Here is a 56,474-nt window from a genome sequence, read left to right as displayed (position 1 = left end):
TCTCATATGCAGTCTGCATATCGCCGAGAATGTTAGTTTCAAAAGGAAAACCGACAGACTGATTAAAATTGAATCTATTCATATTGGATATATTTTGTATCTTTTCGAAGCCAGTTTGTAAAAAACAATCAGGGCATCTAATTGATGTTTTGATTTTTCTATAATTTCAGATGGTACGTAAACATTAAAATCCGAACCTGTACCTAAATATTCGGCATTTTGATAGATGAACATCTTACCGAGGAATACCGGTTTTTTTTCAGCGCGGGTGTAAATATATTTTCGGGGAAATGAGTTTCCTTCGCCAATGTAAATACGTCTTAAGGATGGGTCAAGATTATCATTGAGAACTTTTCTTAGATAACAGACCTGTCCAGTATGATTTAGTTTATACCAATCATCTAATCTTTTTAATTTCCATTGATAATGAAGTTTAGATATTGGTAAGACCAAACAATTAAAAAAAGCGATTGTTGCTTTCTTTCTTTTAAAGGTCGGAGTTAAAATCAATACTAATTTTTGATAATCTATATTATACCACATAACTCACATTATCAAAATTTACTATTTCAAAGTACCCCGCAACAGGTATAGTTTTTACATTTATTGGAGCAAATGGCAAATAAGCCACAGTCAATGTGTCGTAATAGCTTGATTCGGCTGTTTTGATATGTGCATTAATTACACCATCCACAGCTCTTAATTTTTCAATGAGATCATTAATCACTAATTCACCATCAAAAGGCAAGGATTTCATGTAGCTTTTAATAGCATTTTCGACAGGCTTTCCTCCATTAACGATACTATTCCCGTTTTCATCAATCACCAAAACATCTATATAGATGTCCATATCCAATCGTAACAAATCAGCCGGATTATTTACAACATTGATTTTAACACCAGCGTATTTTATTTCATTCAGATATTGTGTGAAACTTGTGATTTCTATATCAGTTAATGGTGTCAATAAATCGTCATGCTCGCTGGCCACTTTGATTATTAATCGATTACTTTCTGCTGATTCTTTAACCGAACAATATTGTATAATTTTTGACGCTTCAATCTGATCGTCTGTGTATCCTGTATTATCAAATTTGTCGGTATCTACTACTAAATCAAAACCATGTTGAAAAGCTAATGCCATGTTTTTATACCAAGACGGTCTACCTGATTTTTGTTCGTAAATTGCTGTGTCAATCTCCTTTTTGTGAATGTCAAAAAGCTTTTCTAAAGTCCATGCTGAAAAAGCTACGATATAAGTAATCAGACGATAAAAAGCGACCTTACTTGTGGAATTCATAGCTGCTAAATTTTCATCTGAAGCAATACTATCTAAAATTTCTTTCTGAATTATTTCTATTTGTCTTGCCATTTTAACCTACTATAAAATCATTACCAATTATCATATAACCTATTCCGGTTGGACGCACTTCCAGCCCATCAACTCCTCCTGTTGCAATTACATGTTGCTTATTAATAAAATAGTCAACTACTTCCTGAACTATCAGTTCACTTTTTACAACTTCCAATTTTTGAGCAGGATTAATGTTATCTGTTGGTGATATTCCATTTAATAAAGCCAATTCAAAAACAGTTAGCACATTTCCGTTGACCTGAAGGGATATGTCAAATAAATTTTGATTATGTAGAACTGTTGATTGCATGACTTCTTAATTGTTGGTTTTCCTTTTTTAACTGAGTTATTTCGAGCTGTTGAAGTCTGATCTTTCGATCCTTTAACTTTAATTCCTCTTCGAGCATTGAGATCTTACGATTCAGTATGTCTTCAAATTCTTTGTATCTATACTCATATCGTTGTTTAAGGTCATCTAAGATCTCTTTGTAATGACCGGATAATTTGATATCGTTATCAATTTCAGTTGATATGGCAGCCTTTTGCGCTTGAACTATTTCAATTTTTAACTTTTCAACATCCTGTCTATTTTTAGCTCTTGTAAAGAGAAATGTAAAATACCCGGTACTGCCTATTGTTGCGATAAATGCGGATACATTTAATATTACTTCTTTCATTTAAACATCATTTAAAAACTGATTAAACCTATCTTTAACACTGGAAAATTGTGCTGCATTTACTAATGTGGTAGTGTTTCCAGTTCCACCCGTTGTCGTGACCAAAAATTTCATTTGTTCAACAGCGGTTAATAAGTCAGAAACCAGACTTTTCAATGTCTCATTTTCTTTTTTTAATAAAAAACCTGATTCAGTAATTCGAAATTGAACTGTTTTAACATTGAGATCTAAACTTTCAATTTCAGAATAGGCTTCGACATATAATTTTTTAAGATCTTCCTGAATAGGACTAACTAAAACCGAACTGCCGACAGCTGGAAACAGAAAAAATTTGTTTTCCTTTCCATCAATTACAGAAGACAATCGCACGTCTGTATATTCAATCTGATCGTCTGAAACAATACACGTTCCTTTGGTTTTATCGACCGCGATTACAGTTCCCGGAAAAGTATCAACGTCTCTTTTTCGAAGGTTTCTAAAAGCATCTTGTAATTGTTTTTCCATTATAAACGACCTCCTATAGTTACTTTTCTTCTTGCGCCTCCAGTTCCGAAAGTGGTGACGACTTTCTTTATAAAATAGTTACCTTCCCGGTTAGGATGTTCGCTATCTATAAATTTTGCCTTCATTCCACGGGTTGCAAACGGTATTAAAAAACTTGTTACATCACCATCAAACCCGTCATACTTCAACTTTTCAATTTCGGCTTTCGCCATTTCTTCAAGCTTTTTCATATCTGATATTACAGATGTATGGTATTCTCTTTGTTCGCCATCAGGATCACCAACCTCAATGCTTTGTCTTTTATTGGCAGCATCGATGTAAGTGTATTTAATTTTAATTTTCCGGTCTTCCTTGCTCTTAAATTCAAGGCTGTTTTCGACCAGGTTAAAATTCAAATCATAAACCACTGTTTGCCCGATGTTGGTTAGCTGCTGTAAGCCGCAATAGAGCTTTCCATCATCTGTAATAAAAACAGACATTAATAAGTCCTTTTTAAGACTTTCTAAAACTTGCGTTCCATTAGCATTTTTGATAATCCATTTATTCAGCTGGACATCTGGAATTCTCTCATCTAATTGAACTGGAGTATCTTTTACAACTTCCTGAAGTATTTCCTTCATGTTTGTTTTTTCCCAAGTCTTGGTAATGTTTTTACGTCTTAGTAACCAAATGGCATCTTCGCAATGTATTTCTAAAGGAATTTTTGGGCTTATCTTTTTGACGTAACCTACAAATTCAACACCTGAATATTTACCTTCATAGCCTAAAGTGATCTTAACCGGATCACCGACTTTAATGGCATTTTCAGTATATTTCTGTTCACCGTTTTGTTTAACTTTAAAACGAGTAGGGAGTTTAATAATAGCAGTGTCTCCCATGTCTTCAACTGATTTTGTAATTTCAATATCATTGACTGCATTAAAAACAAAATCGCCTATTTCAGCCTTTCCCTCGAGTATAAACATTATGCCAGTAGATTAATTTTTGTTTTGTCTTTTTCGTTTAAATCCGCAAAGAAATCGGTGTCACTAATTGCTTTCATTGTGTATTTCTGCATTCCGGATTCACCTATCATTTCATCAAATTGAATATCTTCAATTACTATGCTTCTGATTCCGAAAAGCTCAAAAAAGGCGTTTTCCTCGACTTGCAGCGCATCGTTGATATCTACTAATTCATTTAACGATTTCACTTGATCCGAAGGATAGATTTCCGGATCATACTTATCGACACAAACACCTTTAATTGAGATTATATAATCATCTGTATTGATATACTCTTTTACAGTTCCTTTTTTGTATTTTCCAACAGTGACAGTTTTAACAATTGTCTTTGTCAAACCAATAGAAACCAAAGGCTCATTTGGCAACATAAAAACCTGACCTTTATAGGATAATTTCAATTGCATGAAATATTTTGCTCCTAAAAGTTGTTTCGAGTTTATAGCACTCAAATCCGGCAAACCATACTTTTGTTTGTTCTTTTTCCACCAGTCCGGGAAATGTGGGCCAACATAGTCTAATGCAGCCCTTATAAGTATTTCCTTTATATTAAACTGAGCCATTAGTCTGTTTGCATTTGATTTACACTGTTAACCGCCCTGAGTAACATTTCCTGAACTTTTTCTCCTAAACTCTCAAGACCTTTTTCAGTATTTTCCACAAATATTTTAGTATCGTCCTGAAGCTTTCCGATGTTTATCGTTATGTGTGTCATTTTAGAACCACCGGAAACAATAGTGTCTTTTTTGTCCTTTGAATCCTGACCTTTTCCGGCAGCACCCGCAAGACCTTTGTTTTTAGACAAATAATCATCATAGGCAGCAGTGCCTCCGTTTTTCTTTGCTCCGGCATTACTAAACCTATCCTTTAGAGCTTGGAAATCTCTTTTAATTCCGTTGGTGTCAACTTTTATTCCTACCTGACTAAATTCATTCTTAGCTTTCGAGGCACTGTCAACCATTTTTTTGTAACCGTCAGTGATCGCTTTTTTTCTTGCTTCAACATCTCCAGCAATCTGAGCGATCATTTTCTGATTTTCGGTTGAATCGCCCATGCCAACGGCATCTTTGAATTTATACCAACCAAGTTTTATTTTATCAATACCAATCATTACACTGTTAATTAATGAAATGAAACCTAATTTTGCATAATCAGTGAATGTCTGCCATACAAAACCCGCACCTTTGACCGTATGTTGCCAGCTTTCACCCCAACCACTGGTGTACTTCATAACCATTCCAATGACTACAATAAGAGCCATAATACCCAACACAATCCAAGTAACCGGGTTTACAAGCATTAAGGCATTAAACACACCAATAGCATTGTTCCAGAGCCACCAAGCGGATGTTAATATTATAATTTCACGAGCGAAAGGAGTTAGAATATCAATTACAGTTCGCAATCCGGTTGTCAACCAGTCAATTCCCAGCAAAATACCGATCATGACATTTCCAAATATTCCAAGAGCGTCACTAGCGTCGTTTATTCCAAAGGCCACTCTTACAAATTCACTTAACGATATTATTACAGGTCGTATCATTTCAAAAAGTATTGAGAACCATTCTGAGATATAAGCTAAATTGTCACTTAAAAAAGCTAAGCCAACACTTAGAATTGTTAGTGCCCCTGTGAAAATTTCCCCTGATTCGCCACCGATAGCAACTAAAAAGGTATTCCACTGATCACCAAGATTTGAAATTTTCCCGCCTAATGTTTTTGATACGGCTTCCATCGATCCGGCCACGCCTTTCATTTGTCCGTATTGTAGTAAAGCTTCTGTAATGGCATCTGAATTGTTTTTAACTTCCTTCGTGACGCCTTTAAAAGATAGCTTTACCATATCACCGCTTTTACTGGCCTTAATACCAAATTCTTTTAACCTCTCAAATTCACCTGTTTGGGCATCGAGCATCGCTTCAGTTAGCTGATCAAAACCTTTTCCTTGTGAAGAGGCTAAATCGCCCAGATTTTTAAGTTCGGCCTGTGTGGGTAAAACACCCCGGTTGACAAGCTTTACAAATGAACCCGTAAGTTCATTCAATGCAAACGGTGTTTTAGCTGCGAAATCATTTAACATATATAAAGCTGCAGCTCCAACTTTATCAGATTGAAAGGTATTCGTTAAGACGGCATTGAATTTTTCATATTCCGCCCGGGCTTCAATAACCTTATTAGTAAACGACCAAATGGCCGTTAACGCAAAGACGCTGGTTATTATACCTTTCAGTTTATTAAGCGTACCGGAAAGACTTGATGATGTTGCCTGAACCTGATTAAGGTTATTGTTTAAACCTCTAACATTGTTGATGGTATGACCAACTGACGTTGCTATCTGATTAAGCGCATTGCTTGCATAGTTTCTTAAGTTTACAATAAATGTGTAGGCGTTCATACTTGTGAATTTTCTTTTTCTTTTGTTCTTATATAATGAAGGTTCTGAACCTCTTCACACCAAGATCGATCACTCAATTTATGCGGATTTCTAATGTGCATGTAATACTTTAAGTAGGCATCCAGAAGCCTAATTTTTAAAGACATTGTTCCTTCTTTATTTGTGTGAACAAAATCGAAGGATGAGGCGTCATTTCTATCAATGACCGCCTCGTCTAAAGCTTTTTTAGCGAAGCAACTTTTTTGTTTTGCAATTTTTCAATCGCCTGAAATAATGGCATTCTTATGGAAGCATTATCTCTATCATTAAAAACTTCATCTTTCTCGATACAGATTGCTTCGAACAACTTTTCCTGAGTTACAAAGGCTTTACCGCTTGGGTTTTTCTTTTCGGCAATTTTTATATCATTACGTGTAATGATTCTGACTTTGCACTTAAATTCACCGATAGTAATAATGGAATTATTTCCTTCTGATTGAATTTCCGCTTCATCATAATTGAAGAAATCACGAATTTCTTTTCTTGCAGGAAAAAAATATTCATCATTGGTTTTTATTTCTTCATCTCCTCCGATAAATAAACAGGTTATTAATTCTTCTCCAAATGCAAGATCTCCGTTTGACATCGCATTAAATGCACGTCTGTAATCTTTCATTGTTGGCTCTCTCAGATAGGCCGTTTTGTCTTCTACAGGTAATTCGTAAACTCCGCCAAACTTAGCTTTCCATTCGCTAATTTGTTTTTCGTCGATTACGACCTTTAATTTTATAGTTTCGTCAATTGCTGGTTTTGATTCTGTTGTTTTCATTGCTTTTTAGTTTTAAAAAAAACCATTCTTTATAGATAAAGAATGGTTTTTGAATATTTGAGAATGTGTATCTTATTGTTGATGCTTAATGTCTAAGAAAATAATCGGTAATTCTACTAGCATGTTTTGATCGCCTTGTTTCATTCCTTTCTTATATTCCTTTACCTCACAACTTACAAGTACATCTGTCACAGTTGCGCCACCATCATTTGGGGTAAAACTCCAAATGATATCGAAGTTTAAAGCTAGAATATCATTGTTGGGTGCATCTTTAATCATGGCCTCAACTTCACTTTGCCATAAGACGATTTTGCCCTCAAAATCTTTATTTCCTCGGACGATTTTATGACCTATTGTTCCACGTCCACGTAAAACCGTTTTTTCCTGTTTAGCGGTGTACTCAACTTCGTCCACGCCTTCAATAATTCTACCGCCAAGCGCAATAGAAATATCGTTCCAAGAATAATTTTTACTACTATAATCTGCCATTATTCAAGTGTTGTTGTGAATCCTATGTTCACAGTTATGAAATCTGAATATCCAACAGGTAATAATTGAAGTTGAACATCCACGTTATTTGAAACTAATACATCTTGATTTGCATCAATAAATGCTTTAACTCCTGAAAGTTTGCCGGGTTCAACCATAAGACCGTCTATTTGACGTTCGATTGAGTTCTGCCATCCTTTGATAATTGCCGGGTGGATCGTTCCGGTTTCAGTCACGGGAATTTCATCTGAAAGCTCTTCTACAAGAGTAGTGTAAGCAATTAAAATAGCTTCATCCATTACCAAACCCCGCGCAAGGCTATTAAAGTCATCTGTAGATTTGGTCAACGTCTTGTCTCCAGTAAAATAGAATCCGGATTTATTAGCAAAACTTCTTAAGAAAGTGTAATTTTTGGTGTCGATTGCATCCCAAGCAGTATCCAATGTAGAAATTGGTTCACCATTTGTAAAGTATGCAGCGAAAGGTTCTACAGCCCCGTCTTTTACACGGCTTATCTTTCTTTGCGTTGGAATGCTGGCCAATCTTCCCAATGCCAAACCGATTGAAGCTTCTTTAGAACCGTCATTGTTTGCGATTAGAATTGAAACTTTATTGTAATCAGTTGTCGAGTAATCTTTAAGATTTGCTACAAGACCGTCAAATTTGTTTCCTGAAATCAAAACACGCACTGGAAAATAACGATCGCTAAAATTTTGTGCTAATGCCTGAGCTTTAACAACCGCCAAATGCGTATCATTATCAAGGCCATTTGTAATTGTTTCAGTAGTGCCGGATTTCTTTAAGAGACCTAAAATTCTAATTTTACCGGATGCATCAGATAACAATTTCTTTGCATAACTCTTAGTTAAATCCGCTTGATCTTCTAATGTAATGGTGGAAGGAACTAGCATGAACCATAACTCAGCACCTTTTTTAGCTTCATCATAAAAGCTTTTAAGATGGCTGTAAGCAAAAGCATTTGTTCCCGTCTCTTCAATACCTAAATTAACCGCCTCTTCTAGTGAAAAAATTTGATAAGACGTTCCAACTGTAACTTTGTTTGATCCTGTCACAGTAGCACCCGTTAAAACGAATCCAGGTATTTTTTGAATGTCGGCCTGTAATAGTCCTAAACCACTGCTAGAAATATTAAACTTTATATTTGGTAAACTCATACGACTTTAAAAAATTTAAGGATAAAACAGGCTAGAAAACCGACCACGAAAGCGATAATCAAATCCCAAAATGTCCAGCCTGAACTGGTGTCCTTTTTAATCTGATCATTAACTTCTTTTAACCTGTACTCTGTCTCTAACTTGTTTTTAATTTTGGCAGCAAGCGCCAGACTGTCACATGTTGCGGTCACCTCGATAGAATCCAGTACAACCACAATTTTAGCGGTAGCATTGCCGTTTTTCTGTGTAAAGATTTTTGGCTTTTGAACGTTGTTTAAATCCTGTTTAAATGTTAAGTCGGATACAGGAATCTTCAAACTGGTTTCTGACTTTGGAGCGTATAGAATCGTGTCTCTATAGCTCACAGTTTTTTCCTTCGTTGTTTCGATAATCGTATCGACTTTTTGAGTTTCCTGTCGTTTAGAACGACAGGAAGTCAAAAAACAAAAAACAATTACAGTACAAATCAGCAAAAATTTGAATGTTATGTTTATTCTTTTCATTTTTTATAAATGTTTAAATTCTGTGATAGCATCAAAACTTGGACATGCTTTATGAACATTTGGAAAATCCCGGTGTCCTTGAATTTTTGCGAGTGGAAACTTTAATTTCAATTCTTTGAGCTTTTTTAAAAGCGATGCCTTTTGCGCTGGTGTTCGGTTATCAATTGGTTTGTTGTTCTCATCCACACCTCCGATATAAGAGATGTTAATCGAAACACTATTGAAGCCTTGAACCCCGTTTGAAACTTTGTCAATTGACAATAGTTCAACAATTTCACCATCGGGTTTAACAATAAAGTGATAGCCGGGCATTTTCCAGCCTAATTGCTTTTGCCAATAGCTTTGAATTGCGCTAATGCTCGTTTTTTGAGAAGTCGCTGTACAGTGCACGACTATATACTTTATATTTCTGGGCATAATTATTTTTGAATTTTAGCTTTGTATTCTTCCAAAGCGTGAATGATTGTATCAGCTTTTTGATCTTCAGTGTGTAACTCTAAAAAACTAGCTAACTGTTTTAGTTTCGTGTAGTTCTCCTTTATTAAACCTGTGTTTAAAAGCTCTTTTTGCTCGGCATTCAGTATAATAGCTGACTCGTCGAAATCTAAGTCCTCAATTACCTCAAGACGATTTGTGTCTATATGCGGTGTTACATTTTTATCTTCCAATGTCGAGGCATGATTTGTGGCAAAACCTAAGTTTTCAAACACATTACCATCTGATGTTGAATAGACAGTATCTTTTGCGTTAGCTTGTGCAAAATAATTGGACACAATCTGAGCAACGGCATCATTTAATGATGCCGTTGCTTTTACCTTTTCCTTACTCATCTTAGCTTAGAATTGCTCCTAAAAATTTAGGATTTGATGCACGAATGTTACCAACAAGAGCTCTTTGAGCAAAGGAAATTTCGTCAGCTTGAGAAGCAGCAGAACGAATAGTTTCATAAACTTCAGTATCTCCAAAACATCTAAATGTTTCGTCAGAGCACCAAGTGAAAGAGCAATTTTTATCATCAACAGCTTTTACCGTTCCAAAAGGTTTTTTTACTCCGGCAACAGTATATAAAGCTGTCTTGTTGTAACGGAAAATTTTAAAGCCATACATTTCGTTAGTATTCAAAATTTCCTTGTAGAGCTTGTAATCTTCTTTTTTGATTATCGCCATGTGCTCCGCTGTCAAGCAAAGGTTTAGATTATCGTAAATATCCAAACCATTGTAAAACGCTTGCATATCAATGATGGCATCAATAAATTTACCAGCTCCAACAGTAATGATTTTGTTATAAGTGTTGTTTGTGGCAGGAGCCCAAGAAAACGCAGCTCTTACACCCATGTTTTTAGCCAAAGCCGTTTTATGACGGTTTGTAACAGAAAGGCGTTTGTTGTATTGCAATTCAATTTCCTGTAAATCTCTATGACGAGTTCTGTCAGTTGAGTAGGTATTTAATACCACTTCATTCGGTATGTCCGTAATTGACGCAAGCGGTAAATCTGTTTCAGAACCTGCAAAATAGTTCTCATGAACTTCCGGTTCAATTCCCGCTTCCGCAAGGTGTAATTTATTACTTTCTACATACTCGGATTTATCCGTAGATGCAAAAACGAAACTATTATCTGGGATTGGATTCTCCTGAATGCCTGCAGCCCAAATTTCTTTTTGTAAAGCCATTTATATGTGTGTTTTATGATTAGTTATTATTTACTTTGTGGATGTCTCACACCGCCAGCATAATCTTTTGCCAATTGTGCGTATTTTGCAGGATCTGCGTCTCTAATTTTACCGAGTTTAACCGGATCATGTTTTTGCAGATAATCGAATGTTTCCTGACCTTCAGCAGTAGATGCCGGAATGCTGGCTTTACCTGTCAGAACAACCTCTTTGATTGTTGAATGATTTCCGGCAAGAACATTAGCAGCTTCTTTGTCAGCAATAAGTTTGCTTAAAATTACTTTTTGGCCTGCTGGATCAGCTTCATAAGCAGTTAATTGCACAGCCTTTAATCCATCAGGAAGTAATCCCAGTTCAATGACTTTATCTATCAATTGAGTACCCTCTTCTTTGGCAAGTTCTGAGAATTGCTTTTCAAGTTTTGCAACTTTAATATCTGACGTTTCTTTCGCTAATTTTAGCGTTTTAATTTCGTTTAGTAATGCAGTTTCATCTGCGTCCGCACTCAATGATAATGCGATGGCAATTGTTTTAAATTGTGACATATTTTCAGTTTGTTTTATATTTACTTTGTTTAATTTGATTGGGTCAAATTCTCCTCTCGAAAGTTTAAGCGCCCGATCATTTCCACCAATAGGTACAATCGAGATTTCAACAAGTTTACACTTGGTTACAGTTTCGTAGGCTTGACCTTCTAAAACTAATTCGGGCTCCATTGAGGTTTCGATAACATCAGCATATATAGACGTCATTCTAACATAACCACGTTGAACTTTACCAGCGATTTTTTTAGCAAACGGATCTTCTTCGTCAAATTCGATAGTGGCTATTAACTTAGTTCCATCTACTGTTAATGCTAAACATCTTCCGACTACTTCGCTTCCTCTATTTTCTTCTTTTTGATTCTCCCGAGTATGTATGTATAAAACAACCGGATTTCTTAAATACTGCTCATAGTCAATACCGCCTGTTAGAACCCTGTATTTATATTCATTTACATCTTCTGTGTTTACAACAAAGTCATGTGTCATTGGCAATTGTTTTATGTATTTCTTAATGTTTGGTGAGGCAAAATTGAAGCGTTTTTGAAGTAAAAAAAAATAGCTAATCAACTGTTGTATGAAATCAAAACAACCCTTGTACCAATACTTTACAAGGTTTGAAGAGTTAATTTTTATAGCCTTATTATATATCGAATTTTGCCCTATGACTGATATACTTTTAAACAAAACAGGGGATTTACTCATTCAAAATGGTGATATCGTGATTGGCTATTCTGATAACCAGCATCAGGAAGATATTTTACTAGCAAGCAAGGGAGATTATAAAGAGTTTCCTGAATTAGGAGTGGGAATAAGCAACATGCTAAATGAGGATGATTTTATGCCGTTTTTAATAGAGGCTAAAAAGAACCTTGAATATGATGGAATGATAATTAACAATTTAAAGTTTGAGGAAAACGGAAATCTAAATATCGATGGCTATTACAAATAAAATTAAAGGTCGTATGACCGCTGCTGAAAGCGACTATAAAAAAAGTCAGGCAAAAGACTTATTCGTCAAAGGATTTTCTCTGACGAACATTTCTGAAATCATTGGAGTAGGTGTAAAAACTCTATCTAATTGGCGAGAATTGTATGGCTGGGACAATGAAAAAGAATTAAACAGTATTCGTCCCAGTGAAATCAAAAAACTGATCTTACAATACGTATTGGATATTCGTGACGGTAAAAAGCCTACTCATAAAGCTGACGATTTAGCAAAGATTTCAGCAGCATGGGATCGAATGGATGACGATAGAAAAAAGGCCGTACACACAATGGAAAGCTTTGACGGTTTCAGTCAATTTATGATTGTTATGGCAGGAACAAGCACAGGTAAAAAGCGTGATGAAATCTTAGAGTTATTACAGGCCATCCGCGTGTTTTTTGATAAATATGTAAATGAACTTGTAAGCAATGACTAAGACGGAACTCAAAGAAGCATTAGAAAAATACAGCAGGGAGTCGAAAAGAATTCAGTTGCTTTCGAGTCATTCTTTATTTAAGGAAACTACTGCAGAACAAGAAGCGCGAATTAAACACCTTTTAAAACCTGAAAACTATTTAGAGTTCTTTGAATACTACTATGGTGTTAACTCTGGTTTAGCTCTGGCAGATGCACCGTCAGCGAGATTCCATTTAACAAGCTATTTAGAACTGTTTAAAAACCCTTTAATCAAACAACAACGACGTTGGTTTCGTGGAGCAGCTAAATCAATTCATACCAATGTTGGGAACCTTACGCATCTTAAGGAAAACAACGAAGTTAACTTTGGACTAATTATAGGACGTACGCTTGATGCTGGAAAATTATTGCTTTCCGATGTTCAAATGCATCTTGAAAGTAATGAGCGATACATTAAAGATTTTGGCACTCAAATGCAATATGGTTCCTGGGCGGATGGACAGTTTGAGACGAACGATAAAAAAATGTTTAAAGCTTTAGGTTTAAACCAACCTTTCAGGGGTTTACGTAATAATGCCAGTCGACCGGATTTTGCCTCGATGGATGATTTGGAAGACAGAAAGCAAGCCAAGAACGCTGAGCTAACGAGAGAAAATATTCAGAAATTAACAGGTGATTTAGGTAAGGCAGGTCAAAAAGGTCGATTCCGTCAGGTTATGGCTAATAACTACATTGTAAAAAACGGTATTGTTGACGGGTATGCAGAGGAAAATAAAAGATCCCCAAACCTTAAAATTTCTACTGTAAATCTCTGCGATGATAATTTTAACCCAAGTTGGCCAGAGAGATACACAAAACAGGAATGTATTGACATTGTGAACGACACTGATTTTCACACAAGCCAAAGAGAGGATTTCAATAATCCAATTGAAAAAGGTAAACGAATTAAGGCAGAATGGATTCGGTATAAGAAAACACACGGAAACCAAATTTTTAGCGGGCTTATTTCTTTTTGGGATTTATCATATACTAAAAATGGGAATTTCAAAGGGGGTGCTGTGGTGTCAATAGAGAAAGGTAGAGCTCACGTCCTAAAGTTATTTAATAGGCAATGTGAACGACCTGAAGCTATGAATATGCACTACGAATGGCAAAGGGAATTTAATGAAAAAGGAATGTCAATTATTTCATTTTACGATGCTACAGCCGCACAAAAAATAGTATACGAACCTGATTGGTTGGTTGCTTGCGAGGAAAACAATGCCGTTGATATTCCAATACCTGATCATGCTTCTGGTGACAAACATGATAATATTGATGCTACATTAACAAGTGCATTTATGCGTGGATTAATCACTTTCGATGAACGCCTGAAAGATACAGATGATATGGAAAAAACATTCGAGCATTTAACGGCATTTGAAAAAGGGTGTACAAGTCCCGATGATGTTTTGGACGCATTAGAGCAGTGTGTGCGTAAAGGAAGATTACTATTCGGCTATTCGCAAAAAGAAGACAATAATTCAAAACCATTAATAGGAAAGAAAAAAACAAAGCGAAGAGTATGACACCACGTAAAGAACTATTTATAAAGGTACAAGAGAAACTTAAAGAAATTCCCGAATTAGAATTGATCGATTTACAAAGAAAACAGTTCAGTAATGGTAAAGACAATTATCCAAGCTATTATACTGCCGCATTGATAGAGATAAAGTCCATTACATGGGCAATGATGGTTGAACAAAAGCAGGAAGGAAAATGTACGCTTGACGTTACATTCTATTGTAAAGACGGGTGGATGGATCAACATGATACAACCTCAGATCCGGAGCACGGCTTAATTGAAATTGACATCATTGATAATATTGTAGAAAAACTTCAAGGTTTTCAAGGCGATCAGTTTAAGCCTTTAAATCACACTTACGAAGAACCTGTCGAAGAGGGTGACGAAATTATGAGCTATAAACTCTCATTTGAAACCTCTATTTACAGATTAATAAACCAAAAATATATCTATAAAAAACTCAAAATAACTATATAATGTTTTTAGAACAAAACGAATTAAAAACGGTGGGTGTTGATGATATAATCAATAAAATCATTAATAATGATACCACGATTGTCACAGATATAATTAAGGAAAACATTGATTTAATGTCGTCCTACTTGTTTCAATATTATGACACGGAATCCATTTTTAATGCCACTGGTAATCAAAGAAGCTTGACGCTCCTAAAACATCTTAAAGGACTGGTTATTCACGATATCTATATCAGAAGAACGAAGGATGTAAATGAAGCTGCGAAAGTACGAGCTGACGAAGCGCTCTTATGGCTTGAAAAAGTCTCCAGCGGAAAGATTAAGCCTCAATTGCCTATTAGAACTGAAGATACCGACGGTGATGGAAACCCAGACAAACCCACAACCTTTTTAAAACTGGGAAGTCGTAAAAATTATCCAAATGGCTGGTAGTTTAGAGGATTTACAAGATTTACTAAATAAGGCAGCAAAGGAAATGCCTGATAAAGCACTTCGGATTATAGGGGTTGAGGGGCTAAAATTCATAAAGAAAAACTTCAGGGATCAGGGTTTTAATGATACCGGGCTTCAAAAATGGCAGAAGCGTAAAACTACCGATAAAAATGGTAGAGATATAACAAGGTATATCCGCGGGAGAAACACCGGAGGTGTAACAAAGTTTGGACTTAGAAATGCTGATAGAGCTATACTTGTCGGCCATGATACCGGAGGAGATAAATTAATAAATTCATTCAGCTCGAACATTATTAAGGCAAGTAGCCAGGTGCACTTTAGATCATCTAAAAAATATGCCGGCCGACATAATGAAGGTCTTGACGGAATGCCGCAACGTCAATTTATGGGAAAATCAAAATATTTGGACAACCAAATAAGTCAGAAAATTAAAAAAGAATTAGACAAACTACTAAGATAATATGAAGTCAATATTTAATAAAGTACAACAGACAGCCAAACAGGTTATCAGAAATAGCAGAGTGAATTTTTCAGGAAATGCACTTAATAAAAATGTAAGTTTATCAAGTAATGATCCTGACCATATCAATAAAATAACGAATTTAATGGTTGATGTAATCAGACGTCAACGTCGATTATATCGAAAAGAAATTAATGATTGGCAATCAGCACGTTTTTCCTTTTATCAGGCAGAAATTCCAAGATTTTATCCAATGCAGGAAGTATATGACGATATTATGTTAGACGCTCATTTAACAGCAGTAACCGAGGATCGAACATTACGAACAACAAACAAAGATTACATATTCGTTATCGATGGTAAAAAGGATGAGAAGTTAACCGAATTTATAAAAGATCAAGAATGGTTTGATGTTGTACTGGATGAAGCACATAAATCTATATATAGAGGAGAAACCTTTATCTGGATTAAGGATTATGAAAAAGGTAATATAAAAAAGGTAGAAACTATAGATAGAGGTCTGATTGTTCCGGGACAAAAGATTCTTTTAAGAGATATCAACGGCAATACTGGTTTAGATATATCAGAAGTTAACGATGTTCTTCTATATGCAAATTTCTATAGCGATATTGGAATACTAGAAAAGGCAGCGGTTTACACTATTTTAAAACGTCATAGTTGGGGTAGTTGGGATGAGTTTGAAGAGTTATTCGGAATACCAATCAGAATCGCTAAAATAGCCTCTCAAAGTGAATCAGTAAAAAATGAAGTAGCTGGCTGGCTTGAAGAAATGGGAAGCGCACCTTACGGTGTTTTTCCAATGGGTACTGAAGTTGAAATTAAAGAAAATACAAAAACTGATTCTTTCAATGTTTTCTTTATGAAAATTCAAGCGTTGGATAAAGAGCTTTCCAAATTGATCTTGCACCAAACCATGACCACCGAAAACGGTTCCAGTAGATCTCAGGGTGAAGTACACGAAAATACACTTGGTGAAGTTACCACTTCAGACAGAAAAAAGATGCTCTCCTTTCTTAATAAAAGGGTAGTTCCGGCAATGCGAATGTTAGGTTATAAAATCCCTGATAATGCCAAAATTGGTATTGAAAAAACTATCGTTGCAAAAGATCAAATTGAAATTGACAGCGAAATTCTAGGGGCTGGTTATGTATTAAAGCAAGATTACATGGAAAGAACCTACGGAGTTGAAATCGAAAGCATGCCAGGGGATAATCAAACCAAAGATAAGCAGAATCCGGGAAAGGGTTAAGCCTACTAAAATTGCACTATCGTTCGAACTGTTGTGATTCTGATCATAATATAATCGAATTAAAAAAGGATGGTCTTTTTAGTAGGCTGATTGAAAGTTATATTCGTGAAATATTCAATAATATTCCGGGAAGTAAAGATTTAATAAAATATTACTTTGATCTTTTAAATGAAGGATTAAATGTTGGATATAGCCCTACATCACTTTTTTATGATGCAGATCTTGCATCAGCTTTAAAAAATGACATTGCCTTATTTTCAGCTTTTAAAGAAAGTAGCTTTAGGAAACAATTAGAATCTTTTCTTACTGAAAATGGAGAGGTAGTTCCGTGGTCTAAATTCAAAAAGAAGGCCTTAGAATTAAATGTGGAATACAACGAACGATATTTGAAAACGGAATATCACCATACAGTTGCGACAGCCAATAATGTTGAAAAATGGAAGAGTTTTGTTGCAGATGCTGATCTATATCCAAACTTAAAGTACAATGCGATAAATGACTCCAGAACTCGTGAAAAGCATCGTATACTGGATGGCTTAATTTTGCCAATAAACCATCCTTTTTGGAAAGATCACATGACTCCCATTGATTGGGGATGTAGATGTGATGTAGAACAAACTGATGAAGATCCTAGCGATGTCATACCGGAATTTGAAGCCAAAGCCGGATTTAAAAACAATGCTGCCATTAGCCAAAAAATATTTGGGGAAATTGCTTATAAAGACACTTTAAGTAAAAAAGAAATCAAAGATGCAGAAAAAGCAGCAATTGATTTGCTTGAAGAATAATTCTTAGAGAAATTGAAATAATGTAGGTTGTGAAGACTCTACAGGTTTAGCATTATCATTGTAAATGCCTTCGTATTTAACTATCGCTTCAACAGTTCGGTTTGCTAAAAAGGATTTATCACCAACCTCTTCAATGATTGCATCGATACGCCATTTAGGGTTCTTTGCCTGTAAATCATAGAAAAGTTTTCTTACTTGGTTATTTCTGGCGGTAAGTCTTTCTTGGCGTGTCATACGGCAAAGATATGTAAGATAATGCTAATTTTCAAATGAACTTTTTGAGCATAAAAAAAGCCTCCATAGTGGAGGCTTTTTTTATGAAAAATGTATTTAAAGGCATAAATATATAATGTAAAAAGGTGCTGATACGATTAAAAGTAGCAGGCTTATTAAAATCACCTTAATTAAATAAATGACAAAAATGCAAAAATAGGGTGTTTTATAGTCATCCTCTTGAAAATAGGTTTGTCTTACTTTGGCTCTTAACTCTCTAATCTCTTCGTCAGATATGTTAATCTCTTCGTCAGATAGGGGTACATTGTCCATAATGTTATTTGTTGTTACGAATTTCATTCAAAATTAGAAAAAAAGTCGAAATATATGAGAACGAACACTAAAATTATTATAATGATTACTAATATACCCAAACGTATGTTTAATTTTCGATCTAACTTCGCATGTGTTTTTGCTAGTTCTTTTTCGTGATAATCTCTGATTTGTTGATTTCTATCTGACATGATTATAAAAGTATTTACTTGTTTTTTAATTGTTTTACGGAAAACCTTACTATTCGTTATCGTCGACAATATCAATAACTCTTTGAATAGGTTCTCTAATTTCTAATTCATCGAGCAATGTCTCATACTCCTCATTAATTTTATCTCTTTTCTCTTGAAAACGTTGTAAAGAATCATCCCCTAGATATTTTTCAATGATTTCAGTAACTAAATTTTTAGCAACTCTTGGCATTGTTACAATTACATTTGCCTCACATTTTCTCGCACCAACTGTTTTAAGATAATCTCTTACATAAGGCATTTTGTTGTTTCTGTGTCGAGTATCCGCTAAATCTTTACCGCTACCCGTTACTAAATTATCAATCCATGTAAATCCATTTTTTTGAATAAAATCATAATTCAATCCAAATCTATCAATTATCAAATTTTTAGGATTATATCCGTTTTCTCCATCGTTCCAATAAACATCTTTTACGTCATTAAGATTACTACGTAGTGTTTCAGAAATCCGCAAGCCATCTGGATCATGATCCCCACAATAAAGTAATACACATTTTAATCCTAAATTTTCAGCCTCCTTAAATCTTCGAGCATATTCTGCTCTTTGGGAAATTGAACTCCAACCTTTAGCATTTGCAATTGGAATATGATATTCTCTACAGACGGGTGCGAACAATGTTACAAGGTCAATCTTTTCAACAACCATCTGTATATAATATTCTTCTCCATCCCACCAATCAGGACTAAAATATTTCGCACCGTCTAAAACGTCCGATAACATCCATTTTAATACTGACTGTAATGTTCTATCGTCTGGTTTCTCAACACCTGAAAATGCTCTACTTGATTCTTCAGCGACGAAATCAACAGGGAGATAACCTTCTTTTCGACAGTCATTAATAGCATTCGCAATCTTATCAAATTGATCCTTATTTATATATCCTGATTGCTCCATTATGTAGCACCAACCTCTTGATGAAACTTTAAATCCTATTCTATCACTTAGTTCTTTGACTAATTCTGCAAATTCAATTTTTCTTTGCTTAGTTAGTTTTTTTGTAAAATCAAATTCCATATTTACAATTTTATTTAGTTAGTTTTATTGATCCCACCAACGCTGATTTATATAAACCTCTGCATAGGGAAATGATGAATTTTGCTTAATTTTTTCTTTTATAAATTCCGGAGTCTTCAGGAAGATCTTTATACGATCAACTTCTTTTAACTTATTGAATCGCTCCATTGCAAGCTTTTTCTTTGAAAGGGGATTTGGGGGGTATAACTTCCAAAATGCAATAAATGACAGGGCAGGCTCACCGACTTCAACCTTGGTTGTTTTGTAAAGGTTTGACCAAGCTTTTATGTGATCTTCTTTCCATGGAAACTTACCGTCGAGATAAAGAAACTTTTCCTGCTTTGGTTTCAGATCACCTTCCAATACATTAAAGAAGATTAAAACACCGTTTAAATTGTATTTAAACTGCCATATATCACCGGATTGCATTTTAACGGTATATGTTCGAACAAGGCTCATTTTCTTAAATTATTTCATGTAAATTGTAGTAAACTTGAATTCCCAGATCTTTAGCAGTTTTAAGCTCAATTTTTGCTCCTTTACTGTCTTTATAGCAGGGCATCATAAAAATTGCGTCACATGATTCTAATGCTTGTAAACACATCCCCATTGCAGTGTACCAATTTTCTTTTGAGTTGTTTACAACTTCTATCGGGTTGACCACATCAAAGCCTTTTGCTTCAAGCTCAATTTGCATATTTTTAAATTTTGCTGCTGTCGGTTCTGGCAGTTCTCCGGTTACTTTGCCCGCGATGTATATTGTTTGATTCATTTTAAAATAATGTTAATTGTGAATATTCTACTCTCTTCTTTTTAACTTCCGATAACAGCCATTTAAGCGCTTTCTCTTTAGGATTTTCTTTGATTTTTCTCTTTATAGTTTTAATTTCATTGACCAGAACTGCGTGAATTGTTGTAGGTTCTTTGTATTGATCAACGTAACCCAATGTATCAGAATAAAGACATGTTGAAAATCGGTCTTTAGAATGGCTATAAAGTTCAAAGCTGATATGTTTTCCTTTTTCCACTTTAAAAATCGTTCCCTTCATGCAAGCTTTTGATTTATTACACCTAATATTTCCCTCGTTACATTGTATCTTTCGGTATTGTCATAATCCATGTAGAGATAAAGAAACTGATGTAAAGCGAACGCTTCGTAATACTTTAAAGAAATTTTAAAAGCTTTTGCTTCTTGTCTCTTTTCAATGGCTTTTTTAAGTAATTTACACGATACATCATTCATTAGGAATATGAAGCTTTTGCGATCCTTCATTTCGCCATGTACACTAGCAGGTAAATTATCAGCTATAAATGCATTCAAAAAAGACAATTGATAATTTGTAAATTTAAGTTCTACTTTCATCTTAACATTCGGTTTCAGGTTTTGACAATTGTTTTTTGCAATCTGAGCAAATAAGGACTGTAGTTTCGCATCCACATATAGCTTCAAGCACTTTTATTTCAGCTACATCATGCAAGCAAACTTCGGTGATACTATATTCTTCCATCTTAATGGCGTAAACCGCAATTTGAGCAATGTAGATTGCCGTATTTTTCTTTTGTCGGCATTTCAATTTCACATTCAAAGCAATATAGTTTTGGCGTTGATTGCTTTTTTTCAGCACGTGCCAATCTTATAAGTAAAGTGATTATAAGTGCCACTATCAAACAGCTACCTAAGAAAAAATTTTGTGTTTGTGACATATTATTTAAAGTTTTTAATTGTTATAGAATCGAGACAACTGATAATTTTAGACACCTCCTCCGGAGTCATGTCTTTTAAAGGTTTCCTAACTGGTGATTTATCGCTCTTTAAAAATTCACCAAACCTGTTTAAGTCTGGAACTTCTCCCCACTTTTCATTTTTGACAACCCATTGAAGCGTTCTTAATTGGGAGAGGATTGTTCGATGCTGTTTGTTTTTTTTGTCAAAAAATCCCCAATTGTTTTTACTTGAATTTCGGCTAGCCTGAACAATATTTTTGAGTTGGCTTTTCGGCCTGTTATAATTATCTATCGCAGAACCTTCTCCTGTGTATAGATATGGTGCATTAACTGTTTTCATTACCGTCTATTTATTTTTAATATTTGTTCCTGAGACGGGATTCGAACCCGCCAAAACCTCCGTGCTCAGGGAACCTAATTAACTATCCTTTGTAAGTTGCTTTGGTATGTTTTTTAAATCTGTCATTATTAATCACAAGCTTTTCATATCGTGCAAAAGCACATAGTTCTTTGTCAGAGAGATCTTGTTTGCAAGTCCAGTTATTAAACTGATCTTTATGAACTAAATGACCATTCACAGTGTATTGTTCATGATCTGTTATAGGTTTTATTTCTACGTTCATTCTGTCTTTGTTTACGGGTTATTGTAATTTTAAAATGTAGCCAAGCTATATAGGTAGCTATTGGATTTTTATATGCTCTTAGCAGCATTCCCGCTAAGAGAATAATTGTGGTTATATATGGATTCATAGACTGGAAAAGTTTAAAATTATATTTTGCCAGTGTCCATTAGCATCTTTAAGTTTGAACTCATATCCGAAACCTTTTAAATGGTTTGAAAACGATTCTTTTATCAATCGTAGGCCTTCTTTCCATCGTGGATCATCAAACTTATCTTCATGCTTATATAAGTCCATTACACGGCTGTATTCGAGATCACCATTAGCATTTCGTTCTAAAAAGCTTAAAAGGATTTCATGAAGCTTTACATCACGTTTTTTTATTGTATCACTTAAAAACTCTTTAATAAGTTCTATTGCTTTTGAACTTCTTTCATCCCAAGACGGTTCAGTGTCTCGACGACGTTTAATTCTCATTGTGTCCTCAGCATTAGAAATTGAAAAGCCACCTTTTGAATTACCTCTAATCTTTCCGTAACCAGCAAGTTTTAGTGCTTGGTCTTCCATTTCGATATGCATATACTGTTTAAACTCGCCTAATTCTCTAAACAGAGCCTGTGCAGTTAGCATCATGGTCAGCACTTTTTCATCTCTGTTTTTTTCGTATTCCGCTTTTTCTTTCTCCAGTTTCTTAGCTTCAGATTTTTTTCGGTCTTTTAATGCTGCTTCTAATTCCGAAGTTGAAAGTTGATCTACTGGGTTGCTTGTTGTTGTATTCATAATATTTGAGTCTTTAATTTTTATGTTAATTGTATTGTTCGTATCTTCTTTTAAAATTTTCAAGCCAATTGGTTTGTTTAATAATGATTACACAGGTTTTAATCTTTAATTCAATCTTTTCAGAAACCTGATATTGTCTTACTTGGTTTTTGTCGATTTCACCATGTTTATATGCAAGAAAATCTCTTATGGATGCTCTTTCCTGACTGAGGCATATCTTTTCGCCATCTGTTAAAATGTCACGCTTACGATATTGCGTTTCATCTTTAATTTTCACTGGTATTTCTTCAAACAAAAAGGAGTTTATAATGTCTAAGAAGTCTAAGCGGTTTTTCGCTTCCTGTTCTGTTATGTTTGAGTTTATCATTTCTTTTTTTCTAAGAGTTCATTAATAATTTGGGTTAAATCACTTTGAACCTTTTTTCTATTCTCATGATTAGGGTTATCATTGAGCCATTGTTCTAGTTCTATTTTTTTATTTTTTCTTTGTCTTGGTGTCATATAATTAGTTTAGTTTGGCGATTTGGATTTCTATTTTTAAACCAGGTATTCTTGCTGCTTGTTCTTTGTTCTCATGTTTTTTTGCAAAGTCGAGTAGTGCTTTCGGGAATTTTGACATTAATCTGCTTATGTACTTACAGTAAAGCCAATCTTTGTCTTTTCCACTTGTATCGGGATAAGTTTCTATAATCTTATCAAACTCGGTTTCTTCTTTTTCGAGTTCGATCATAAACCACTTATTAACTGATGAACATGCTAATACTTTTTGAAATTCCACGGCTGTAATGGTTACACTATCTACCCAGTAGAGCCAAAAAGCGAGGATTAAATCTTCTTTTGTTTTGTGTACTTCCAATTGACTCATTAAGAAGTCTTCTGCTGATTCCTTTGTTATTTTTGATCTCATTTTACTATTTTAGAACTTTAAACAATTTCTTTCCAATATTTTGCGGCCTTTTGTGCCCAAATAACGAATGGTTCGCCACCACCGTTTAACCTTCCATCAGGGAATAATTTAAATCCCTCAACCCATAATTTCAAATCAACGTCATACATTATATCGTCAGCTAATGCACCTTTGGGTAAGCTTCCTTTTGCTTGTGAAATCCAAATAATTCCTTTTCCTTTTTTTAGCATCAATTCCTTTAATTGGTAATATTGTGCTTTTGTTATTCTAGTATATTGAACTGAATCGATAAATAGAAAATCAGGTGATTTGGGTTTGCTCATTCTTTCGATTAGATCTTCAAATGGTTCTCGATCTAGTAACATAAAAGAGTTTCCGAGGGTTTCCATGTGGTTACGTACAAGTGCTTTTTGAATCGTTGCAGAAAGACCCTGCTCTAAAGAATCAAAAGCTACTTTTCCGAAATTGGTTAAATACTTGGCAAACTTGATTGCTGCCTCCGTTTTACCGTTTGTAGTGCCGCCCCAAATTATTGCCGAAAACGCTTTATCCGGTTTTCCGAGAGTTGCTTCCCACTCACCAGAAAAATCAAGCTCATTGAATTTTTTTGAAAGAACGTTTGATACTGAATAAGCTCTATTGATTTTCTTTGTCATTTCTCTGTTTAATTCTGTAAATAGTTGACTGATTAACTCCATACATTTCGGCAATTTCTTTACTGGATTTGCCTTTTAATAATTCGATAATCGTTTCAACATCCGACTGCTGTAGTTTTTGTTTAAACATCCCTACACCATTTGTTGCACCTTCTTTCCATTCTAAATTAGAATAGTGATTACCTAAAAGAAGATCTATTTTGCTGGCTCGTTGTTCAGAATGCTCTCTCAAGCCGTTCCAAGTCTCACAAACCAATCTCGCAACTGAGTGAGCCTTATTAATGAAATTTACTTTTAGTGTTGGTGTGTCCCGTGTGTGATCGTTTTTAAAAACCCGGAGCAAAACATCCTTATAGTAAATTTCTGTACCATCTTCGTTTACACGAAGTCCTTCGATTATTGGGTGATTTCGAAATTCCATTAGGACGCGCGTTTGTGTGAAAAAATTAATCTTCTTACACGTCTAAGATCGCCGTCACAATCTTTTGAAATAGTTCTGATGATAGCGGTATCTTCTATACCGTTCGCTCTGCAAATTTTCTCAACATCGCTATATGAGGTATTTTCAAGTTCAATGAAACGAAGTCCAACGCGGCTATAAATTTCTCTGTAGCCTTTCTTTTCCATTGCTACACCTCGTCTGATTCTTTTTTCCAAAAAGTGAGTAGCCATCAATACAATTCCGCAATGATTTTCAAGTGCATTATATAGAGTGATGAAGAACAGAAGTACATTATCCGCCAACTTATCGGCTTCATCTAAAATTATGATTGGTGATTCAAGTGATTTTAGAAGTAAAACCGCCTTGTGCATCATTTCTGGAAGTGTCAGCCCTGCGTGATCTTTACCCATTTTTGCTAACAATTCACGTAGAAACCAGCGTTTGTCCCAGTATTCGTTGCAGGATAACAAGAAAGCGTTTTTGTTTTCACCTTCGTACTTTTCAGCAGTTTTTGACTTTCCTGCTCCAGCTTTACCAGTAATTGCCATGACCAGTGAAAATTGTTGGCTATCGTTGAAAAACTCTTCTAGCTCTAATGAATTACGCGTTTCAGCATGATTCCAGCCACTTGCACTAACGCCAACATACTTTGCTACTTTTCGCCACATTTCGTCAGCGATTAGTTCCCATTTATGATTACGCATTTGCGATAAGGTTGCAGCCGATACTCCTGACATGCCAGCAGCAACTTGATTTTGAGATCCTTTTTGTAAAATAAATTTTTCTAAAGCTTCTACGGTTTGGATTTTGTCTTGGTGTGTCATTTTTTATAGGTTTAATAAGGGTTTAAACAGTTTTTAATATTTTGAAAATCTCGAATGAAAGGCACCGCTATCGGTTGCCATTTGTTCCTCTTTGGGTAAATGTCCTTGAAACTTAACCATCAGCTCTTGTTCCTCAATTAGGCTTTCTCTACTAATACCACTGCGTTGAATTAATCGTTCGTATGCTTCCTGATCTCGTTTTAACTCGGCATCACGAACAGCAATATCTTGAAGTAAAAGAGCCTTTGAATTTTCTTTCATCAAAACCGGAATTGATTCGTGCATTCTTTTTGATTGGGCGTAGGCTATGAATCTTTTTTCTCCTGATGGTGTCAATTCGTAGAGTCCGACAAATTCATCCAGTCTTTCTGGATCATATCGAACAATGAGGCTTTCTCCAACATATTTTTGCCTAAAATTTAAATCCACGTTGTTGGTTTCGTCATAAACCTCATAGAGATAATCTTTACCTTCAACAGTAAGCGGCATTCCGTGAGCGTAATATTTTTTAGTTTTGGTTTCATCAATCCAGAACATTGACAATTGATCCATTATGTTGATTTCTTCACGATGCTGAGTTTCTTGATTGTACATTTCGATTCTACTGTACTCCCAATCTTCTTGTTTTCCTGCGTTCCAGATATTAACAGCAGTAAGCCACCATTTAGTCAATTCGTCAACTGTTGGCAAAGCATTTTTATACTCTACAATAAAATCCGTGTTTGGCTTGTTAGTTGCAGTTCTAACCTTTATGCTCTGTTTATCCGAAAACCACATCTTGCCAATAACTTGTTGCTGTAGTCTATTAAAGATTTGTTCTGCTGGAGATGATTTCCGCCCAACCTTGTGACTGTAGTGCGTTCCTCCTTTTGCGGGTAGCTTATCATATAAGTCCTGCATACGGTCTGATTTATGCCCTGACTGCTTATCATAAGTGAACAAAAATGGACGACAACCTGATTCATTAACAGCCATTTTAACCGCTCTAAAGTGTGAAGCGTGGTTTTCGCTATATGCAATATCCCAACCAATGATTTTTTCGCTGTAAACGTCAAAAACAACGTTGATTTTTAATTCAGCAGCCATCTTTTGTTTGTTGTTAGCAAAGTGTACCCAATCCAACTTTGTACCATCAATCGCCCACCACGCATTCGGGAACCATTCTGTTCGATTACGTGTTACAGTGTGACCGAAATGCTTCATATATTCGTCTTTTCCATCACGAGCCAGCATCCACACTCTTTTTTGTTCTGGTTTGTCAAGCCAAGCACCAACGGCACGCTCGCTTAAACTTTTCCATCCCTTTGATTCACGAACTGATTCATAAATTTTTATAATTTCTGATATCGTGTATTTAATAGGCAAACAGTACTGTGATAAAATGAAGTCGGCAACTTCGTCAACAATTTTAGAAGGATTGGAGTTAAGCCATTTTCCACTAACTATTGAACCGTAACCTTCATCTTCATACTTTTGGATAGCTCTCTTAAACGATACCACATTTTTATAACGGGTGTGCATCCAAGTATCCGGTAATTTGGCAATGGCTTCTAGCATACGATCCCACATTTGTTTTTTTCCTCCGAAACGTTTCTGAACAACCACGTTTGTTGCGATATGCTTTGCAGCATTAAACATTATTGCTTGATGTGTATACTCTTTCTGTTTTTCTTCAGGTAAATGTGATCCGTTGTCAAGTAGGTAATCACTAAAATATTGTTCAGCAGCATGATCCCAATTCATATAGTCACTAAAGACTATGTTTTTCACACTAGCGTAAGGATCACCAACCTTTTCACGAATTAACTTTTTAAATCGGTCTGGGATTGATTCGTACGCAACTAAAGCTTTACGTCCATTGCCACCAATAGTCACTTTTTTAATTTTACCTTTTGAGCACAAAAATTTATAGTTAGCTTCCGACATTATTTCTGATGAATAAAGCCACGTGCTAGCGACACACAATGTATTTTGTTGATACTCGAACATAGGATTTAGATTAAATGTTATTTTGTAAATCCTTTACTAAATTCTCTCTACTGGTAACAATTCTATCTAGTGCATCAAAGGCTTCAGAATTCCCACGAATAAATCTTTTTTTGGCCGCATCTGGAGAGCAACTAAGTGCAGCTGCGAGAGTTGTGAAATCTCCGTACTGCAACCTTAGCTCCAAAGCATCAATTTCTTTTTTAGTTTTTTGTCCGTTTGTTAGGACATTGTCATTTTTCTCCATAGTTTTGTCTTGTTGTCGTGACAAAGATAGATAAAATAATATCCCAAAAACATATCATGGATAAAAATATATCCCTTATAAAAGAAAGAATTTTACAATATGCTGAATTTAAAGGGCTTGGCAAAGAAAAATTTATTACCGAATTAGGCATGACCTACGGTAATTTTAAGGGAACACAAAAAAAAACTTCCGTAAATTCTGATTTTTTAGATAAACTTTTATCTGCGTATCCAGAAATTAATATCGAATGGTTATTATCTGGAGTAGGAAGCATCGAAAAAGAATCTTCATTACATACACCAAATGAGGATCGTGATTTTCTTATGAAAATACTCCCTAAACTAGGTGATGAAATTCATAATGAAGCAAAACTTTTTGATGATAGTCAAGAGCCGGAAATCTTAATAAATTCGAATGGTAATAAATATTTTGTTTACCCTGATGGCACTATAAGAATAGAGGTTATCAAAATTCCATTTCACGCATACGCTTCATACGTAGAGTGTTATAATGACGAGGTAGTTTTAAAAGAAGAATTTTCCACAATCACTTTTAAGGTTGATCATATTGGCCGTGGTAACTATGTTGGATTTGAATCTGTTGGTGAAAGTATGTGGAATGGTGGAGGTTATGATACGCCTTCAGGTGCTGACATGTTAGGAAGGGAAGTCGGTAAGCATTTATGGTGTAATGGTTTTCATAATACAAAATATGGCTTTGTCGTCATTTCAAAAGAAGGTATTTGGCATAAAGATATCCAATGTTTAAACGACGATGGCAGCATAACATTAACTTCGCGTAATCCATTATCAAAACCGTTTAATTATCCTTTAAATGATATATTACAGGTATTTCATGTTATTAAACGCTCTTTCTAGTCTTAATTATCTTAAAATAAAAGACTTATCCATAAATTTACATATTTAAGAATGGTAATATCCCTATGAGTAGGGATATTTTTTTATCCATACGCTTCTATAATTACGTAACAACCCCAATTTTATCACTAATATTTTTTTTATTTTCCTAACTGCAACACTAACCGCAACACTAACGGCAAAAATGTTATGACCCTCTTATATTATTGTTTTATATTTGACACTTTCAGGAATAAAAAAACCGTTTAAAGCATCCTTTAAACGGTGTCAATTATTTCGTTAAACGCTAATATCAGGGCTTTTAAGGTAGTTTTAAAGCCTGTTAGTTAACTAAGTGGTAATAGTAGTGTTTAAAGTGTTTAATAACGGTCTATTAAAAGGTATTTAATAGGCACTTAAATACTTTTCGTTTGAAGTTGGATTTCCGGGTATTTTTAAGGTAATCACCCTATTTTCGGGGGTTTTCGGGGGTTTTTTGGTTTAAGAGTATTGATACTTTTGGTTATACCCCCTATAATGCGGTCGGGCTATCCGTACTACTGTGGTAGTTCACTCCTATCCCTCACGCAAATCGTCGTAAAATTACAACTAATAATTTCAAAAATTAAACTCTCCAAAAATAATTCTGAAATTAAAGCCACAAAGTCTTGAAAGAAAATTTAAAACAGGATATCCTCAATATGCAACAAAAAACAAAAAACGCAAGGTCTCCAAAAGACACTTGCGTTTTCTTATGAGAAACTATCTTTAGAGTATATTATTTTACTTTAAATAATTTTTCCAAATATTCTACCTTTTCTTTTTCGGCCTGAACCAGTTCTTTCTCAGCCAGAACCAAACGTTCGTAAAGTTTTATTTGTTGTTCATGAGCTTCGATTAATTTATCCAATGGATTAAATGTGCAGCCATAATGTACTGCAGAAGAATTATCCATATGATAAGTATTTCCAATAATATTTAAAACAGCTTCTTCCGAGAAATTCTTAATCGCTTCCACAGTTACGCCAAGTGCCTTTGCTACTTCAATTAACTTCTCTTCTTCAATAGTTTCGCTGTTTTCCATAATAGAAACCGCCTGCTGATTGGTTCCCAAAGCCTGCGCCAAGGCTTCCTGTTTCATGTCTTTCAGTTCACGAATACGGCTGATTTTTCGCCCTATGTGATTTGGTTTTGTTGCTGTGCTCATACTTCAAAGATATTTAAAATTCTTTTAAAAAATAGTGCCCCATAAAAATCAAGTTTTCTTATTAGAATACTATTTTTTGGCTCACTTTTCTGTTTACAAAATATAATATTTTTCTTATATAAAAAATATTTTTTTTCGTTTATTCTATCGGAATGCTTGTACTGTTGACAATACTTCAATCTTTGATTCTATCCTTAATTCTGACAGTCTGACATTATATTTTGTTACGTCATTTCTCCGTCACGTTACCGTCACTCCTCCGTCACCGCTCCGTCACTCCTATACATGAATGTTTGGTAGGATTTCTGGGGTATTTTAACCTTTTCCGGTCACATTGTCAGGAAAATGGGTGATTCGAATCGTATTACCCCATTTACTGAAACACTGTTTTTACTATATTAATGATATAATTACTAATTCAGGCTATTGGCCCCCGCTAACCGAATATTTCTAATGAAAAGCTGCGGAAATATATGTAGACTGCATCCAAAAAGTTAGACACTATTTAGGGCTGTTGAAATGAGCAGCTTTTTATTTATGGCAATCGCCAATCATCAGTTCTTTTCTACAACTTATAATGATTCATCAACATCTTCTCATAAACCGTATCCGGAAGAATTCGCTTTAATACGATCGAAAATTTCTGCATAAAAACACCCACTTTGTAGTGTACATTTGGTTTCTTAGCCTGCATAATTTTATAGATTGCCTCAGCCATTTCGTTCGGATCGCTTCCGGCATTTACGTGTTCGTTCATGGTAGAAAGTACGTCTCCGTACACTTTTTCGTAGGCAGAACCTGAAATTACAGGGGCATGATAACGTCCCGCAGCAATATTGGTTGCAAAATCACCCGGTGCCACATTGGTAATATCGATCCCAAAAGATTTAACTTCCATACGCAAGGCTTCGGTAATGAGTTCCAGCGCCCCTTTTGAAGCCGAATAAACGCTTCTGTAGGGCAATCCCATATAACCTGCGATAGAAGTAATATTGATAATCAGACCTGATTTTTGTTCGCGCATCTGAGGCAAAACGGCTTTCATGACCTCAATCGGACCGAAGAAGTTGGTTTCGAAATTATTCTTGATCTCTTCCATCGGAATTTCTTCCAAAGGCCCGGTAATTCCCACTCCGGCATTATTGATCACCACATCTAAGCGTCCTGTTGTGGCAATAATTTTGGCTACAGCCGTTTTTATGGAATCTGCATTTCGAACATCGAGAGCTACAAGAGGAAAAACAGAATTAAATACTTTTTCAGGATTTCGGCTGGTTCCGTACACGGTGAATCCTTTTTTATGTAAAAATTCTCCAATAGATTTTCCGATCCCCGAGGATCCTCCGGTAATTAAAACGACTTTATTCATTTTGAAAAGTTATGAGTTTTGAGTTATGAGTTATGAGTTATGAGTAGGTTCGTTAAGGCAAACTTATAAAGGATAAATTCTACATGTTGTGGAAAAACATAAAAATATACGTCATATTTATTTTTTACCGCAGAGAACGCAACGATTTTTATCTACTAATCTATTATAAAGCGCAAAGTTCGCAAAGCTAAATCAATACAAAGCTTTGCGAACTTTGCATTTTACAAAAGCTAAAAGTAAAAAACTTAGCGTACTTTGCGGTAATTTTTTTCTCTCTAAAGGTTTTGGGATTGATCCCTTATAACCTCTAACACATAACTTTTAACTTTACAAAGTCCCAAAAATAAAAAAATCCTCCATAAGGAAGACCGTTTTTGTATTAATTCTAAAAAAATCCCGAAACTTAGGGACGATAAAATAAAAAATGGCAAGCGACCTACATCGCACCGCTCAACCACGTACCCTTGCTATGTTCCCATCCTGGGGGAGTCTGCAGGAGCTGGTCGTGTAGGACTTGCCGGTGCAAATATACAATCTTTTTATATTTTTGCAAGAGCTTTGTTGCTATAAAAATATCGTCGTATATTGGCATATTCAAATTTTTAACTATGAAAAAATATAACTTCCTAGCTGTCATTTTATTAGGAATCACATTAATTGGATGTAACGGTGCAAAAAAAGGTGAAAATTCTTTATTTACAATCGATGATTCGGCTTTTCCGGCACATTTTACCTCAAAAGAAGCTGTTTCGATTGCTGTTTTAAATCCAAATTCGAAAGAAATTGACAGCATTGTTTATTTTGTAAACGATAAAAAAGTGGGAAGCACAAAAGGTGCCGGTAAATTCAAATTTGAATTAAAAGACCAAAAATTAGGCTACCAGTACTTAAAAGCAACTGCTTATTATGGCACTGACTGGTCTGATGCGACCAAAAGAATCGAACTGGTTTCGGATATTGAACCAAAATTACTAAAATATAAAATCGTAAATACCTACCCTCACGATACAAAAGCTTTTACGGAAGGTTTAGAATTTCACGATGGCTTTTTATTTGAAAGCACGGGACAAAAAGGAGATTCTTATTTCAGGGAAGTGGATTACAAAACCGGAAAAGTGATTACGCAGGTTGATCTTCCGAAAGAATATTTCGGAGAAGGGATTACTTTTATCAATGGCAAAATATTTCAGTTGTCCTGGGAAGAAAAAACAGGTTTTATCTACGACGCCAAGACTTTCAAACTTGAAAAAAAGTTTAAATACGACAAAGATCTTGAAGGCTGGGGAATGACGAATGACGGAAAATACATTTATCATTCTGACGGAACAGAGAAAATCTGGAAAATGGATCCGGCGAATCAGAAATTAATCGATTATATCAATGTTTACTCCGGAACTTCAAAAATCAAAGCGATCAACGAATTGGAATATATTAACGGAAAATTCTATGTAAATGTATGGCAAAAAGATGCTATTGCTGTGGTAAATCCAACTTCCGGAGCCGTAGAAGGCATTTTGAACATGTCTGAATTGCGTAAATTCATCAAACACCCGCAGGCTGAAGTTTTAAACGGAATTGCTTACAATCCGCAAACCAAAACTATTTTTGTTACCGGAAAATACTGGGAGAAGATGTTTGAAATCACCGTTTCAGAATAATAATAAAAAAAAATCAATTTTTAAATTCCAAATTCCAATAGGAAAACACAAATTTCACAGATTTTCACGAATTGATTAGTGATCATTTGTGAAATTTGTGTTTTTATTTTCCTTCTCTATCACAGTAAAATAGCATTATATAATATACTAAATCAACATCATGATTACTTTAATCACTAATATTAAAGAACTGCTGCAGGTTCGGGAAACTTCAGTTTCTAAAGTTTCAGGAGCCGAAATGGCAGTGCTTCCCACCATCAGAAATGCCTTTTTAATTTTAGAAGACGATCTAATCGCTGATTTCGGTGAGATGAAAAACCTTCCTGAAATTAAGGCAGATCAAGTTATGGATGCCACAGGAAAAATCGTTTTGCCTGCGTGGTGCGACAGTCACACTCATATTGTATACGCAGGCAACCGCGAGCAGGAATTTGTAGACCGGATTAACGGGCTTTCTTACGAAGAAATTGCCAATCGCGGGGGCGGCATCCTAAATTCAGCTCTTACATTAAATGCCGCTTCTGAAGAGGAAATTTACGAGCAGTCTAAACTTCGATTAGAAGAAGTGATGCATTTAGGCACCGGAGCGGTTGAAATAAAATCAGGTTACGGTTTAACAACAGAAGGCGAATTGAAAATGCTGCGCGTGATTAAAAAACTGGCAGAAAATTATCCAATTGCTATAAAAGCCACCTTTTTGGGCGCTCATGCTTTTCCGGTACAGTACAAAGAAAACAAAGCCGGTTATATTGATGAAATCATAACCCGAATGCTTCCTGAAATTGCAAAAAACAAACTCGCTGCTTATATTGATGTTTTTTGTGAGACCGGTTATTTTTCTGTGGAAGAAACCGAAAAAATCATGGCCGCGGGAATACAATACGGTCTGATTCCGAAAATTCATGTGAATCAGTTTAATTCTATTGGCGGCATTCAGGCAGGAATCAAATTTAAAGCCCTTTCTGTCGATCATCTTGAAGTTATGAGCCCTGACGATATTAAAGCTTTAAAAGACACGGAAACGATGCCTGTTGCTTTACCATCCTGTTCTTATTTTTTAAGCATTCCGTACACTCCTGCCCGTGAGATGATAAAAGCGGGATTACCTTTGGCTTTGGCAACCGACTTTAACCCCGGCTCTACTCCATCCGGAAATATGAATTTTGTAGTAGCTACGGCTTGTATCAAAATGAAAATGACTCCTGAGGAAGCTATAAATGCAGCCACAATAAACGGGGCTTATGCCATGGGCCTTTCGGAAACCCACGGAAGTATTACAAAGGGCAAAAAAGCCAATTTAATCCTCACAAAACCAATTTCATCCTATTATCAGATTCCCTACGCTTTTGGAAGCAATCTGATTGAACGTGTTTTTCTGGAAGGAAAAATTTTAGCATAAAAAAAGAGGAGTTTAAAAACTCCTCTTTTTTTTTATTTTAATGAATGTCCTGCTTATCTTAAAGAGAAACTTGTTTTAGAAACTAATTCATCATTATCAAAAATATTGATAAAATAAGTTCCTTTAGCGAAATCTTTACCAGGTAAATCTTCTACAACATTTACACTTTTGTTTTCGTACTGTACTGTAGTTTTAAAACTGTACGTTAAAGTGTTGTCACCAAAGCTTTCTGTTTTTTTATCTCCTAAAACATTGTTTTTAGCATCTATAACCTGTACATAGTACGTTTTATCTCCTGATTTTGCAATCTGGTTTTCAGCAATAGTAAAACTTATTTTCAGAACGTCTGCACGGCTTGCCTTATCTGTTTCGATTTGTTTACCTGAGCTTCTTAGTTTGTAAGCTGCTGTTTTTGTATTTAAAATAGATAATTTAGAACCTTTTTCAACTGTTTTAGCTAATTCTTCGTTTTGACCTACTAAAACTTCGTTGAATTTTTTAGATTCTCCTAAAACCACAATAGTACTGTCTCTCTGAACTGTCAAAACACCATTTTGTTTTTTCAATTCATCGTTTTCAGCAACTAAAGTTTTCATTTTGGCCTGCATTCCCTGAACTTGGTTTCTGTATTTAGATACATCTCCTTTAGATTTATTTAAATCATCCATTAAAGCCACTACTTTATCTCTTTCCTGAATCAGTTCATCAGACATAGAAGTATTTTCTGCAATGGCAGCATCATACGTTGCTTTTAATTCCTGTAAATCTTTCATAACAGATTCTTTCTCTGTCAGAGTTGTGGTTAGTTCTGTTTTAACTACATCTGTATCAGATGATAATTTAAAAATATACACTAAACTTCCAATAAGTAGGACTGCTAAAACTGCGATTACCGCTTTTAGACTTGAGTTGTTGTTCTTTGGGTTTTCCATATTTAATAATTTTCTTTAATAACAAATTTAAGAATTAATATATCCTAATAACGTAAGTTACTACAATTATATTATTTTTGGACAATATTTTTTTTTATGGATAAATTAATTCCTTTTACTATTAATGATTTAGCAAAAGTCACAAATCACCGAAGTGGTGAAATAAAGTTCGGAGAAAAAATGATTATCATTCCTAAAGGGGCTGATCAAATTGATTTTTTGAAAGAGAGTGAAGCTAAATATGTTCTGCTGGGAATTCCCGAAGATATTGGCGTACGTGCTAATTACGGAAGACCAGGAGCAGCATCAGCCTGGGAAAGCGCCATAAAAAGTATTGCTAACATTCAGCACAACCGATTTGCAAAAGGAAGCCAGATCATTGTTTTAGGACAAATCAATGTTTCGGATGAAATGCGCGAGGTAGAAAATCTTGATTTTAATGATATCGATGACCGTTCTAAATTAAGTCAGTTGGTCGAAAAAATAGACAAGGAAGTTTCTCACATTGTGTTTAATATTGTTAAAGCGGGTAAAACACCGATTATAATCGGTGGAGGGCATAATAATGCTTACGGAAACATAAAAGGTTCCGCACTTGCAAAAGGAAAACCCGTTAATGCGATTAATTTTGACGCTCATTCTGATTTCAGAATTCTTGAAGGCCGTCACAGCGGTAATGGATTTTCTTATGCTTACGAAGAAGGTTTCTTAAAAAAATATTTCATATTTGGTTTACATGAAAATTACACTTCCAAAAGTGTACTGGACATTATTAAGAAACTGGAAGACCGCGTACGCTATAATACGTACGACAGTGTAAACATCCGAAAAGAAAAAGAATTTTATAAGGAAATGATTTATGCGCTGGATTTTGTAAAATCAGATTCCTTTGGAATTGAAATTGACCTGGATGCCATACCAAACATCGCCAGCAGTGCGATGACGATCAGTGGATTTTCGATCGAAGAACTGCGTCAGTTTGTTTCGTTTTTCGGAGAACATAAAAATGCTACTTATTTGCATATTTGCGAAGGAGCGCCGGATTTGGACCAATCTCCAAACAATCATTTAATTGGAAAATTAATTGGTTATCTGATAACGGATTTCATTAAAGCCAACAACGAAAAAATATAGTCTGCAGAAATTACAGCAGCTTAAAATTAACCCATTTGCCAAATAAACCCGGATTCAAACAGACGATTGACTGAATAAAGCTATCTTTGCACAGAATTTTAGTACTTTAAACTAAAATATTAACACATAAGATATGTTATTCGAAGATTTATCACTTTCAAAAAGTATACAAAAAGCCGTATTTGAAGAAGGCTACCTAAACCCTACTCCTATTCAGGAACAATCTATTCCGATTGTTCTGGCCGGCAGGGATTTAATAGGCTGTGCACAGACAGGTACCGGAAAAACAGCTGCATTTGCCATTCCAATTATACATCAGCTGCACCGAATTGTCGGCTCTTCTAAAAAAGCCAAAGTAATTCGTGCCCTTATAGTTACCCCTACACGTGAATTAGCGGTTCAGATTGGGCAAAGTTTTGAGACGTATGCCAAATACACCAACTTAACACAATTAACAATCTTTGGAGGAGTTTCCCAAAATCCGCAAGTAGATACCTTAAAACAGGGAATCGATATTCTGGTTGCTACTCCGGGAAGATTGCTTGATCTGCAAAAGCAGGGCTTTCTTGATTTAGATCACCTTCATACTTTGGTTCTGGATGAAGCAGATCAGATGCTGGACATGGGCTTTATAAATGATGTAAAGAAGATCGTAAAACTAACACCAAAAAACCGTCAGACTTTATTGTTCTCCGCTACAATGCCTATTGCCATTCGCGAACTGGCAGAAATGTTTTTACAGGATCCTGCAAAAGTGGAGGTTTCGCCTGTTTCATCAACTGCTGAAAATGTAGAACAGCGTGTTTACTTTGTTGAGAAAACAGAAAAAAGAAATTTACTGTATCATTTAATAAAAAATGAAGATTTATCAAACGTACTGGTTTTTTCAAGAACCAAACACGGTGCTGATAATGTGGTAAAAGCATTGCGTAAAAAAGATATTCCTGCCGAAGCAATTCACGGAGATAAATCTCAGAATGCCAGACAGCGTGTTTTGGACGCCTTTAAAAATAAAGAAGTCGGCGTTCTTGTAGCTACCGATATTGCGGCGAGAGGAATCGATATTGACCAGTTACCTTTTGTAATTAACTTTGACCTGCCTAATATCCCTGAAACCTATGTACACCGAATTGGCAGAACAGGACGTGCAGGAAATGGCGGAATCGCGATTTCGTTTTGCAGTAAAGATGAAGAACCGTATTGGAAAGACATTCAGAAACTGATAAAAGTGGATGTGAAAATCATTACCGATCATCCGTATCAGTGGCATTCCGGAAGCCCGGAGGCAACGGCAGAAAAACCTAACAATTCAAACCGAAGCGGTGGTGCTCATAAATCGAGAAAATCAAATGCTTCTAAGCAAAATAAAAAACGTTGGTATTAACAACCAACGTTTTTTGTTTCACATATTAAGTAATTAATTATTTTAAACAGTTTAACGGGTTCAAACGGCTTAATAATAATATCGTTCATTCCCGAAGAAATAGCTTCATCCGTAATTTCATCCTTATCAAAAGCAGTAAGGGCAACAATAGGTGTCTTTAGACCTAACTGACGAATTCTTTTAGAGGTTTCAAATCCGTTCATCTGCGGCATATTTATATCCATCAGAATAAGATCAAAATGCTCGTCCTGAAGCATCTCTATCGCTCCAAAACCATCATCGACGACTTTACACAGATAATTGTTTTTTTCAATAATTTTCTTTGTAACAAGCTGATTTATAACATTATCTTCCACCACTAAAATCTTAAAGACTTCATTTGACGTCAGATCTACCTGAATTTCATCAATAATACGTTTTGTTTTTTCCGGATCATGTTCAAAAGGAATCACGAAAGTAAACAATGTTCCTTCGCCCAGATTACTTTTCAGGTTTATAGAGGTATTAAAAAGTCCTAAGAGTCTTTTTACAATGCTTAAACCCAGTCCGGTACCCTGATAATCTTCATCTTTTCTGCCAACCTGAACAAATTTTTCAAAAATCTTAGTCTGATCTACAGCTGCAATCCCAACCCCGTTATCCTGTATTTGAAATTCCAAAAAGTATAATTTTCCTTCCACCTTAACCAGATTGATAATAATTTCAACCTCTCCGTCTTTGGTAAATTTAAGGGCATTACTGACTAAGTTCATCAGAATTTGTGCAAGTCTTAATTTATCACCGATTAAGTATTCGGGAATTTCAGGATCAATATCTATTGAAATTTTATTGTTGTTCTTCTGGGACAGAAAAGAAAGTGAATTTTTGATCATTGAAATTTCATCTGAAATATTGAATGTCAAGCTTTCCAGCACCACTTTATTTTCCTCAATTTTATTAATCTGAAGAATATCATTGACCAAAGACAATAGATACCGGGCCGAAAATTTTAAGGAACTCAAATGCTGACTGCTGGATAGTTCCTTATGTTCTTCGAGCAACATATTGGTTATACCGACCACACCGTACAAAGGAGTGCGTAATTCATGACTTATAGTTGAAATAAATTGTGTTTTGAGCAAGGAGGCTTCTTCTGCAATTTCTTTCGCTTTTAGCAGCTCCAGATTGTGTTTCTTTTTAAATCTTATATTCTTGATTAAGGTGATTATCAATAACAGAAGAATAAATGAAATCACTACAAATAAAATAACAATGATTCTTGATTTTTTCAGGCTTTGATATTGTGAATCTTTTTCATCCTCTATTTTATCAATTTGCCTTTTATATTCGTCCAACTCCAGATTAAAGCCTGCAATAGAGGCTTTCTTAAGTTTTTCGTCATTATAAATTTGTTCGGTTATTTTATTGTAAGCTCTTAAGTTGGCGTATGCTTCCTTGTCTTTATTAATTTTATTCAGAAATTTTGAATACTCCAGATGTGCATACGACAAATCGGATTTTTCAACATAGGTTTTTCCTAAACTTATTGCTTTTTTAAAATAAGCATCTGCTTTAAGGTTATCTCCTTTGTAACTGTAATACATACCATTTAGCATGTTTGCAATTACAACTGTATTATCATCCTGAAATTTTTCCTGATGTGCGTTAATAAATTCCAGATAAGGGTATCCTTTATTAAACTGACCAATATCAAAATAAGACCAGGCAATATTGACATTGGTAAAATAAATCTGAGTAGAATCTTTGATCTTAGAACTTAGTGCGATTGATTTTTTATAAAAATCAATTCCTACCCGGTACTGTTTCTTATCAAAACAATAGATATTGCCTAAGTTATTGTATAACATGTTTTTAATACTATCATTATTGGCTTTATTGGCATAAAACAGACTCTTCTTATAAAAGAAAATAGCTTTATCAAATTCAACCAATTCACTATAATTGGCAGCAATAATATTGTACGAACGGGCAATTAAATAATTATTTTTATTAGTAGTCGCATGATTTAAGGCGACTCTGGAAATAATTAATGATTTTTCGAAATTTGACTCTCTGAAGCTGGAAAGTGCTTCCAGGACAAGTTTATTGATTTTATCCTCTGACAAATGTTCAGATTGCGCGATTACTGAATTATCTAAACAATTCAGAAACAGGAACAAAAGTAAAAAAATCCGCATTGGGGACATGAAATCTGCTATTTAATCAAATATACACTTAAAAATAAAAGAAAGCTGTATTTTAATGCAAAATACAGCTTTCTTTTATTTTTACCCTTCAAAATTGTAAAGATTTTTCTTTCCAAAAATAAATTTAATTTTCTGAGGCAATATCCGATTCTTTATCATTTTCCCATTGTCCTACAACAGATGTTGCCAGGGCATTTCCTAAAACATTGGTAGCACTTCTGAACATGTCACAAAAATGATCAATTGGCAATATAAGTGCAATCCCTTCAACCGGAATATCAAACATACCGCAAGTTGCCGCAACAACTACCAAACTGGCTCTTGGGACTCCTGCAATTCCTTTGCTGGTTAACATTAAAACCAAAAGCATGACCATCTGTGTTCCTAAATCTAAATGTACACCATAGGCCTGTGCTATAAAAATACTGGCAAAAGTCATGTACATCATACTCCCGTCAAGATTAAACGAGTAACCAAGCGGCAACATAAAGGATACAATTCTGTCTTTTACACCAAAACTTTCTAATTCTTCCGTCAGTTTAGGAAAAACAGCTTCACTGCTTGTTGTCCCGAAAGCAATCACTAACGGTCCTATAATGCGTCTTAAAAGCTCCGTCATTCTTCCCTTTAGGAAAATATAACCCACGACGATCAAAACTACCCACAATGTGCTGATTCCGATTAGAAATGATCCGAAAAATTTAAAATAGGTAATCGCTAATTCCTGAAAATCCCTAACGGCAAATACGCCTGCAATGGCACCAAAAACTCCAATCGGAGCAAATTTCATTACATAATTTACCATTTTCAAAACGATGTGGGACGTCTTATCCAAAGCATTAATGACCGGCTTTACCGTACTGCCTAAGGATGCAGCTGCCAATCCGAAAAAGATGGAGAATATTACAATCTGCAAAATTTCGTTGGTTGCCATGGCCTCAATAATACTTTTCGGAACGATATGTTCTACAAAGTTTTCAAAAGAGATTGACTTTGTTTTAGCTGTTACCTCTGATGCCGTAGCGATATCAACATGTGCTAATTTTAAACCAACTCCCGGTTCTAAAATATTAACATAGAATAATCCGATCAACAATGAAATAAAAGAAGCCGTAAAAAACCAGCCTAAAGCTTTTCCTCCAATCCTTCCAACTGCTTTTATATCTCCCAGCTTCGCAATCCCTACTACAAGCGTTGTAAAAACTAAAGGAGAAATAATCATTTGTACCAGTCTGATAAAAATGGTTGCCAGCATTTTTATTTTATTGCTGAACGATTGTGCCCCCTCAGGTGAAATCGAATTGTGCAATATAATTCCTAAAATTGCCCCAAGAACCATTGCAATTAAAATTTGCCCGGTTAAGCCTGAAAGAAATGATTTTTTTTTGGTTTCTGTAATTTGCATTAATTTGTTTTTTATTTATAATTAAAATATAAGACCCTCACTGCCTTACAGTTTATTAATATGTTTTGTTGATTAAATAAAAATCAGCCAGAACAATCGCTGCCATTGCTTCAACAATTGGCACTGCACGAGGCACTACACACGGATCATGACGCCCTTTTCCGGTCATTGGTGTAATATTTCCTTTATTATCTAATGAGTCCTGCGTCTGCATGATGGTTGCAACCGGTTTAAAAGCCACTCTGAAATAAATATCCATTCCATTGCTGATTCCTCCCTGAATTCCTCCGGAAAGATTGGTTTTGGTTGTTCCGTCCGCATTATATAAATCGTTGTGCTGACTTCCTTTCATTTCAGATCCTGAAAAACCACTACCGTATTCAAAACCTTTTACGGCATTGATCGAAAGCATTGCTTTTCCTAATTCGGCATGCAATTTATCGAAAACAGGCTCTCCCAAACCAACGGGAACATTTTGAATCACACAGGAAACAATTCCTCCGACAGTATCGCCTTGTTTGCGAATATCTCGGATATACTCTTCCATTATAGCGGCCGATTTTTCATCGGGACAACGCACCGGATTGCTTTCTGTTTTAGAAAAATCCAATTCCTGGTACGGTGTATCTAAGTGAATTGGTCCTACAGAGGAAACATAGGCATTAATTTTAATTTCGGGTAACATTTGTTTGGCAATAGCACCTGCCACTACCCTGCTGGCAGTTTCACGGGCCGAACTTCTTCCTCCTCCGCGGTAATCGCGAAAACCATACTTCTGGTCATACACATAATCAGCATGGCTTGGCCTGTAGTTGTCCTTTATATGAGAGTAATCGTCAGATTTCTGATTGGTATTCGGAATAATAAAACCAATTGGGGTCCCGGTCGTTTTACCTTCAAATATTCCTGATAAAAACTGAACGCTGTCGGGTTCTTTTCTTTGGGTTACAATTGCGGATTGTCCGGGTTTTCTGCGGGACATTTCAACTTCAATCGCTTCCAGATCAAGTTCTATTCCCGATGGGCAACCATCGATAATTCCGCCCAAAGCCTCACCGTGAGACTCTCCAAATGTTGTAACTTTATATAAGGTGCCGTAGCTATTTCCTGCCATTGTAAATTGTTTTGAGCAAATGTAAGTTTTATGAATTAAATTAAAAAATTTAAAATTGGTAATATTAAGTAAAGGTTAATTTGGTTAAAAATCACAATTTATTAAAATTGTAGTCATTTTAATAACCTTTTGATAAAATATATTACATCTAAGATTCTTTTATTTGCTAAACTTCAAATCAGGAAAAATTGAAAAAAAGAAATGTTGAGCTGGTCATTATTTCAGATGTCCATTTAGGAACGTATGGCAGTCACGCCAAAGAACTAAACAACTATTTATCAAGTATAAAACCGAAAACACTTGTATTAAATGGCGACATTATCGATGCCTGGCAATTTAGAAAGTCGTATTTCCCGAAAAATCACTTAAGAGTGATTCAGAAAATCATCGGAATGGCTTCGAAAGGAACGAAAGTGTACTATATTACCGGAAACCATGACGAAATCCTAAGAAAGTTCAGCGACATGAATATGGGGAATTTTGCTTTAGTTGATAAATTAATTCTGGAACTTGACGGTAAAAAAGCCTGGATTTTTCACGGAGACGTTTTTGATGCTTCTGTACAACATTCAAAATGGATAGCCAAACTCGGAGGTTTAGGATATGATTATTTAATTCTCCTCAATCGCTTTATCAACTGGCTTTTATCTAAATTAGGAAGAGAACCTTATTCTTTCTCCAAAAAAATAAAAGCAAGCGTTAAAAAGGCCGTAAAGTTTATTTCAGATTTTGAAACTACTGCAACTGATCTTGCGATAGAAAAAAAATACGATTATGTCATCTGTGGTCATATTCACGAACCAAAAATAATTCAAAAAGAAAACAAACACGGCTCTACCTTATATCTCAATTCAGGGGACTGGATCGAAAACTTAACAGCCTTAGAGTACCACAAAAAGCGCTGGAAATTATTTTCTTATTCTCAGTCTAACTTTACGGAAGAAGAAAATCTTTTCGAAATGGAAGATATTTTAAGCAATCACCTAATTAACTCTATCTTAAAAAGCAAATAACAATCCATCTGATTTTTGGAAGAAATGTAGCTAATGTGAATTATGTAACAATTTAAAATAATTTTATACGTTTTGGTTTTTACAGTAATTGTAAGTTTGAACAAAATTAATAACCAATTTTATGAAAAAAATTATTTTATCTGCCCTTATGCTATTAGGTTTAGCTTTTACGGCACAATCACAAGAAATTTCTAAAAATGCTTTAGGAATACGTTTCGGAGACAACAACGGATTTGGAGGTGAAGTATCATATCAATTAGGATTAAATCAAAAAAACAGGTTAGAGTTTGATTTAGGATGGAGAAACAGCCGTGATGTAGATGCCATTAAAGGAGTTGCTCTTTACCAATGGGTATGGAATATTGATGGTGGCTTTAACTGGTACGCTGGTGTCGGTGGAGGTGTAGCTGCCTGGGATTACGATTACCGTTTCAATAATGCCAGATATAATGATAGCGGAACGTATGTTTTTGCTGCAGGAGATGTCGGTATTGAATACAGATTCAAAGAGGTGCCTATCACCCTTTCATTAGATGCAAGACCTGAAATTGGTTCCGGGTATTATGATGATGACAATTTCGGATTTGACGTTGGTTTAGGAGTTAAATTCAGATTCTAAATAAAACTAAAAAATAATTGTAAAAAGAAACCTGTCGTTTTAAGCGACAGGTTTTTTTATGTTCTTTAAGTGATGAAATTTATTTGATAATAATTTCCTTTTTCGAGCGAATCTTAACCACTGTGTAAGGATACGTAATTACCTGCATGGTCATTGAATCGGGAGCCGGATTAGTTTCCTTTACTGTAATAATGATATTTTTATCTGTTTCTTCTACCTTTTCAATTCCTATGGAATAGCCGCCGGTACTTTTTTCACCCATATTCAGAATAACATAATTGGAATTGTGTATATCATCCTGTTTCATTTTATCTTTTAGAAGCGGGTCATTTTCCAACATTTTGATTTCGTTTGGCTCTGTCAGAATTTCAAAGAACCTGATATTTCCGCCACCGTCCGACTGTTCTGTTAAAATCTCATAAAGCGCTTTTGAATCGGATGTTTTCTGTACACCACACGAAGCCAGCACAAAAACGGCTAAAACTGAAATTACTTTTTTCATTTACGCTTATTTTAAGATGAATGTTAATTTTTATAATCGTCTATCGCCCTTTGATACAAAGCTTCGTATTTCGGTAATATGTTTTTGATATCGAATTTTCTCGCCACTTCCAGTGCATTAGCCTTAAACTGATTTAAAACAGCATCCTCTTTTAAAATTTTCAATGCATTTGAGGCCATTTCTTCCACATCACCCACATTACTCAGGTAGCCTGAAAAACCATCAAAATTCACTTCCGGCAAGCCGCCTGAATTACTTGAAATCACGGGAACGCCGCAAGACATTGCTTCCAAAGCCGCCAAACCAAAACTTTCCGTTTCCGACGGAAGCAAAAACAAGTCAGTCATGCATAAGATCTTATCAATCTCATTACTGTTTCCAAAGAAAATCACTTTATCCAAAATGCCTAATTCCTGGCATAAAATCTCTGCTTTTTCTTTTTCGGGACCATCACCAACCATCATTAATTTAGCCGGGATTTCTTTCTGGATATTATAGAAAATCTTGATGATATCCGGAATACGTTTCACCTTTCTGAAATTACTGATATGGGTGATAATGCGCTCATTTTCCTTTGCCATCACATAACGATGACAAGGTGCGAGGGGATCTTTGACCATTTTATCCAATTCAATAAAATTTGGAATCACCCTTATTTTATTCTTGATTTTGAATAGTTTCAGCGTATCATCTTTCAAACTTTGCGAAACCGAAGTCACATAATCTGATTTATTGATACTAAAAGTTACAGCTGGTTTATAAAAAGGATGATTTCCCACCAAAGTAATATCTGTTCCGTGAAGTGTTGTAATCATGGGCAGATTAATACCTTCATTTTTCAGCATTTGTTTTGCCATATAACCCGCATAAGCATGTGGAATTGCATAATGTACGTGAAGGACCTCAATCTTGTATAATTTGACCATATCAACCAGTTTGCTCGACAAAGCCAGCTCATAAGGCTGATAATGAAAAAGAGGGTATTCGGGAACGTTTACTTCGTGATAATGTACGTTTGGATTCAGAAGTGCCAGTCTAACAGGCTGACTGTATGTGATAAAATGTATTTCGTGTCCGCGTCTGGCTAATTCAAGACCTAACTCAGTGGCTACTACCCCACTACCGCCAAAAGTCGGATAACAAACTATTGCTATTTTCATGTATTAAATTTAATACTACGAAAGTACTCAAAAATAGCATTTAATTGGAGTTTTCAATTGTTAGATTTTTGTGAATAATAGATTTGTCAGATTATTAGATGTAGCGTTTAGTAAATCATAATAGTTTTTTTTAAGACAAGCCACCAAATCATAATCTATTACTCACAACTTAAAACTAGTATCAGGAGCAGAAATATTTATTTTCAAAAAAGCCACCTGTCCCGCTGTCCGCTTTATCTTTTATGGCTACCTATAGCTATCGGAAACGCCATAAAAGAATGTTGCTTCCATCGGGGCTACAGAGACGTTTCGCTTTTCACAAAACAAACCTGACAGGTTTTGAAAACCCGTCAGGTTTCAGTTTCGTTAAAAAAAAAGCATGAAATTTAGATTTCATGCTTTTTTTTATTTATTTATAACTATTTCTAGAAAAAACGACTGTGCCAGCTATCGGCAGCGGGAACTTCCCAGGATTCGTTGTATTCTTCGATATTGTTTACCAGATTATTAAAAACAATAGTATTCTCAGATACTGATTTATCTTTTACCATTTTCTTAAAATCAATCAAAGGTTTGTGAGCGATATGTTCCCCCAGTTTAAAAGTAACGTTCATTTTATCTAACAAATCAACGTTATACTTTTTCTCTAATCCCTGAATAAATTCAACAGAACTATCGATAGAACATCCTGTAGCAGCCTGTACGTCCTGATTTACCGCCAGAATTATAAATCGGTTGTATTTCAGTTCATAAGAAGCCTCCAGACTTGTTCCGTGTGCAGCCCAGCTTTCAACAAACGTTTTCAGGTCAGAGTCTATTTCAGAAAATTCCTCATCAGAAAATTTTCTGTTTGATTGATAAATCCAGATTCTGGATTCACCAGGTAAATTTTCAAAAGGGATATACATTTTAATTTTAGATTTTAGATTGTTGGATTTTAGATTTCTGAAAGTTTCAGGTTTCAAGTTTCAGGTTAAAACCCCTTGCCACTATGAACCTCAGATCAAAGATCTTGTGCATTCGCGATTAATTCCGCGATGTCCATTACTTTTACGGAACCTTCTTTTTCCTGATGTTTAATTCCATCGGTCAGCATCGTATTACAAAACGGACAACCCGCAGCAATAATATCAGGCTGCACTTCTAAAGCGTCTTCCGTACGTAACACATTGACTTCTTTGTTTCCGGGTTCAGCATCTTTAAACATTTGCGCTCCACCTGCTCCACAGCATAAACCATTTGCTTTAGAACGCTTCATTTCAACTAATTCAACATCTAATTTCTGAATTAATTCTCTTGGCGCTTCGTATACTTTATTGGCTCTTCCTAAATAACAAGGATCGTGAAAAGTAATTTTCTTTCCTTTAAATTGTCCGCCTTCAACAGTTAGTCGTCCATCATCAATTAATGATTTCAGAAATTCGGTATGGTGAATTACCTCATACTGACCTCCTAATTCAGGATATTCGTTTTTTAACGTATTAAAACAATGCGGACAAGCCGTTACTATTTTCTTCGCTTCATAGGCATTCAGCACCTCGATATTCATCATGGCCTGCATTTGAAACAAGAACTCGTTTCCGGCACGTTTTGCAGGATCTCCGGTACAACTCTCCTCTGTACCCAGCACTGCAAAAGAAACATTCGTACGGTTTAAAATACGCACAAACGCTTTTGTAATTTTTTTTGCTCTATCATCAAAACTTCCTGCACAACCTACCCAAAACAAGACTTCCGGCTGTTTTCCTTCGGCTAGCATTTCTGCCATTGTTGGCACTATTAAACTTTCTGACATCTTCTTATTTTTTTATTTAATCGGTTAATCGTTAATTGGGTTAATCGGTAAAAACTCTTTTTTTATGATTACCCACTAAAAAACCTAAAATATTTTTGCAATCGGTTAAACGGTTAAACAAATAACCAATTAAAAGATTTTAATTCTCATTTTTCCAGTTTAGCCTGTCCTGTTGGTTGTATTGCCAAGGCGCTCCGTTATTCTCAATATTGGTCATCATGGCATTTAATGACATTGGGGCAGCACTCTGTTCCATCACCAAATAACGGCGCATATCCATAATAATAGATAATGGGCTAATATTTACCGGACATTCTTCTACACAGGCGTTACATGAGGTACAAGCCCATAATTCTTCCGGTGTGATATAATCGTTTAGTAATGTTTTGTTATCGGGAACAAAAACACCTTTATTGGCATCTATATTTTTTCCTACTTCCTGCAGACGATCCCTTGTATCCATCATAATTTTACGCGGAGATAATTTCTTACCCGTCTGATTTGCAGGACATGAGGAGGTACAACGACCACATTCCGTACACGTATAAGCATTTAGTAACTGAACCCAGTTTAAATCCTGAACATCACTGGCTCCAAATTTCGCCGGTGCGGCATTTTCATCCACGGGAGCCGCTGCAAACGGATCTGCATTAGGATCCATCATTAATTTGACTTCTTTGGTAACGGACTCTAAATTATCAAATTGTCCTTCGGGATTCAGGTTCGCAAAATAAGTGTTAGGGAAAGCCAAAAGAATATGAAGGTGTTTTGAAAAATACAGATAGTTCATAAAAACCAAAATACCCGTAATATGCAGCCACCAGAATACTTCAGATAATAACATCACCAGTTCATTCGACATTCCGTTAAATAGTGGTGCTATAAATTGACTTACCGGAAAACTTCCGGCTTTATGAAAATGCGAAAATCCTCCCGGAACATTTTGTAAATGCAGGTCAGAAGCATTCATCAATAAAAACAACGTCATCAAAACCATCTCAAAGTACAAGATGTAATTCGCATCACTTTTAGGGAATCCGTTCAAATCTGAATTTATAAAGCGTTTCAGCCTGATAATGTTTCTTCTGATCCAGAAAACAATGACCGCCACTAAAACTAAAAGCGCCAGAATTTCAAATGAAGCAATTAAAACATCATATACTACTCCCAGATAAGGTGCGAAAATTCTATGGGTTCCGAACAAACCATCAATGATGATTTCAAGTAATTCTATATTAATAATTATAAAACCTGCATACACGAAAATATGAAGTATACCGGCAACAGGGCGTCTCACCATTTTTGACTGCCCAAGAGCAATCAAAGCCATGTTTTTCCAGCGTGCTTTAGAATTATCTTTTCGATTTACATCTACTCCCAGGTTAATGTTTCGGATGATTTTTTTTACGCTCGTTGCAAAAAAACCGAAACCAACTATCAAAAGTATGGCGAACAAAATATTATCTAAATAACTCATATGTATTATTTTTTACTATTTGAATTTGCATCTTCGGCTGGTGGTGCCACATACGGTTTGTTTTTCTTTCCAAAAAGAGAAACATTCACATAACGTGTTGGATAAAGACGGACATCCTGTAGTAATAACTCCAATTCTTTTGACGTTTTAGCAAGATTATTATACAAAGCATCATCATTTAATAATTTACCTGCTGTACCTTTTCCTGAATTTAAGTTACTCATTATACCATCTAATTTCGCTAAAGTCTGATTTAAATTTCTAACTGTTTTTCCTAAATCAGCTTTGTTTAAAGAATCTGATATTTTAGAAAAGTTATTTGACATTTTATTAAAGTTGGTCACGACTCCGTTAATCTGCCCCTTGTTCGTATCTAAAATAGAATTAAGAGTTCCTGAAGCCCTGTGGAACTGTTCCATAGTCTGACTCAGTTCTGCCAAAGTCTTTTTGATATCTTCCTGTCCTTTTTTGTCCAGTACATTATTCAGTCCCGAAACCAGCACATCAATACTTACGAGCATTTTTTCCAGTTTTTGCTGAATAGGTTCAATTTTGCCACCTAAAGACTCTGTTAACCCCAGCTCAACTGTAGAAGTCAGCGTTTGTCCATCCTCGGCTAATTCTTTATCTGCAAGATTAGGTACGATTTTAATTTGTTTTCCTCCAATTAAACTTGGGGAATACAAAGCTGCCTGACTGGTTTTAGAAATAGGAAAATCTGTTTTTAACTGAAGTTCAACTAATAATTTACCTGTTGTCTCATTGATAGTCATTTTATTTACCTTACCAATTATAAGTCCGTTTAAGGTAACAGGTGCTGAAGCCGATAAGTCCTCAACATTATCATATTCAACGTATAATGTTTTGTAATTCGTAAAAAGGTCTTTGCCTTTTAAAAAACTATAGCCCCAAATAAATAATAAAATGGAAGCAATGACTAAAATAGCCGTTTTAATTTCTCTTGTTAGTTTCAAAATTCTAAGTGTTTGTACAAAATTAATATAAATATCCGAACTTGCGAGTTTTATTTAATTGCATCCTGAATACTGATTTTTTCTCCGTCTTTATATGCAATTAAGAAAGCAGCTCCATACCCTTTACTTTTAGCTTCTTGCAAATATTTTTGTGCCGTTTCGTAACTTGAAGTTTCCTGATAGAAATACTTATATATATTGTTTTCAAATAATATAGTCACATTTTTAAGTCCTTTGAAGTTTTTCGGCTCCAATGGTGTTTTTTTGATACTTGCGATAAGCTGTACCTTAAAGATAGTCCCTTTTGGCGCATTTTTTATGGCAACGGGAGCTTCAACTACTTTTTGCTTTGCAGGTGTTGAAGTATCTTTTGCTGGTCTTTGGTCTGCAATTTCAGGTATTCCGGAACCAAAATATTCTCTTTTATAACTTATAATAGCTTCAGCAATTGCCTTAGCAATTTCATTTTGCCCTTCTTCCGAATTTAAAACATTCCCCTCTGTCGGATTGGAAACAAATCCCGTTTCTACTAAAACCCTTGGCATGTATGCCTTATGAAGTACCATGAAAGGGGCTTGTTTTACACCACCCTGACGGAGTTTTTTTCCCAATCTGTCAAAATTATCTTCAATTTTACTGGCCAGCGAAATACTGTTGTCCAGATATTCTTCCTGCATTAGTGTCATTCCGATCATTGATTCAGGCGAATTGGGATCGTAACCTTCGTATTTACGTTTATAATCTTTTTCTAAAGTAATAACCGAGTTCTCTTTCTTTGCAGCCTCAAGATTGGATGCTACTTTACTCAAACCCATTACATAGGTCTCTGTTCCATCAGCAGCTGTATTTTTGTTGGCATTGCAGTGTATCGAAACAAAAATATTAGAATTAGCTCTGTTCGCAATGTTAGCTCTTTCAACAAGATCGATGAAAACATCTGTTTTACGAGTATAGATAACATCAACATTTGGGCTGGCTTCTAATATCTTCCCGATTTTTAACACAATCGCCAGCGCAATATTTTTTTCTATCCTGCCACTGTAAACTGCTCCAAAATCGTGATCCCCATGTCCCGCATCCAGTGTCACTTTAAAGACATTTGACTGACTGTAAGAACAAAAAGTTGTTATCATTAGAAAAAAACTAAATATTAGTCTAGTTTTGTTAAGTATATTCATAAATCTAAAAGTTAATTTTAATAAAGGCAACTGCTATAATTTTTATAATTGATTATTTTTGACAAAAAATTATATGTAAGTTTGACGTGTCAAAAAACAAGCCATACTTTTACAAAAATAGCATTTAAACCTTTGCATACAAACTTATTTAATATCGTTTTAATATCATTTTTCCTAACATTAGGATGTGGTAATCTATATTCACAAGAGATAAAAACAAAAAAAACTCCGCGACCTCCTGTAAAACAAACAGATAAGGCGGAAAAACCAAAAATAACTGCAACTGATACTATAAAACTGGATACCGTCAGGCCTAAAAAAACATTTCTGGACGGTAAAGTAAGATATGTGGCTAAAGACTATGCGAAGATAGATCAGAAAAAGAAAACAATCACTCTTTATAACGAAGCGGAGCTTTACTATAAAGATGTTGAGCTGAAATCAGGTATTATCGTACTTGATTACGATAAAGACGAAGTGTATGCCGGAAGAATAAGAGATTCTGCGGGAGTTTTAACCCAATATCCGAACTTTAAACAGGGAGCAAGTGAAGTGCAGCCCGATTCTATCCGTTTTAATTTTAAGACAAAAAAAGCTTTAATCTACAATTCAAGAACAGAACAAGGCGAGTTTAAGATCAAAGCCGCGGTTACCAAAAAGGAAAATGACTCCGTTTACTTTTTAAAAGGAGCTCGTTTCACTACTTCTAAAGATATTGACAATCCTGAATATTATTTTCAGACCAATAAAGTAAAGTTTATTCCGGGAAAAAAAGTAATAACAGGTTTAACCAATATGGTTATTGCTGATGTTCCTACTCCTATAGCCTTACCTTTTGCGTATTTCCCGATGAGTCAGGAAAAGAGCGTTTCCGGAATTATAATACCCAGTTATAATGATTCCAATACCCGTGGATTTTCACTCCAGAATATGGGGTATTATTTTGCTTTAAGCGATAATTATGATTTAACCGTTTTAGGAGATTATTATACCAACGGTAGTTATGCCATGCGTTTTGAATCGGCCTATGCTACCAGATACAAATACAGGGGGAACATCAATGTACGTTTTGAGAATTTAATTAATAGTGAAAGAGGCTATCCTGACTACTCGAAACAAAACATTTACAACATTCAGTGGTCCCACTCCAAAGACACCAAATCAAATCCAAATTCAACGTTTTCTGCTTCTGTGAATATGGGTAGTAGTAAATACTTCAAGCAGTCCATAAACCAGGCTAACGTAGGATCAAATCTTAATAATACTTTAAGTTCTTCCATCTCGTACAATAAGACGTTTAATACGATTCCTCAGGCACGTATCTCGTTAACCGCAACACACTCTCAAAATACACAGACAGAGCAAATAAACATGACTTTACCGACCTTACAGGCGAGTATAGATCGTGTCTATCCGTTTGTTGGAAAAGACGGTGTTAAAAAAGGGTTTATTAAAAACATCAACCTGCAATACAACCTGAGTGGTAAAAATAATATCGTAACAACAGATTCCTTATTTTTCAAACCACAAATGTTCCGGGATGCCCAGATAGGGATGCAGCACAGTATTCCATTAAGTACTAACTTCAAGATCTTCAAGTATTTTAGTGCCGGAGCCTCTACCAACTACCAGGAGACCTGGGTAACTAAAACAATTGACAGAAGTTACGACGTGAACCAAAGCAAAGTGGTCGACAGGACCGTTAATGGTTTTGATGCCTTCAGGACGTACAATTTCAGCACGAATTTAGGAACTACGATTTATGGAACTTTTAACTTTGGTTCCGACAAAAGAATCCAGTCGATCCGTCACGTCATGAGACCTTCCATAACGTATGCGTATACGCCAAGTTTTGAAAAATATTATAACAATTATGCTGTTGATGCTTCGGGCAGGATTACCAATTCCTATACCCGTTTCGAAAATGGTGTTTACGGTGTTCCGAGTAAAGAAAACTCTAATATAGTAGGATTCTCTTTAAGCAATACTTTTGAAGCGAAAGTAAGAGACAGTGACAGTACCAAGACGGAGCCTAAAAAAATAATGCTCCTAAACAACCTGAATTTCAACACCAGTTATAATTTCAATGCGGACGGAAAACAGGTTTTAGCCTGGCAGCCTGTACTTGTAAGCGGGGGAACGCAGTTTTTTGACAATAAAATGAATGTCAATTTCGGAGCCACACTTGACCCTTATGCGATTGACAATTCCGGAACGAGAATAAGCACCTATAATATTGACAATGGCGGAAGTTTATTCCGACTGACAAGTGCCAATGTAACGATGAATTATTCGTTCTCGAATAAAGGCGGAAAAGAAGAGAACAAACAAAGTGAACGAAACGGTGGCCGTAAAGATGATTTATTTGGTACCAATACCGACTTAAATGATCCCCGAAACAGCCAGTTTGCAAACGAAAAAAATGAAGATGACGAGAATGTAATCACCGAGTTTTTTAATTCGAAAATTCCATGGGACATGACGATGGCTTACTCCTTAACCTATTCGAATGTCAACCGGGAGAGCAAAATAACCGGAAATTCGATTATGATTTCTGCCAATATGGATATTACGCCGAAATGGAAAGGCGGGGTTTCTACGGGTTATGACTTTGTACAAAAAGGTGTTACGTTTACCCAATTTCGTTTTGAAAGAGATTTATTAAGCTGGAGAATGGCTTTTAACTGGAGTCCGCTTGGAACAAACTCCAACTGGAATTTCTTCATTGGAATCAAATCCGGCGTTCTTAGTGACATTAAATGGAATAAACGAAGCGCTATTAACCGATAAAATCGTATTTTTAAGTTGATTTCTTCTAAGCCATGACTTTACTTAATAGCTTAGAAAACAGCCATCCTTACCTTTAAAAATAATTACTATGAAAAAAATAATTTTTACTGAAAAAGCACCAGCTCCAATAGGCCCTTACAATCAGGCTGTATTATCAGGAAACACGCTTTATGCTTCCGGTCAGATTGCCATCAATCCTGCTTCGGGAGAACTGATTACAGACAATATCAATGATGAAACCCATCAGGTCATGCAGAATATAGCGGCCATTTTAGAAGCGGCGGATATGACTTTTGAAAACGTAGTTAAAGCCACTATTTTTATTATGGATATGAATAATTTTGGTGCCATAAATACCGTTTACGGTTCTTATTTTGACGAAAAAACCGCTCCGGCCCGCGAAACGGTTCAGGTGGCCTGTTTACCGAAAAACGTAAATGTAGAAATTTCTATAATCGCCGTACAATAACAATAGATTTTAAAAATAATTAAAAAAAACAAAAAAACCGTTTCAATAAAATGAAACGGTTTTTGAATATAAGGTAAACAGGTAAATTTCTATAATTGCAGTGCGACAGCATTTAGTAACAGCTGGGCAGAAGCTTCGTTTGTGGCCAAAGGTACGTTGTGTACATCGCAAACACGAATCAGCATATTAATATCAACTTCATGAGCATGACTTGCCAGAGGGTCCTTAAAAAAGAAAACCATCTGGGTTTTGCCTTCAGCGACACGGGCAGCAATTTGTGCATCACCGCCAAATGGTCCGGAAAGCATTCTTTTTACCTTAAATCCGGCATTTACAGCTTTGCTTCCGGTAGTTCCCGTTGCGATTAGTTTGATGTTTTCCTGAAGCAAAAGGGTTTTGTTTTTATTTAAAAACTGTACCATATCTGCCTTCTTTCCATCGTGAGCTATAATAGCAATTTCCATATTTTAATTTTATTATTGATTAGCCACGTGATAAGCAATTAATCCGTCAATAGGTCTTCTTAAAACATTACCCAATTGAAGTTCATACTTATCAAATGTTTCCTGCAATTCATCTTTTAGATAAAAAGCAATAGAACCCACAAAATGTACCGGAACTTCTTTACAGTTATCAAATTGTTTGATGTAGTTCTTAACGAAAGATTTCATCCCCTTGAAGATGATTTTTCTACAAAATTCCGTGTCTTTATGTTTAATCAGGAACTTGGCAAAAGTCGCTAAATACGCATTAGGATTTGGCTCTTTGTATAATTTGTTTTTGATGAAATCAGGCTCTAAATTATATTCTTTTTCAAATTCAACAGCCAGTTCTTTAGGCATTTTATTGAAATAATATTTTCTGATTAATTCTTTTCCGAAAACATTTCCACTACAATCATCCATAACGATATAGCCTAATGACTGTACTTTCTGATGCAAAACTTTTCCGTCAAAATAACTGCAGTTTGACCCTGTTCCCAGGATACTTACAATTGCTTCTTCTCCTTTTGGGGTAGTCGCGTACACTGCTGCATAAGTATCTTCATGAACTTCTACAATTGCATTCACAAAAAATTCACGAAATATACGTGCCAGTTCTGTCTGCATTCTTTCCGTTCCGCAACCTGCTCCGTAGAAGAACAAATGTGTTGCATTATTTTTATTTTGTAAAATATCAAAACGATCACTTATTCTTGTAATAACTTCCGGACCGTCAAGTATTTCAGGATTTAATCCTAAAGTTTGTGTCGTGAATAATACTTTTCCATTATCATCAATTGCAATCCAATCGGCTTTAGTAGATCCACTATCAACTATTAATTTCATTTTATTTAGTTTTTGGATTAGTTTTTCTTTAACTAAATAAAAAGTGTATTTTTTACATTAATTAAAGGCGTAACAAAATAAGAAAATCCCGTTACTTTGAAATAACGGGATTCTGTAAAAATATATAATATTATTTTAAACCTGCAATGTGCACAGATAAATCAATCAATTTACTAGAGTATCCGTACTCATTATCGTACCATGATACAAATTTGAAGAAAGTTGAATTTAAACCAATTCCGGCAGTAGCATCAACGATTGATGTTCTTTTGTCAGAAATAAAATCCTGAGAAACCACTGCATCTTCAGTATATCCTAAGATACCTTTCATATCAGTCTCAGAAGCTTTCTTTAAAACAGCAAGGATTTCCTCGTAAGTAGTTTCTTTAGCTACTTTTACCGTTAAATCTACTACAGAAACGTCAGCAGTAGGAACACGGAAAGACATTCCTGTTAATTTTCCATTCAAGGCAGGGATTACTTTTCCAACCGCTTTTGCAGCACCCGTTGAAGAAGGAATGATGTTTATGGCAGCAGCACGTCCACCTCTCCAGTCTTTTCTTGAAGGACCGTCAGATGTCATCTGAGTTGAAGTTGTTGCGTGAACAGTTGTCATTAAACCTTCAACAATTTCGAAATTATCGTGAATAACTTTAGCCAAAGGAGCTAAACAGTTTGTAGTACAAGAAGCATTAGAAACGATTGTATCTGTAGCTTTTGCAGTTTCGTGGTTTACACCCATTACAAACATTGGAGCATCTGCAGACGGAGCAGAAATAATTACTTTTTTAGCACCACCTTTAATGTGCTCGTTTGCAGTTTCGATAGTTGTGAAAATACCAGTACATTCAGCTACTACGTCAACATCCACTTCGTTCCATTTTAAGTCAGCAGGATTTCTTTCTGCAGTGATACGGATATTTCTTCCGTTTACATACAATTTTCCTTCTTTTACTTCTACAGTTCCGTTGAAACGGCCGTGAACTGAAT

At 35.3% G+C, this 56,474-nt stretch carries 67 protein-coding genes and 1 other RNA gene (2 of these 68 cut by a window edge); 17 read left to right on the top strand and 51 right to left on the bottom strand.

What is annotated here, in order from left to right:
- The 17 genes from GJU43_RS14085 to GJU43_RS14005 all read right to left on the bottom strand — a co-directional run.
- Positions 1–19, bottom strand: partial view of a hypothetical protein gene (locus tag GJU43_RS14085; RefSeq protein WP_154341391.1) — the start only. Its footprint begins 749 nt before the window's first position; only the first 19 of its 768 coding nucleotides appear in the window; it begins with the start codon at positions 17–19; its stop codon lies beyond the left edge, outside the window.
- A 59-nt stretch (positions 20–78) separates the two neighbouring features.
- The gene (locus tag GJU43_RS14080; protein ID WP_229655064.1) at positions 79–543 is read right to left on the bottom strand and encodes a hypothetical protein; all 465 of its coding nucleotides are present in this window, start codon (positions 541–543) and stop codon (positions 79–81) included.
- A complete protein-coding gene (locus GJU43_RS14075; RefSeq protein ID WP_154341390.1) occupies positions 533–1,372 on the bottom strand; it encodes a nucleotidyltransferase in 840 nt (279 codons plus the stop codon). The genes GJU43_RS14080 and GJU43_RS14075 overlap by 11 nt, the downstream gene beginning before the upstream one ends.
- 1 nt (position 1,373) lies before the next feature.
- Complete coding sequence (locus GJU43_RS14070; RefSeq protein ID WP_154341389.1) at positions 1,374–1,664, bottom strand: hypothetical protein; 291 nt, start codon at positions 1,662–1,664, stop codon at positions 1,374–1,376.
- Positions 1,642–2,031 carry a hypothetical protein gene (locus GJU43_RS14065; protein WP_154341388.1) on the bottom strand — a complete coding sequence of 130 codons (390 nt, stop codon included), beginning with the start codon at positions 2,029–2,031 and terminating at the stop codon, positions 1,642–1,644. The genes GJU43_RS14070 and GJU43_RS14065 overlap by 23 nt, the downstream gene beginning before the upstream one ends.
- Positions 2,032–2,535: a hypothetical protein gene (locus GJU43_RS14060; protein WP_154341387.1), complete on the bottom strand. Its 504-nt coding sequence runs from the start codon at positions 2,533–2,535 to the stop codon at positions 2,032–2,034.
- Positions 2,535–3,500, bottom strand: coding sequence for a late control protein (locus GJU43_RS14055; RefSeq protein ID WP_154341386.1), 966 nt, complete (start codon positions 3,498–3,500; stop codon positions 2,535–2,537). Before GJU43_RS14055 ends, GJU43_RS14060 begins: the two co-directional genes overlap by 1 nt.
- Positions 3,500–4,099, bottom strand: coding sequence for a DUF6046 domain-containing protein (locus GJU43_RS14050; RefSeq protein ID WP_154341385.1), 600 nt, complete (start codon positions 4,097–4,099; stop codon positions 3,500–3,502). Before GJU43_RS14050 ends, GJU43_RS14055 begins: the two co-directional genes overlap by 1 nt.
- Positions 4,099–5,931, bottom strand: coding sequence for a hypothetical protein (locus tag GJU43_RS14045; protein ID WP_154341384.1), 1,833 nt, complete (start codon positions 5,929–5,931; stop codon positions 4,099–4,101). Before GJU43_RS14045 ends, GJU43_RS14050 begins: the two co-directional genes overlap by 1 nt.
- A 214-nt stretch (positions 5,932–6,145) precedes the next feature.
- On the bottom strand, positions 6,146–6,739 hold the full coding sequence (locus tag GJU43_RS14040; RefSeq protein WP_154341383.1) for a hypothetical protein: 594 nt from the start codon (positions 6,737–6,739) through the stop codon (positions 6,146–6,148).
- 72 nt (positions 6,740–6,811) lie between these two features.
- Complete coding sequence (locus GJU43_RS14035) at positions 6,812–7,228, bottom strand: hypothetical protein (protein WP_154341382.1); 417 nt, start codon at positions 7,226–7,228, stop codon at positions 6,812–6,814.
- On the bottom strand, positions 7,228–8,403 hold the full coding sequence (locus GJU43_RS14030) for a DUF2586 family protein (protein ID WP_154341381.1): 1,176 nt from the start codon (positions 8,401–8,403) through the stop codon (positions 7,228–7,230). The genes GJU43_RS14035 and GJU43_RS14030 overlap by 1 nt, the downstream gene beginning before the upstream one ends.
- Complete coding sequence (locus GJU43_RS14025) at positions 8,400–8,906, bottom strand: hypothetical protein (RefSeq protein ID WP_154341380.1); 507 nt, start codon at positions 8,904–8,906, stop codon at positions 8,400–8,402. The genes GJU43_RS14030 and GJU43_RS14025 overlap by 4 nt, the downstream gene beginning before the upstream one ends.
- A gap of 3 nt (positions 8,907–8,909) precedes the next feature.
- The gene (locus GJU43_RS14020; protein WP_154341379.1) at positions 8,910–9,323 is read right to left on the bottom strand and encodes an N-acetylmuramoyl-L-alanine amidase; all 414 of its coding nucleotides are present in this window, start codon (positions 9,321–9,323) and stop codon (positions 8,910–8,912) included.
- Between the two features lie 2 nt (positions 9,324–9,325).
- Positions 9,326–9,736 (bottom strand): hypothetical protein, encoded by a 411-nt coding sequence (locus GJU43_RS14015; protein ID WP_154341378.1) that lies wholly within the window; start codon positions 9,734–9,736, stop codon positions 9,326–9,328.
- A gap of 1 nt (position 9,737) precedes the next feature.
- On the bottom strand, positions 9,738–10,577 hold the full coding sequence (locus GJU43_RS14010) for a hypothetical protein (protein ID WP_154341377.1): 840 nt from the start codon (positions 10,575–10,577) through the stop codon (positions 9,738–9,740).
- 26 nt (positions 10,578–10,603) lie between these two features.
- Positions 10,604–11,608, bottom strand: a complete 1,005-nt coding sequence (locus tag GJU43_RS14005; RefSeq protein ID WP_154341376.1) for an HK97 family phage prohead protease — start codon at positions 11,606–11,608, stop codon at positions 10,604–10,606.
- 175 nt (positions 11,609–11,783) lie between these two features.
- On the opposite strand from GJU43_RS14005, the gene GJU43_RS14000 reads away from it, so the two are divergent.
- Genes GJU43_RS14000 through GJU43_RS13965 form a run of 8 tightly spaced genes read left to right on the top strand, consistent with a single transcriptional unit; the run spans position 11,784 to position 17,535 of the window.
- Positions 11,784–12,071: an oxidase gene (locus GJU43_RS14000; protein ID WP_154341375.1), complete on the top strand. Its 288-nt coding sequence runs from the start codon at positions 11,784–11,786 to the stop codon at positions 12,069–12,071.
- The gene (locus GJU43_RS13995) at positions 12,055–12,543 is read left to right on the top strand and encodes a hypothetical protein (protein WP_229655063.1); all 489 of its coding nucleotides are present in this window, start codon (positions 12,055–12,057) and stop codon (positions 12,541–12,543) included. Before GJU43_RS14000 ends, GJU43_RS13995 begins: the two co-directional genes overlap by 17 nt.
- Entirely contained in the window at positions 12,536–14,092 is a 1,557-nt protein-coding gene (locus GJU43_RS13990) for a hypothetical protein (RefSeq protein WP_154341374.1), read from the top strand. Before GJU43_RS13995 ends, GJU43_RS13990 begins: the two co-directional genes overlap by 8 nt.
- Positions 14,089–14,565 carry a hypothetical protein gene (locus GJU43_RS13985; RefSeq protein WP_154341373.1) on the top strand — a complete coding sequence of 159 codons (477 nt, stop codon included), beginning with the start codon at positions 14,089–14,091 and terminating at the stop codon, positions 14,563–14,565. Before GJU43_RS13990 ends, GJU43_RS13985 begins: the two co-directional genes overlap by 4 nt.
- On the top strand, positions 14,565–14,996 hold the full coding sequence (locus GJU43_RS13980; protein ID WP_154341372.1) for a phage protein Gp36 family protein: 432 nt from the start codon (positions 14,565–14,567) through the stop codon (positions 14,994–14,996). Before GJU43_RS13985 ends, GJU43_RS13980 begins: the two co-directional genes overlap by 1 nt.
- Entirely contained in the window at positions 14,986–15,477 is a 492-nt protein-coding gene (locus GJU43_RS13975; RefSeq protein WP_154341371.1) for a phage morphogenesis protein, read from the top strand. The genes GJU43_RS13980 and GJU43_RS13975 overlap by 11 nt, the downstream gene beginning before the upstream one ends.
- Position 15,478: 1 nt before the next feature.
- A complete protein-coding gene (locus tag GJU43_RS13970) occupies positions 15,479–16,747 on the top strand; it encodes a DUF935 family protein (protein ID WP_154341370.1) in 1,269 nt (422 codons plus the stop codon).
- 11 nt (positions 16,748–16,758) lie between these two features.
- Positions 16,759–17,535: a phage minor head protein gene (locus GJU43_RS13965; protein ID WP_154341369.1), complete on the top strand. Its 777-nt coding sequence runs from the start codon at positions 16,759–16,761 to the stop codon at positions 17,533–17,535.
- A gap of 3 nt (positions 17,536–17,538) precedes the next feature.
- Here the strand turns inward: GJU43_RS13965 and GJU43_RS13960 are convergent, their stop codons facing one another.
- From GJU43_RS13960 to GJU43_RS13880, 17 genes are all read right to left on the bottom strand, one after another.
- Positions 17,539–17,769, bottom strand: a complete 231-nt coding sequence (locus GJU43_RS13960) for a hypothetical protein (protein ID WP_154341368.1) — start codon at positions 17,767–17,769, stop codon at positions 17,539–17,541.
- A gap of 552 nt (positions 17,770–18,321) precedes the next feature.
- The gene (locus GJU43_RS13955) at positions 18,322–19,347 is read right to left on the bottom strand and encodes a hypothetical protein (RefSeq protein WP_154341367.1); all 1,026 of its coding nucleotides are present in this window, start codon (positions 19,345–19,347) and stop codon (positions 18,322–18,324) included.
- A gap of 24 nt (positions 19,348–19,371) precedes the next feature.
- Complete coding sequence (locus GJU43_RS13950; protein WP_154341366.1) at positions 19,372–19,776, bottom strand: hypothetical protein; 405 nt, start codon at positions 19,774–19,776, stop codon at positions 19,372–19,374.
- Between the two features lie 34 nt (positions 19,777–19,810).
- A complete protein-coding gene (locus tag GJU43_RS13945) occupies positions 19,811–20,119 on the bottom strand; it encodes a DUF4406 domain-containing protein (RefSeq protein ID WP_154341365.1) in 309 nt (102 codons plus the stop codon).
- A gap of 1 nt (position 20,120) precedes the next feature.
- A complete protein-coding gene (locus tag GJU43_RS13940; protein ID WP_154341364.1) occupies positions 20,121–20,396 on the bottom strand; it encodes a hypothetical protein in 276 nt (91 codons plus the stop codon).
- Positions 20,393–20,797: a hypothetical protein gene (locus tag GJU43_RS13935; protein WP_154341363.1), complete on the bottom strand. Its 405-nt coding sequence runs from the start codon at positions 20,795–20,797 to the stop codon at positions 20,393–20,395. The genes GJU43_RS13940 and GJU43_RS13935 overlap by 4 nt, the downstream gene beginning before the upstream one ends.
- Before the next feature lie 255 nt (positions 20,798–21,052).
- Positions 21,053–21,412 (bottom strand): hypothetical protein, encoded by a 360-nt coding sequence (locus GJU43_RS13930; protein ID WP_154341362.1) that lies wholly within the window; start codon positions 21,410–21,412, stop codon positions 21,053–21,055.
- 82 nt (positions 21,413–21,494) lie between these two features.
- Positions 21,495–21,695: a hypothetical protein gene (locus tag GJU43_RS13925; protein WP_154341361.1), complete on the bottom strand. Its 201-nt coding sequence runs from the start codon at positions 21,693–21,695 to the stop codon at positions 21,495–21,497.
- 123 nt (positions 21,696–21,818) lie between these two features.
- A complete protein-coding gene (locus GJU43_RS13920; RefSeq protein ID WP_195760047.1) occupies positions 21,819–22,535 on the bottom strand; it encodes a DUF3164 family protein in 717 nt (238 codons plus the stop codon).
- A complete protein-coding gene (locus tag GJU43_RS13915) occupies positions 22,498–22,839 on the bottom strand; it encodes a hypothetical protein (protein ID WP_154341359.1) in 342 nt (113 codons plus the stop codon). The genes GJU43_RS13920 and GJU43_RS13915 overlap by 38 nt, the downstream gene beginning before the upstream one ends.
- The gene (locus GJU43_RS13910) at positions 22,836–22,973 is read right to left on the bottom strand and encodes a hypothetical protein (protein WP_154341358.1); all 138 of its coding nucleotides are present in this window, start codon (positions 22,971–22,973) and stop codon (positions 22,836–22,838) included. The genes GJU43_RS13915 and GJU43_RS13910 overlap by 4 nt, the downstream gene beginning before the upstream one ends.
- A gap of 4 nt (positions 22,974–22,977) precedes the next feature.
- Positions 22,978–23,379, bottom strand: coding sequence for a hypothetical protein (locus GJU43_RS13905; protein ID WP_154341357.1), 402 nt, complete (start codon positions 23,377–23,379; stop codon positions 22,978–22,980).
- A gap of 17 nt (positions 23,380–23,396) precedes the next feature.
- On the bottom strand, positions 23,397–24,035 hold the full coding sequence (locus GJU43_RS13900; protein ID WP_154341356.1) for a hypothetical protein: 639 nt from the start codon (positions 24,033–24,035) through the stop codon (positions 23,397–23,399).
- Positions 24,016–24,456: a helix-turn-helix domain-containing protein gene (locus GJU43_RS13895; RefSeq protein WP_154341355.1), complete on the bottom strand. Its 441-nt coding sequence runs from the start codon at positions 24,454–24,456 to the stop codon at positions 24,016–24,018. Before GJU43_RS13895 ends, GJU43_RS13900 begins: the two co-directional genes overlap by 20 nt.
- Positions 24,456–25,301, bottom strand: coding sequence for an ATP-binding protein (locus GJU43_RS13890; protein ID WP_154341354.1), 846 nt, complete (start codon positions 25,299–25,301; stop codon positions 24,456–24,458). Before GJU43_RS13890 ends, GJU43_RS13895 begins: the two co-directional genes overlap by 1 nt.
- Before the next feature lie 33 nt (positions 25,302–25,334).
- The gene (locus tag GJU43_RS13885; RefSeq protein WP_229655062.1) at positions 25,335–27,290 is read right to left on the bottom strand and encodes a hypothetical protein; all 1,956 of its coding nucleotides are present in this window, start codon (positions 27,288–27,290) and stop codon (positions 25,335–25,337) included.
- Between the two features lie 10 nt (positions 27,291–27,300).
- Entirely contained in the window at positions 27,301–27,534 is a 234-nt protein-coding gene (locus GJU43_RS13880) for a hypothetical protein (protein WP_154341352.1), read from the bottom strand.
- Positions 27,535–27,590: 56 nt separating this feature from the next.
- Between GJU43_RS13880 and GJU43_RS13875 the strand changes: the two genes are divergently transcribed.
- Positions 27,591–28,412, top strand: coding sequence for an XRE family transcriptional regulator (locus GJU43_RS13875; RefSeq protein ID WP_154341351.1), 822 nt, complete (start codon positions 27,591–27,593; stop codon positions 28,410–28,412).
- A 757-nt stretch (positions 28,413–29,169) separates the two neighbouring features.
- On the opposite strand, the gene GJU43_RS13870 is transcribed toward GJU43_RS13875, so the two are convergent.
- The 3 genes from GJU43_RS13870 to ffs all read right to left on the bottom strand — a co-directional run bounded on the left by GJU43_RS13870 (position 29,170) and on the right by ffs (position 31,487).
- Complete coding sequence (locus tag GJU43_RS13870) at positions 29,170–29,598, bottom strand: helix-turn-helix domain-containing protein (RefSeq protein ID WP_154341350.1); 429 nt, start codon at positions 29,596–29,598, stop codon at positions 29,170–29,172.
- A gap of 565 nt (positions 29,599–30,163) precedes the next feature.
- Positions 30,164–30,967, bottom strand: coding sequence for an SDR family oxidoreductase (locus GJU43_RS13865; RefSeq protein ID WP_154341349.1), 804 nt, complete (start codon positions 30,965–30,967; stop codon positions 30,164–30,166).
- A gap of 422 nt (positions 30,968–31,389) precedes the next feature.
- Positions 31,390–31,487: signal recognition particle sRNA small type (gene ffs, locus GJU43_RS13860), an RNA gene on the bottom strand.
- Positions 31,488–31,575: 88 nt separating this feature from the next.
- Between ffs and GJU43_RS13855 the strand changes: the two genes are divergently transcribed.
- A complete protein-coding gene (locus GJU43_RS13855; protein WP_154341348.1) occupies positions 31,576–32,625 on the top strand; it encodes a glutaminyl-peptide cyclotransferase in 1,050 nt (349 codons plus the stop codon).
- Between the two features lie 160 nt (positions 32,626–32,785).
- Positions 32,786–34,024, top strand: coding sequence for an imidazolonepropionase (gene hutI, locus GJU43_RS13850; RefSeq protein ID WP_154341347.1), 1,239 nt, complete (start codon positions 32,786–32,788; stop codon positions 34,022–34,024).
- Positions 34,025–34,077: 53 nt separating this feature from the next.
- Here hutI and GJU43_RS13845 read toward each other — a convergent pair whose 3' ends face one another.
- Positions 34,078–34,956 (bottom strand): hypothetical protein, encoded by an 879-nt coding sequence (locus GJU43_RS13845; RefSeq protein ID WP_154341346.1) that lies wholly within the window; start codon positions 34,954–34,956, stop codon positions 34,078–34,080.
- Positions 34,957–35,052: 96 nt separating this feature from the next.
- On the opposite strand from GJU43_RS13845, the gene GJU43_RS13840 reads away from it, so the two are divergent.
- Together GJU43_RS13840 and GJU43_RS13835 are read left to right on the top strand one after the other, a co-directional pair.
- Positions 35,053–36,090 (top strand): formimidoylglutamase, encoded by a 1,038-nt coding sequence (locus GJU43_RS13840; RefSeq protein WP_154341345.1) that lies wholly within the window; start codon positions 35,053–35,055, stop codon positions 36,088–36,090.
- Between the two features lie 133 nt (positions 36,091–36,223).
- Positions 36,224–37,474, top strand: a complete 1,251-nt coding sequence (locus GJU43_RS13835; RefSeq protein ID WP_154341344.1) for a DEAD/DEAH box helicase — start codon at positions 36,224–36,226, stop codon at positions 37,472–37,474.
- Here the strand turns inward: GJU43_RS13835 and GJU43_RS13830 are convergent.
- The 3 genes from GJU43_RS13830 to aroC form a co-directional block, all read right to left on the bottom strand.
- On the bottom strand, positions 37,471–39,660 hold the full coding sequence (locus GJU43_RS13830) for a response regulator (protein WP_154341343.1): 2,190 nt from the start codon (positions 39,658–39,660) through the stop codon (positions 37,471–37,473). The genes GJU43_RS13835 and GJU43_RS13830 overlap by 4 nt on opposite strands.
- A 124-nt stretch (positions 39,661–39,784) precedes the next feature.
- Positions 39,785–41,065, bottom strand: coding sequence for a dicarboxylate/amino acid:cation symporter (locus GJU43_RS13825; RefSeq protein WP_154341342.1), 1,281 nt, complete (start codon positions 41,063–41,065; stop codon positions 39,785–39,787).
- Between the two features lie 55 nt (positions 41,066–41,120).
- The gene (gene aroC, locus GJU43_RS13820) at positions 41,121–42,179 is read right to left on the bottom strand and encodes a chorismate synthase (protein ID WP_154341341.1); all 1,059 of its coding nucleotides are present in this window, start codon (positions 42,177–42,179) and stop codon (positions 41,121–41,123) included.
- Between the two features lie 188 nt (positions 42,180–42,367).
- Between aroC and GJU43_RS13815 the strand changes: the two genes are divergently transcribed.
- Both GJU43_RS13815 and GJU43_RS13810 read left to right on the top strand, forming a co-directional pair.
- Positions 42,368–43,192, top strand: a complete 825-nt coding sequence (locus tag GJU43_RS13815; protein ID WP_154341340.1) for a UDP-2,3-diacylglucosamine diphosphatase — start codon at positions 42,368–42,370, stop codon at positions 43,190–43,192.
- Between the two features lie 121 nt (positions 43,193–43,313).
- Positions 43,314–43,811, top strand: a complete 498-nt coding sequence (locus GJU43_RS13810; protein WP_154341339.1) for a hypothetical protein — start codon at positions 43,314–43,316, stop codon at positions 43,809–43,811.
- Between the two features lie 79 nt (positions 43,812–43,890).
- Here GJU43_RS13810 and GJU43_RS13805 read toward each other — a convergent pair whose 3' ends face one another.
- The 7 genes from GJU43_RS13805 to GJU43_RS13775 all read right to left on the bottom strand — a co-directional run bounded on the left by GJU43_RS13805 (position 43,891) and on the right by GJU43_RS13775 (position 50,897).
- Entirely contained in the window at positions 43,891–44,313 is a 423-nt protein-coding gene (locus tag GJU43_RS13805) for a protease complex subunit PrcB family protein (protein ID WP_154341338.1), read from the bottom strand.
- Positions 44,314–44,336: 23 nt separating this feature from the next.
- A complete protein-coding gene (bshA, locus tag GJU43_RS13800) occupies positions 44,337–45,473 on the bottom strand; it encodes an N-acetyl-alpha-D-glucosaminyl L-malate synthase BshA (RefSeq protein ID WP_154341337.1) in 1,137 nt (378 codons plus the stop codon).
- Between the two features lie 425 nt (positions 45,474–45,898).
- Positions 45,899–46,381 carry an ABC transporter ATPase gene (locus tag GJU43_RS13795; RefSeq protein ID WP_154341336.1) on the bottom strand — a complete coding sequence of 161 codons (483 nt, stop codon included), beginning with the start codon at positions 46,379–46,381 and terminating at the stop codon, positions 45,899–45,901.
- Positions 46,382–46,476: 95 nt separating this feature from the next.
- On the bottom strand, positions 46,477–47,268 hold the full coding sequence (locus tag GJU43_RS13790) for a (Fe-S)-binding protein (RefSeq protein WP_154341335.1): 792 nt from the start codon (positions 47,266–47,268) through the stop codon (positions 46,477–46,479).
- Positions 47,269–47,407: 139 nt separating this feature from the next.
- Complete coding sequence (locus GJU43_RS13785) at positions 47,408–48,745, bottom strand: (Fe-S)-binding protein (RefSeq protein WP_154341334.1); 1,338 nt, start codon at positions 48,743–48,745, stop codon at positions 47,408–47,410.
- A gap of 5 nt (positions 48,746–48,750) precedes the next feature.
- Positions 48,751–49,719: an MlaD family protein gene (locus GJU43_RS13780; RefSeq protein ID WP_154341333.1), complete on the bottom strand. Its 969-nt coding sequence runs from the start codon at positions 49,717–49,719 to the stop codon at positions 48,751–48,753.
- A 50-nt stretch (positions 49,720–49,769) separates the two neighbouring features.
- Positions 49,770–50,897, bottom strand: coding sequence for an N-acetylmuramoyl-L-alanine amidase (locus tag GJU43_RS13775; RefSeq protein WP_154341332.1), 1,128 nt, complete (start codon positions 50,895–50,897; stop codon positions 49,770–49,772).
- 81 nt (positions 50,898–50,978) lie between these two features.
- On the opposite strand from GJU43_RS13775, the gene GJU43_RS13770 reads away from it, so the two are divergent.
- Complete coding sequence (locus GJU43_RS13770) at positions 50,979–53,687, top strand: putative LPS assembly protein LptD (RefSeq protein ID WP_195760046.1); 2,709 nt, start codon at positions 50,979–50,981, stop codon at positions 53,685–53,687.
- Between the two features lie 88 nt (positions 53,688–53,775).
- A complete protein-coding gene (locus GJU43_RS13765) occupies positions 53,776–54,156 on the top strand; it encodes a RidA family protein (protein ID WP_154341330.1) in 381 nt (126 codons plus the stop codon).
- An 89-nt stretch (positions 54,157–54,245) separates the two neighbouring features.
- Here GJU43_RS13765 and GJU43_RS13760 read toward each other — a convergent pair whose 3' ends face one another.
- From GJU43_RS13760 to gap, 3 genes are all read right to left on the bottom strand, one after another.
- On the bottom strand, positions 54,246–54,620 hold the full coding sequence (locus GJU43_RS13760; protein ID WP_154341329.1) for a methylglyoxal synthase: 375 nt from the start codon (positions 54,618–54,620) through the stop codon (positions 54,246–54,248).
- Positions 54,621–54,632: 12 nt separating this feature from the next.
- A complete protein-coding gene (locus GJU43_RS13755; RefSeq protein ID WP_154341328.1) occupies positions 54,633–55,484 on the bottom strand; it encodes an N-acetylglucosamine kinase in 852 nt (283 codons plus the stop codon).
- Positions 55,485–55,614: 130 nt separating this feature from the next.
- Positions 55,615–56,474, bottom strand: the 3' portion of a protein-coding gene (gene gap / locus GJU43_RS13750; protein ID WP_154341327.1) for a type I glyceraldehyde-3-phosphate dehydrogenase. It continues 145 nt past the right edge of the window; only the last 860 of its 1,005 coding nucleotides appear in the window; its start codon lies off the right edge, out of view — the gene reads right to left on this strand; its stop codon occupies positions 55,615–55,617.

Origin of the sequence: Flavobacterium sp. LC2016-23 (genome assembly GCF_009674775.1) — a bacterium.
In the GTDB taxonomy this organism is placed as follows: Bacteria; Bacteroidota; Bacteroidia; order Flavobacteriales; family Flavobacteriaceae; genus Flavobacterium.
Note: the sequence above shows the minus strand (reverse complement) of the source record. Positions and strands in the feature narration are given on the sequence as shown.

Excerpts from the sequence above, each read along its gene's own strand:
- GJU43_RS14080 (WP_229655064.1), bottom strand. The coding sequence starts at position 543 with ATGTGGTATAATATAGATTATCAAAAATTAGTATTGATTTTAACTCCG.
- GJU43_RS14075 (WP_154341390.1), bottom strand. The coding sequence starts at position 1,372 with ATGGCAAGACAAATAGAAATAATTCAGAAAGAAATTTTAGATAGTATT.
- GJU43_RS14070 (WP_154341389.1), bottom strand. The coding sequence starts at position 1,664 with ATGCAATCAACAGTTCTACATAATCAAAATTTATTTGACATATCCCTT.
- GJU43_RS14065 (WP_154341388.1), bottom strand. The coding sequence starts at position 2,031 with ATGAAAGAAGTAATATTAAATGTATCCGCATTTATCGCAACAATAGGC.
- GJU43_RS14060 (WP_154341387.1), bottom strand. The coding sequence starts at position 2,535 with ATGGAAAAACAATTACAAGATGCTTTTAGAAACCTTCGAAAAAGAGAC.
- GJU43_RS14055 (WP_154341386.1), bottom strand. The coding sequence starts at position 3,500 with ATGTTTATACTCGAGGGAAAGGCTGAAATAGGCGATTTTGTTTTTAAT.
- GJU43_RS14050 (WP_154341385.1), bottom strand. The coding sequence starts at position 4,099 with ATGGCTCAGTTTAATATAAAGGAAATACTTATAAGGGCTGCATTAGAC.
- GJU43_RS14045 (WP_154341384.1), bottom strand. The coding sequence starts at position 5,931 with ATGAACGCCTACACATTTATTGTAAACTTAAGAAACTATGCAAGCAAT.
- GJU43_RS14040 (WP_154341383.1), bottom strand. The coding sequence starts at position 6,739 with ATGAAAACAACAGAATCAAAACCAGCAATTGACGAAACTATAAAATTA.
- GJU43_RS14035 (WP_154341382.1), bottom strand. The coding sequence starts at position 7,228 with ATGGCAGATTATAGTAGTAAAAATTATTCTTGGAACGATATTTCTATT.
- GJU43_RS14030 (WP_154341381.1), bottom strand. The coding sequence starts at position 8,403 with ATGAGTTTACCAAATATAAAGTTTAATATTTCTAGCAGTGGTTTAGGA.
- GJU43_RS14025 (WP_154341380.1), bottom strand. The coding sequence starts at position 8,906 with ATGAAAAGAATAAACATAACATTCAAATTTTTGCTGATTTGTACTGTA.
- GJU43_RS14020 (WP_154341379.1), bottom strand. The coding sequence starts at position 9,323 with ATGCCCAGAAATATAAAGTATATAGTCGTGCACTGTACAGCGACTTCT.
- GJU43_RS14015 (WP_154341378.1), bottom strand. The coding sequence starts at position 9,736 with ATGAGTAAGGAAAAGGTAAAAGCAACGGCATCATTAAATGATGCCGTT.
- GJU43_RS14010 (WP_154341377.1), bottom strand. The coding sequence starts at position 10,577 with ATGGCTTTACAAAAAGAAATTTGGGCTGCAGGCATTCAGGAGAATCCA.
- GJU43_RS14005 (WP_154341376.1), bottom strand. The coding sequence starts at position 11,608 with ATGACACATGACTTTGTTGTAAACACAGAAGATGTAAATGAATATAAA.
- GJU43_RS14000 (WP_154341375.1), top strand. The coding sequence starts at position 11,784 with ATGACTGATATACTTTTAAACAAAACAGGGGATTTACTCATTCAAAAT.
- GJU43_RS13995 (WP_229655063.1), top strand. The coding sequence starts at position 12,055 with ATGGCTATTACAAATAAAATTAAAGGTCGTATGACCGCTGCTGAAAGC.
- GJU43_RS13990 (WP_154341374.1), top strand. The coding sequence starts at position 12,536 with ATGACTAAGACGGAACTCAAAGAAGCATTAGAAAAATACAGCAGGGAG.
- GJU43_RS13985 (WP_154341373.1), top strand. The coding sequence starts at position 14,089 with ATGACACCACGTAAAGAACTATTTATAAAGGTACAAGAGAAACTTAAA.
- GJU43_RS13980 (WP_154341372.1), top strand. The coding sequence starts at position 14,565 with ATGTTTTTAGAACAAAACGAATTAAAAACGGTGGGTGTTGATGATATA.
- GJU43_RS13975 (WP_154341371.1), top strand. The coding sequence starts at position 14,986 with ATGGCTGGTAGTTTAGAGGATTTACAAGATTTACTAAATAAGGCAGCA.
- GJU43_RS13970 (WP_154341370.1), top strand. The coding sequence starts at position 15,479 with ATGAAGTCAATATTTAATAAAGTACAACAGACAGCCAAACAGGTTATC.
- GJU43_RS13960 (WP_154341368.1), bottom strand. The coding sequence starts at position 17,769 with ATGACACGCCAAGAAAGACTTACCGCCAGAAATAACCAAGTAAGAAAA.
- GJU43_RS13955 (WP_154341367.1), bottom strand. The coding sequence starts at position 19,347 with ATGGAATTTGATTTTACAAAAAAACTAACTAAGCAAAGAAAAATTGAA.
- GJU43_RS13950 (WP_154341366.1), bottom strand. The coding sequence starts at position 19,776 with ATGCAATCCGGTGATATATGGCAGTTTAAATACAATTTAAACGGTGTT.
- GJU43_RS13945 (WP_154341365.1), bottom strand. The coding sequence starts at position 20,119 with ATGAATCAAACAATATACATCGCGGGCAAAGTAACCGGAGAACTGCCA.
- GJU43_RS13940 (WP_154341364.1), bottom strand. The coding sequence starts at position 20,396 with ATGAAGGGAACGATTTTTAAAGTGGAAAAAGGAAAACATATCAGCTTT.
- GJU43_RS13930 (WP_154341362.1), bottom strand. The coding sequence starts at position 21,412 with ATGAAAACAGTTAATGCACCATATCTATACACAGGAGAAGGTTCTGCG.
- GJU43_RS13925 (WP_154341361.1), bottom strand. The coding sequence starts at position 21,695 with ATGAACGTAGAAATAAAACCTATAACAGATCATGAACAATACACTGTG.
- GJU43_RS13915 (WP_154341359.1), bottom strand. The coding sequence starts at position 22,839 with ATGATAAACTCAAACATAACAGAACAGGAAGCGAAAAACCGCTTAGAC.
- GJU43_RS13910 (WP_154341358.1), bottom strand. The coding sequence starts at position 22,973 with ATGACACCAAGACAAAGAAAAAATAAAAAAATAGAACTAGAACAATGG.
- GJU43_RS13905 (WP_154341357.1), bottom strand. The coding sequence starts at position 23,379 with ATGAGATCAAAAATAACAAAGGAATCAGCAGAAGACTTCTTAATGAGT.
- GJU43_RS13900 (WP_154341356.1), bottom strand. The coding sequence starts at position 24,035 with ATGACAAAGAAAATCAATAGAGCTTATTCAGTATCAAACGTTCTTTCA.
- GJU43_RS13895 (WP_154341355.1), bottom strand. The coding sequence starts at position 24,456 with ATGGAATTTCGAAATCACCCAATAATCGAAGGACTTCGTGTAAACGAA.
- GJU43_RS13890 (WP_154341354.1), bottom strand. The coding sequence starts at position 25,301 with ATGACACACCAAGACAAAATCCAAACCGTAGAAGCTTTAGAAAAATTT.
- GJU43_RS13885 (WP_229655062.1), bottom strand. The coding sequence starts at position 27,290 with ATGTTCGAGTATCAACAAAATACATTGTGTGTCGCTAGCACGTGGCTT.
- GJU43_RS13880 (WP_154341352.1), bottom strand. The coding sequence starts at position 27,534 with ATGGAGAAAAATGACAATGTCCTAACAAACGGACAAAAAACTAAAAAA.
- GJU43_RS13875 (WP_154341351.1), top strand. The coding sequence starts at position 27,591 with ATGGATAAAAATATATCCCTTATAAAAGAAAGAATTTTACAATATGCT.
- GJU43_RS13870 (WP_154341350.1), bottom strand. The coding sequence starts at position 29,598 with ATGAGCACAGCAACAAAACCAAATCACATAGGGCGAAAAATCAGCCGT.
- GJU43_RS13865 (WP_154341349.1), bottom strand. The coding sequence starts at position 30,967 with ATGAATAAAGTCGTTTTAATTACCGGAGGATCCTCGGGGATCGGAAAA.
- GJU43_RS13855 (WP_154341348.1), top strand. The coding sequence starts at position 31,576 with ATGAAAAAATATAACTTCCTAGCTGTCATTTTATTAGGAATCACATTA.
- hutI (WP_154341347.1), top strand. The coding sequence starts at position 32,786 with ATGATTACTTTAATCACTAATATTAAAGAACTGCTGCAGGTTCGGGAA.
- GJU43_RS13845 (WP_154341346.1), bottom strand. The coding sequence starts at position 34,956 with ATGGAAAACCCAAAGAACAACAACTCAAGTCTAAAAGCGGTAATCGCA.
- GJU43_RS13840 (WP_154341345.1), top strand. The coding sequence starts at position 35,053 with ATGGATAAATTAATTCCTTTTACTATTAATGATTTAGCAAAAGTCACA.
- GJU43_RS13835 (WP_154341344.1), top strand. The coding sequence starts at position 36,224 with ATGTTATTCGAAGATTTATCACTTTCAAAAAGTATACAAAAAGCCGTA.
- GJU43_RS13830 (WP_154341343.1), bottom strand. The coding sequence starts at position 39,660 with ATGTCCCCAATGCGGATTTTTTTACTTTTGTTCCTGTTTCTGAATTGT.
- GJU43_RS13825 (WP_154341342.1), bottom strand. The coding sequence starts at position 41,065 with ATGCAAATTACAGAAACCAAAAAAAAATCATTTCTTTCAGGCTTAACC.
- aroC (WP_154341341.1), bottom strand. The coding sequence starts at position 42,179 with ATGGCAGGAAATAGCTACGGCACCTTATATAAAGTTACAACATTTGGA.
- GJU43_RS13810 (WP_154341339.1), top strand. The coding sequence starts at position 43,314 with ATGAAAAAAATTATTTTATCTGCCCTTATGCTATTAGGTTTAGCTTTT.
- GJU43_RS13805 (WP_154341338.1), bottom strand. The coding sequence starts at position 44,313 with ATGAAAAAAGTAATTTCAGTTTTAGCCGTTTTTGTGCTGGCTTCGTGT.
- bshA (WP_154341337.1), bottom strand. The coding sequence starts at position 45,473 with ATGAAAATAGCAATAGTTTGTTATCCGACTTTTGGCGGTAGTGGGGTA.
- GJU43_RS13795 (WP_154341336.1), bottom strand. The coding sequence starts at position 46,381 with ATGTATATCCCTTTTGAAAATTTACCTGGTGAATCCAGAATCTGGATT.
- GJU43_RS13790 (WP_154341335.1), bottom strand. The coding sequence starts at position 47,268 with ATGTCAGAAAGTTTAATAGTGCCAACAATGGCAGAAATGCTAGCCGAA.
- GJU43_RS13785 (WP_154341334.1), bottom strand. The coding sequence starts at position 48,745 with ATGAGTTATTTAGATAATATTTTGTTCGCCATACTTTTGATAGTTGGT.
- GJU43_RS13775 (WP_154341332.1), bottom strand. The coding sequence starts at position 50,897 with ATGAATATACTTAACAAAACTAGACTAATATTTAGTTTTTTTCTAATG.
- GJU43_RS13765 (WP_154341330.1), top strand. The coding sequence starts at position 53,776 with ATGAAAAAAATAATTTTTACTGAAAAAGCACCAGCTCCAATAGGCCCT.
- GJU43_RS13760 (WP_154341329.1), bottom strand. The coding sequence starts at position 54,620 with ATGGAAATTGCTATTATAGCTCACGATGGAAAGAAGGCAGATATGGTA.
- GJU43_RS13755 (WP_154341328.1), bottom strand. The coding sequence starts at position 55,484 with ATGAAATTAATAGTTGATAGTGGATCTACTAAAGCCGATTGGATTGCA.